The following is a 57,671-nucleotide window of genomic DNA, read 5'->3' on the forward strand; positions in this document are numbered from 1 at the left end:
CTGAAGTCCCTGCCAGGCAAAGGCGTCAAATCCATCGACGTATTCTGCCCCGGCTTTTCATCCGATTGCCTCGAAACCATTGAGGAAATCGACGAAGAAAACCGTGAGTACTTCATGGAGGCCGGCGGTGAAGGGTTCAGCTACATCACAGCGCTGAACGCCACACCCGGGCACATCGAAGCCCTGGTAAAACTGATCGAGGAAAATCTGGAAGGCTGGCAGGTGCCAAAGAACGAGCCAGAGGCTCTGGCAGCTCGCCAGCAGCGGGCAGCCGAGCAGAAAGAAGCAATCTATCCGGGCCGGGATCTCTGATCCGCCCCCGAGTTATAGCCGGGGCTGCGTCAGCTGCCCCGGTTTCCCTCCTTGCCTTCAAAGCCCTCTGAAAGATCCGGTACAGACTGACAGAACGTGCATTCGCCCGTATCAACGGCGGCGCCGCCAGCCTCCACATAACGCACCTTATGGCTCGCCCTGCCCCGATTTGCGGACACGGAAAACTTGCGGTTCCGGCGTTCGGCCGAACCGGTATCAGATGTTTGATGATTCTGAAATTCGCCCATAACACCCTCTCATAGTCTCTGTGCAAGGATAATGAGGGTTAACTGGCTTCAAACCAAGTAGGGATAACCACGTCGTTATGACGGGAAATATCACGTGGGGAACAGGAGATTCGGAAGAAAGAAAGGTAAGAGGAAAAATGGCGGTGGGCCAGGGATTCGAACCCCGGGAAGGCTACTAACCTTCGGCGGTTTTCAAGACCGCTGCATTCAGCCACTCTGCCAGCCCACCGGTTTTTCCATTCGCCGTCATTGCGACAGCGGTGAGCATGATACCGGAATTGCCTGTGCTGTCAACGCTCTGCATAAAACCCGCCGCATTTTTCAACATTAACGGTTTTTAATGGAATCCGGAAGACGTTTTCCTGTCGTAAATGATTGAAAGTTGCGTATCTGACACTATTATGGGAACCAGTATCCAGTCGTTATAAACGGAGATGACAATGGAAGACAGACGATTCGGCGTTCAGAACTCTCAGGGAGCCTATTCGACTCCCCAGACGGAGCGCGCGACCACAGGCATCAGCGATGATGCGATGAAGGTGTTGCGCAACACCTATATGCTGCTTGGCATGACACTCGCCTTTTCGGCGCTGACAGCATTCCTGAACATGAACGGAACCCACCCGGGCTTCCTGATCACCATCGTGGGATACATTGGGCTGCTGTTCGCAACCTATAAGTTGAAAAACAGCCCCTGGGGCATCGTGACTACCTTCGCCCTGACCGGGTTCATGGGATACACCCTGGGTCCGATCATTGGCGCCTTCGTAGCTGCCGGCGCTTCCTCGATTGTCGCCCAGGCGCTGACACTGACCGCAGTTGCGTTTGTTGGTCTGTCTGCCACGGCCATCATCACCAAGAAAGACTTCAGCTTCATGTCCAGCTTCCTGACCGCTGGTGCGTTTGTACTGATCGGTGCCATGCTTCTGTCCTTCCTGATGGAGAGCTCTGTTCTGCATCTGGCAGTGTCCGCCGGCTTCACGATCTTTGCTTCGATCATGATCCTGTTCGAGACCAGCCAGATCATCAAGGGTGGTGAGCGTAACTACGTCATCGCCACTGTTGGTCTGTATGTATCCATCTACAACCTGTTCGTCAGCCTGCTGCACCTGCTGTCTGCGTTCAGTGGCGAAGATTGATACCAGGCTGAATCAGCCGCTTCGAAACCCCGGCAGTTGCCGGGGTTTTTGCTTTCGGTAAACTGAAAGTCATTGTCTTGCAGACTTATAACGAACAGGAACCATGTCCGAAACCTTTACCCTGGTAATTACTGGCGCGCCCTACTCGTCTCAGGCGCCCCAGACTGCTCTCGGCTTTGCGAAGGCAGCGGTAGATGCTGGCCATCAGATTGACCGGGTGTTCCTCTACGGTGACGGGGTCCATTTGGCCTCTGCGCTCTGCGCGCCGCCGTCTGACGAAACCCACTGGCCAGACGAATGGTCCCGGTTTCTGACTCAGCACAAGATTCCCGGTGTGGCATGCATTGCCTCCGCGCTGCGTCGTGGCCTCGTCAACGAAACCGAACAGAAACGCTATGAATTGCCTTCGGCCAATCTTCGGGCCCCGTTTGAAATCGCTGGCCTCGGAGAATGGGTCGAGGGGCGAATCAAATCCACGCGCACGCTTTATTTCCACGCTGGAGACTGACCATGACCACACTGATCATGATTGACCAGCCTCCCTACGGCGCGTGGACCGGACGGGAAGCACTGGATATGGCGTTTTCGCTGGCAGCCTTCGACCAGTCGGCATCCCTGCTATTCACCGGGCCTGGCGTTAACTGGCTGAGACAGACTCAGCACGCCGGAGGCATTGAACAGAAGTCTGTGGAGAAGAATCTCGCTGCAGCACCGATATTCGGCATGGACGCGATCCTGGCTGATCGGGCTGCCTGTATTGCCTACGGCCTCGATGAGCATTCGCTGATTGAAGGCGTCACCCTGGTAGATGCTGATGCCGATCTCCTCACTGACTATGACCACACCGCATTTGCAGGTTAGCTCAGATGACTGACATCCAGACATTGCACATATTGAACAAATCCCCCGATCATCCCCGGGCCGCGCGGTGCGTTGAAATGATGTCTGCAGAAGACGGCCTTCTTCTGACCGGCAACGGCGTGCTGTTGCTGGCACGCGGGAACCTTCTGCCGGGCGCCAGCAAGGTCTTTGCGCTCATTCCGGACGTCGAGGCGCGCGGACTGGGAGATCTGAGCGGCAACGTCAGTTCTGTGGACTTTGCGGAGATGGTAACGCTTTCATTGCAGGCACAACGGGTAATCAGTTGGTAAACCATGGTCAGTAATGCAATGCCACAACGAAACAACGAAGGCTTTCTTGAAGACGCCCAGACGTGGACCGAAGGTGTCGCGACGGCCATCGCTGCCGAGGACGACGTGGATCTCACAGAAAAACACTGGGAAATCATAAAGTTTCTTAGATCTTTTTATAAAGAGCATGAAATGTCGCCACCCTCTAATCGCCTGTTTGTGAAGGCGGTCAAAGAAGCGCTCGGCGAGGATAAGGGGAACAGCATCTACCTGATGCAGCTGTTTCCCGGCACCCCTGCAAAGACCGCCTGCAGGATTGCGGGGCTGCCAAGGCCAACTAACTGTCTTTAGAGTCCTTTGAGGCAGCGCCGTCCTTCTGCCTGTTGCGTTCCAGGTCCGCTGCACTGCCAAGGAAGCTGCTCAGGCCGTTCTCAAACAGGCCAGAGCCAAATTTCAGGAACTGGCGGGTCGATTCTTTAACGGTGCCGTCAAGGGCGCTTTCTGGCAGTTCCCGGATGGTATCTGCCACACCCTTTTTTACACCGCGAGTCACCGCCGGTTCGATTTCCCGGCCGGCCTCAATCAGTTCCGCCACCCTGGCATCGAGGTATGGACGGACCACGAAACGCCAGAACCCCCAGAGAGTGACAAGCACGGCGCCAACGGTTGCAAGAATCTGGATTGTCAGTGTTAGCCAAAAAGGCATGGCCTTCCTCCTTGTACTCCCGATAACGGGATTCATTCCGGCTAGAAATTCAGATAGTTCAGGGAAACGAACTGGAGTAGCCCTGCCAGGGCACCAAAAATACCGCCCACAATCATCAACTGGACCTCTTCTTCCCGGAACGCAGGGCGCAGGATGTCCTGGAATTCATCGGGTTTCAGCGCTTTCATCTGGCCGGACAGAACTTCGGCTACCACAGGTGCCCGCTCACGGTTAAAAGCCGGGTCACTGAACACGTCACGCGTAGCCAGTACCGCCTTCTGGTTCATGGCTTTCTTGAGCTCGGTGTAACCCGTCATACCAACGGTGACCTGCGCCGTCAGCTTCATGATGACAGAGTTGTCCAGTAAGGGGCGAAGGTGTTTCTGGATAATCGCACGGGTTCTGTCACCGTGGCTGCCGTTGATCATGGCGTCGGCAACCTTCTCTACAGTAATCAGTTCCTCCGCCACCAGCCTGGCCCAGACATCACTGATTTCTGGCTGCCTGCGCAAAAACAAACCCTGAACCTTCCAAAACAGGATTCGTCGGGGCTTGAGCGGCGCGAAAATCAGGTTGATGGCAATCCAGTTGGTCACGAAACCGACCACGAAGCCGCCCAGCGGCAGCAGCCAGGGCTCCGGATAGCGGGTCCATAAGGGCACAAGGAGAGCGCCAAGAATGCCTCCGATAACCGCACCTCGGTTGATCACAGACTGAAGCTCCACCGCACCGGCTTGCTGGAAAATCCGGTTCATCATGTCCGGATGTTTTTCGAGTTCGCGGCTGAGCAGAGCCTTGAGGTCGACCAACTCGTCCAGATCGTCACCAAAGTCCTCCACCAGCTCCTCTACCCTGGAGGGCAGCTGTTCACGGGCCCACTGATAAATCCGGTTTCTGACAAATAACGGAAGGTTGTCCCAAAGGACCGGCTGGATTTCGTACATAACCTCATCGATGTACTCATCCATCCGCGGGGTCACCTGGGAAATCACCTGCTCAACGATGCGCTGCGGTTCAAGCTTCTGGTAGACAGCGTTGAGGTCGCCGAACTGCCGAAGCGTCCTGTCGATGCAGATATGCGCCATCTTTTCCGCTTTGCGGGGAATAACGCCCTGCCACCCTATCAGCCCCACCCCGATGAACTGCACCGGATAGAAGGACATCTGGATGGCCAGCCAGTTGGTCAGCCAACCAACAACAGCCGCCATAAGAGGCACTGACAGAAGCGCAACGTCGAACAAGTTTGACCCCGGTAGAAGAGTGTAATCCGTTTTTAGGCGGTGATAATGCCGTTAACGGACAGACAGGATAGTACCTGCCTGCAGTTGCTGTGTATGCGACAAATGATGAAGTAATTGAAATGTCACAACATTGGCCGAGCAGCCATGGCGAAAGCGGTAATGCGGCAGGCCGAATAGATGCCGCGCCCCGCAGGGCGCGGCAAACCGGGCAGGAAGGACTTACTGGTAGTAGGCGTTTTCGGTGTAGGAGTGGTCGGTCACATCACGCACTGCAGTGATTTCCGGAACCCGCTCTTTCAAGGTTGATTCCACGCCCTGCTTCAGGGTCAGGCTGACTGCCGAGCAACCCTGGCAACCGCCACCGAAACGCAGCACGGCCACGGATTCGTCGACGATCTCCACAAGGGACACCTCGCCGCCATGGGCGGCCAGATTCGGATTGATCTCGGAAGCGAGTATGTAGTTCACCCGATCCGGCAGAGGTGCGTCGTCATCAATCTTGGGCACTTTTGCGTTTGGTGCCTTGATGGTGAGCTGCCCACCCATCTGGTCCTTGGAGTAATCCACGTAGGCCTCTTCGAGGAAGGGCACGGAATTGTGGTCCAGATACAGGATGAACTTGTCCAGATCTACCTGCTCGTCCGTCGGTACTACTTCGTTAGGCGGGCAGTAGGCCAGACAGGTTTCGGCGTTTTTGGTGCCGGGCTGGGTCACGAAGATACGTACGCCCATGCCTTCCACGTCCTGTTTTTCGATAAGTTGTGCAAGATAATCCCGAGCGGGATCTGTCACAGTAACCTGAGCCATGTTTTCAACCCGTTTGAAAATTTGGATTCATTTTAAGGGAGTTCGCGGGAACATGAAAGACCAAGTAAAATAGTCGGGCTTTACGAAGGTAATGAATTTCCCGTATTGGCAGGTATTTGCAGTAGGCAATTGATAATCGTCATTCGTACTAAGACGGGCTCGGGCAATTTTGCTATGATCCCGCGCCATTGATTTTAATACCGCGTTTTTAACGACATCCGGAAGTAAACCTATGACCGATCGCACCACCCGTCTCGACCAGCTCCACAAGGCCCTGCAGGAACGCATCGTGATCCTTGATGGCGGCATGGGCACCATGATCCAGAATCTCAAGCTGGACGAGAAGGCGTTCCGTGGCGATCGGTTTGCCGACTACGAGCGGGAAGTTCAGGGCAATAATGACCTGCTGAACCTGACCCAGCCCGCCCTGCTCCGCAACATCCACGCGGACTACCTGGACGCCGGCGCAGACATTATCGAGACCAACACCTTTAACTCCACCCAGCTTTCCCAGGCGGACTATGGGCTGGAAGCGATTGCCAGGGAACTGAACGTGGCCGCAGCCGAACTGGCCCGGCAGATCGCGGATGAGTACACCGCGAAAAACCCGGAAAAGCCGCGATTTGTTGCCGGTGCCGTCGGGCCGACATCGCGGACCGCCTCCATCTCACCGGATGTCAATAACCCGGGCTACCGCAATGTCGATTTCCAGACCCTGGTCGATAACTACTACGAAGCGGTAGGAGGCCTGGTCGAAGGCGGCTGCGACCTGATCCTGATTGAAACCATTTTCGATACGCTGAACGCGAAAGCGGCGATCTACGCCACTCAGCAGTATTTTGAGGACAGCGGCATCACCCTGCCGATCATGATTTCCGGCACCATTACCGATGCCTCCGGCCGAACCCTTTCCGGTCAGACCACCGAGGCTTTCTGGAATTCGGTGGCCCACGCCAAACCCATATCCGTTGGCCTGAACTGCGCACTGGGGGCCGACGCCCTGCGACCTTATGTGGAAGAGCTGTCTGCAAAGGCGGAAACCTATGTCAGCGCCCACCCGAATGCCGGCCTTCCCAACGAGTTTGGTGAATACGATCAGACACCCGAGGAAATGGCCGAGATCATCGAAGGCTTCGCCCGTGACGGTTTTCTGAACATCATCGGTGGCTGCTGTGGCTCCCGGCCGGATCACATCGAAGCCATCGCCCAGGCGGTGTCCAAGTACCCGCCCCGGAAGATTCCCGAACGCCCGAAAGCGTTGCGTCTTTCTGGCCTTGAGCCATTCACAGGCGACGACAATGTTCTGTTTATCAACGTGGGTGAGCGGACCAACGTCACCGGCTCCAAGCGCTTCCTGCGTCTGATCAAGGAAGAGCAATACGAAGAGGCCCTCAGCGTCGCCCGTGATCAGGTGGAAAACGGTGCCCAGATCATCGACATCAACATGGATGAGGGCATGCTGGAGTCGAAAGAGGTGATGGTCACCTTCCTGAACCTCGTCGCCTCCGAGCCGGATATCTCCCGGGTGCCGATCATGATCGACTCCTCCAAGTGGGATGTGATCGAAGCAGGATTGCGCTGCATCCAGGGCAAGGCGGTTGTGAACTCCATCAGTCTCAAGGAAGGCGAAGAGGAGTTCGTCAAGCGCGCCAGAGATTGCATGCGCTATGGCGCCGCCGTGGTGGTAATGGCCTTTGACGAACAGGGCCAGGCAGACACCTACGAGCGCAAGACCGAGATCTGCAAGCGCTCTTACGACGTGTTGACCGGCATCGGCTTCAACCCGGCGGATATCATTTTTGATCCGAACATCTTTGCCATTGCCACAGGCATCGAGGAACACAACAACTACGCGGTGGATTTCATCAACGCCACCCGCTGGATTCGGGAAAACCTGCCCCACGCCTCAATTTCCGGCGGCGTGAGCAACGTGTCCTTCTCGTTCCGCGGCAATGATGTAGTCCGTGAAGCCATCCACTCGGTATTCCTCTACCACGCCATCAAGGCGGGGATGAACATGGGCATCGTGAACCCCGGCCAACTGGTGATCTACGATGAAATCGATCCGGAGCTCAAAGAGCTGGTGGAAGATGTTGTCCTGAACCGCCGTGATGATTCCACCGACCGGCTCCTTGAGATCGCCGAACGCTACAAAGGCAAAGGCGGCAAAACCCAGGAGGAAGACCTGGCCTGGCGTGAATGGCCGGTGGAGAAGCGCCTGGAACATGCACTGGTCAAAGGCATTACCACCTATATCGTGGACGATACCGAAGCCTGCCGCCAGAGAGCCACACATCCCATTGAGGTCATTGAAGGCCCATTGATGGATGGCATGAACGTGGTCGGAGACCTCTTCGGCGATGGCAAGATGTTCCTGCCCCAGGTGGTCAAAAGCGCCCGCGTCATGAAACAGGCTGTTGCACACCTGATTCCCTACATCGAAGCGGAGAAAACGGAAGACCAGAAAGCCAAGGGCAAGATCCTGATGGCCACGGTAAAGGGCGATGTCCATGATATCGGCAAGAACATCGTGGGAGTGGTCCTGCAATGCAACAACTATGAGGTGATTGACCTGGGTGTGATGGTGCCCTGCGACAAGATCCTCGCTGCTGCAAAAGAACACGATGTCGACCTTATTGGTCTGAGCGGTCTGATTACACCGTCTCTGGACGAAATGGTCCACGTGGCTCGCGAGATGCAACGACTCGATTTCAACATTCCGCTGATGATCGGTGGCGCAACAACTTCCAAGGCGCATACCGCGGTAAAAATCGAGCCCCAGTACAAGAACGACATCGCGCTGTACGTGTCGGACGCATCCCGCTGCGTGAACGTCGCATCCCAGCTTCTGAGCAAGAATGCGAAGCCCGAGTTTGTGGAAGCCGCCCGAACTGAATATGACGAAATCCGCGAGCGCCGCAAGAACCGGGGTGACCGCACCAAGCTGGTTTCCCTGAAGGAAGCTCGTGATCGCGCCCCCGACATCTCCTTCGAAGGCTACCAGCCTCCAAAGCCGGCTTTCACCGGCATCCGGGTGTTCGAGGAATATGACCTCAACGAGCTGGTGGACTACATCGACTGGACGCCGTTCTTCATGTCCTGGGATATTTCTGGCAAGTACCCGGCCATTTTTGATGACCCGAAGCGTGGCGAGGCTGCCCGCCACCTCTTTGACGATGCCCAGAAGATTCTGCACCGGATGATTGATGAAAAGCGGGTCTCTGCCCGTGGCGTCATCGGTTTCTGGCCAGCCAACCGCCGCGGTGACGATGTTGTGCTTTACACGGACGAATCCTGCACCGAGGAGCTGACTACTCTGCACCACCTCCGTCAGCAGGATGAAAAGGCACCGGGCAAACCCATGATGGCGCTGTCGGATTTTGTCGCGCCTGAAGGCTCCGGGACGGTGGACTACGTGGGCGGTTTCGCGGTCACCACCGGCATTGGTGCAGAAGAATTCTCGGTAGAGTTCAAAGATGCCAACGACGACTATAACGCGATTATGGTGAAGGCGTTGGCCGACCGCCTGGCAGAAGCTTTCGCCGAGCGGATGCACGAGCGGGTTCGCCAGGAGTTCTGGGGCTATGCCGCTGATGAAAAGCTGGCCAACGATGACCTGATCAAGGAAAGGTACCGCGGAATACGTCCGGCACCCGGCTACCCGGCGTGCCCGGACCACACGGAGAAGGCAACCTTGTTCAATTTGCTTGAGGCCACTGATACTGCAGGCATTGAGTTGACCGAGCACTTTGCCATGTTCCCGACCGCTGCCGTCTCCGGCTGGTACTTTGCGCATCCGGAATCCAAGTATTTTGCGGTAGGGAAAATTGGCGCTGACCAGGTTGAGGACTATGCTGAACGCAAAGGCATTTCCAAGGCCGAGGCAGAACGCTGGCTTGCGCCAAGCCTGGCGTACGATCCGGCAGAGTAAGCTTCGGGTGAAGCACAGATCAGGGGCGGATGTATGACTGAATCTTCAGAAGCGGAAAAACGGGACGAAAAAAAGCCGCGTGGACCTGGCGTATTGAAAGTCATGCAAAGCATACTCGCAGGCGCGTTCGGAGTTCAGTCCGACAAGCGCCGGGAAGAGGACTTTTCAAGCCATAGCCCCTGGCCTTACATCATTGCCGGCATTCTGTTCACAGCCAGCTTTGTTGTAGGCCTGATCGTTATTGTAAATCTGGTCCTGGCGAGCCAGTAGACTACTGGCCAGCTACCCAGACCACCGCGAAAGCCACGGCAAGAACCACCAGCAGAACTGCGGCAACGGCATCGGCCTGACTGTCAGAACGTGCGGTCTTTTTCATGTCTGTTCCTCTTTCCGAGTTTTTGTCTCGTGTTTTTCTTGTTATCACGGCAGCAGCGCACACTGCTAACGTCATCCTCCAAGTTAAGCAGTTAATTGATATTCGTCCAGTCCCTTGTTCCTTCTGCTTATCGCCTGAGTCGATAAACATATTTTGAAATAATCATTTTAAGAATAAAAACCCGCTGTTATCCTTCCAGTCAGATATAAGGCCGTCGGCCTGGATATGTCGCTTTCAAGCAGGATCTTCCCACTATGTACGTATATGATGAACACGATCGGCAAATGGCTGCCGAGAGGGTTGCCCAGTTCCGTGACCAGACAGAAAGAGCGCTGGCCGGAGAATTGGCTGAAGACGAGTTTCTTCCCCTTCGCCTGCAGAACGGCCTGTACGTTCAGCGTCTTGCCCCCATGCTCAGGATCTGTGTTCCTTACGGCATGATGCGCTCAGACCAGCTTCGCCGGCTTGCGCGAATCACCCGGGACTACGACAAAGGCTATGCGCACTTCACCACTCGCCAAAATGTGCAGCTTAACTGGCCGGCGCTGGAAGACGTTCCCGACATTCTTGCAGAACTCGCTGAAGTGGAAATGCACGCCAACCAGACCAGCGGCAACTGCATTCGTAATACCACCACAGACCAGTTCTCCGGTGTTCAGTCGGACGAGATTGCGGATCCGCGGCCCTACTGCGAAATCATTCGCCAGTGGTCCACGTTCCATCCGGAATTTGCCTTCCTGCCGCGGAAATTCAAGGTTGCCGTAAACGCGTCCGAGCAAACCGATCGAGCCGCCATCCAGGTGCACGACATCGGGCTTCAGATGGTACGCAACGAGGCCGGCGATCTCGGTTTCCGGGTACACGTGGGCGGTGGTCTTGGCCGTACGCCCATGGTCGGGCCGGTAATTCGCGATTTCCTGCCGGAACTGGATCTGTTGACCTACCTGGAGGCCGTGCTTCGCGTCTATAACCGATACGGTCGGCGCGACAACAAGTTCAAGGCCCGGATCAAGATTCTGGTGAAGGCTCTGACCCCTGAGGGCTTTGCTGAAAAGGTGGAAGCAGAGTGGCAGCATATCAAGGAATCCCCGACCCGGCTGACGCCCGAGGCGATTCAACGTATCCAGGGCTACTTTACCGAACCGGATTACGCAGCTATCGACAATGCCACGGACCTGCTGGCCAGCCAGCGGTTTGAGAACCGGGGCTTTGACCAGTGGCTGACCCACAACGTGGACACCCACAAGAAGGCAGGCTATGCCATCGTCTCCCTGACGATGAAGAAAACCGGCACTCCTCCTGGCGATGTCAGTGACAAGCAGCTTGAACAGATTGCCGATCTGGCAGACGAGTTCAGCTTCGGTGAAATCCGGGTCACTCACCAACAGAACGTGGTGCTGGCCGATGTGCGCCAGGATCGGCTGTTTGAACTGTGGCAGGCGATTACGCCCATGGGTTTCGGTACCGCGAACCTGAACACCCTGACTGATGTTATCTGCTGCCCCGGCGGTGATTACTGCGCCCTGGCCAATGCCAAGTCCATCCCGGTGGCCGAGGCCATCCAGCGGCAGTTCGATGATCTGGATTATCTGTACGACCTGGGCAATATCGATCTGAACATTTCCGGCTGCATGAATGCCTGCGGCCACCACCACGTCGGCAACATTGGTGTTCTCGGTGTCGACAAGAAAGGCCAGGAGTTCTATCAAATCAGTCTGGGCGGGTCGTCCCATCATGATGCCTCAATCGGCAAGATTCTGGGGCCTTCCTTTGCACGGGATGAGATGCCCAAGGTGATTTCAAAGATCATTGATGTCTACGTGGACAAGCGCACGGAAGAGGAAACCTTCCTCGACACCTATCGCCGCGTAGGAATTGATCCATTCAAGGAGCGGGTTTATGCCTAACGTTATTTCTCCGGATGGCAGCATCCGCCAGGACAACTGGGTAGTGGTGCCCCGCCCCGCCGAGGGCGAATCGCTGGATATTCCGGCCGACCAGCCGGCGTTAATCCCTGCGGATCTCTGGCTGGCAGGCTATGAGCATTTTACCGGACGGCAGGAGATTGGCGTGTGGTTCGACAGCCACGACGAGCCGGAGATTCTGGACGGTCGGGTGAACGAACTGCCGGTAATTGCTGTGAATTTTCCGAAGTTCAGTGACGGGCGTGGTTACAGCATTGGCCGGCTACTGCGTGAACGTTTCGGCTACAAGAATGAGCTTCGGGCGATTGGAGACGTGTTGCTGGATCAGCTGCAGTTCATGAAGCGCTGCGGATTCGATGCTTATGTCCTTCGGGCTGACAAGGACATCAACAAAGCTGCGCGGTGCCTGAACTTCTTCAGCCAGGGCTACCAGGCCGCGACCGATACGGAGATCCCGCTGTTCCGGCGTCGGGCCTCCTAGTTATGAAGCTTTAGAGTACGAAGAGAGGGGCTTTTCCCTCTCTTCTATTCCATCTTATCGGTTGGAGTCGCTTCTTATTTAGAGTGATCCAGGACAATCTTGCCGGCTGATTCACCTTTCAAGAACGCCTTCAGCGCCCCATCCAGCTCACTGCGACCGATATCCCGGGCAGACGCTTCGGTCTTCGGACACGCCCACTCCCCGGCGAATTTCTTCCATACCGCTTCTTTCTCTGGCAGGGGAATCTCTACCGAATCGACACCCAGCAGATTCACGCCTCGCAGGATAAACGGCAGCACGGTGGTCTGAAGGCCCGGACCGGCTACGAGACCACAACAGGATACTGAGCCACCAGGCTTGATCTGCTTGAGCAGTTCGGCCAATGGGCTACCACCCACCGTATCGACAGCGTTCGCAAATGCCGGTTTAACGAGGGGTTTCTTATCCTCGGCCAGGGTTTCACGACCCACAACTTCTTTAGCCCCAAGAGCTTTGAGATCGTCTGCATGGTCGGCCTTGCCGCTTATGGCGACGACGTCGAACCCAAGTTTGGCAAGCAGTTCCACCGCAACGGTGCCAACGGCACCGGAGGCTCCTGAAACAGCGACTTTGCCCTGCTCCGGCTTGGCGCCCATAGTCAGAAGCTTCTGAACACAGAGACCGGCGGTGAGGCCGGCGGTGCCATAGATCATAGCGGTACGAGCGTTCCATCCTTCCGGCATGGGAACACACCAGGCGGCAGGTACGCGGATGTATTCGCCAAAACCGCCGTCTGTATTCATGCCCAGGTCGTACCCGGTCACGATAACCGGACTGCCGTTCGAGGGGTTGCCAGTGGCGGAATCGACGACCTCTCCTGCTGCATCAATACCCGGGGTATGGGGAAAGGAACGGGTAACGCCCTTATTGCCGGAAGCCGACAGCGCATCCTTGTAGTTGAGAGAAGAGTGGCTTACCCGTATCAGGACGTCACCATCAGGAAGGTCGGCAGTACTCAAAGATTTCTCCGCACCGACATACTCGCCGTTCTGCTCTTCAACGCGCCAGGCCTTGAATTCGGAATTGGTGGTCATCATTCTTCTCCGCTTTCGGTGGTCTACTGGAACTTCTGGTTGCGGAAGGCGCCCAGGACTTTCCAGACAGTGTGTTCAAGCGCCGAACTGGTGGCCAATCCGAGTTTTTCCGGAAGGGTCCGCTTGCGCTGATATGCCACTGAGACTACGTCTGCCCGGTCGCAGGCTTCAATGAGATATTCGTCGGAGGTCTTGATCTCGTCGATCAGTTTCACTTCGAGCGCTCGCTTGCCAAACCAGATATCTCCATTGGCAACGGCTGCAATGTCCAGGTCCGGCCGGCGTTCGCTGACATACTCTTTGAAAAGACCGTGAGTGTCTTCAAGATCTTCCAGAAATTTCTGTCGGCCTTTATCGGTGTTTTCACCAAATATAGTCATGGTGCGTTTGTGCTCTCCAGCGGTGAGCACCTCGAAGTCCACGTCGTTCTTCTTGAGGAAACGATGGAAATTCGGAAGCTGGGCAACCACACCGATCGAGCCCAGGATGGCAAAGGGCGAAGCAACGATCCTGTCTGCGACGCAGGCCATCATGTAGCCTCCACTGGCCGCCACCTTGTCAACGCAGGCGGTGAGGCGAAGACCCTTGCTGCGAATCCGGTCCAGCTGGGCGGCCGCAAGGCCATAGGAATGAACCAGCCCACCACCGCTTTCGAGGCGGATAACCACTTCGTCTTTTTCCGGATCGGCAATACTCAGCACCGCAGTAATTGCCCTGCGAAGCGGATCTGTGTCGCTGGCTTTGATATCGCCGTCGAAATCCAGAACATAGACGCGACCACGACTGTCATCCTGCTCATCGGTATTCTTCGCGGCCTTGGCCGCTTTCTTCTCCGCCTTCTGAGCCTTTTTCCGGGCCTTCTGGAACACCTTTCTTTGGTGATCAGACATCAGCCGTGACTGAATCGATTCACGCAGCTTTTCGTATTTCTCGTTGAGTTTCCGGATCTTGAGTTCTCCCTCGCCCTCATGATCGCCCCGATCCTTCTGGGCCGCGGACATGATGACAGAGATCACTACCAGGGCCGCCACCACGAAAGTAACGATCTTGGCCAAAAACAAACCGTATTCTGTCAGGAACTCCAAAGTGCTTCTCCAACTCAGTGTGCGGGAACAAGAGTGTAACTTACCGAATTTATGGTGATAAGGAGAGCAAAAAAATTAAAACAAGCGTTCGATCGATCTTGACAGGGCCGACCACTCACCATAAAGTCGGATTGCGAGGTCGGCTCTACCCGGGCACCCGATCAGGCTCGTGCAGCCAGGGACATCAAGCCGTCGTGATCATGACTAGACAACCATCAAAAGGGTAAAACAATGTCTGTAGCTCAGGTATTTGAACAACTCGAACAGAATTTCAACGCAGACGCAGCTCAAGGCCTGGACCTGGTATTCCAGTTCGACATCGAGGACGACAAGACCTACCACCTCGTTATTAATGACGGCACCTGCAAAATGCACGAAGGCGCCCATGACGATCCATCCGTTACCCTGATCATGAACTCCGAAACCCTGCAGGGCATCGTTTCAGGCGAGACCGACGGCATGCAGGCATTCATGGCAGGTCAACTGCGCGCCGAAGGCGATATGATGCTGGCAACCAAATTGGGCGAACTGTTCAAGATGGGCTGATTGCCCCCCGTCAAGCACAAAAAAGCCTGCGTCTCGACGCAGGCTTTTTTTATGCCCGAGAATCTATTGATTCCAGAACTGCACGGCTTCCCTCGCCTGCTCGTTTACCGGAACAGCAACCAGACCCGAAGAGGATAGCTTTACCTCGAAAACAGCCCCATCCCGCATTGGCATGAACGTCATGCTTCCGTCCACGGCCTCCACAAACGGCAAGTTGAATTGACGGTCCCACTGCCAGAGATCAGGCCAGATGCCTTCAGCGAGGCCTATGGAAGTCCTCGGAGCCGACCTCTCCTGCTCAAGCGACGTGTAACGCCCACTCAATTGCTCGAGCCGGTAACCGGGAGCGATATCAAGCCAACGGAAGGGGCCGGTAAAACGGAGAATCCTGGCGTCAATCTGCCATTGATCGCCCTGCAGCGTTCTCACCACAGACAACCCATCCTGACTCTGAAGGGAAACCTGCCAGATCTGTTCGGCCTGTCTCTGGGTGGAGATGCTTGCCGCGGTCTGCAAGCCTACCAGTGAATGATAGCTGCTCAGATTTACCGCAATCACGAGGACATATAAACCGGCCAGAATGACACCGAAAACCGCCGTTCCTTTAATCCAGGTGAGCAACCATCGGGGGTGCCTGAAAAACAGCAGGCCCGCTATAACCATCACAGCGCCGGCAGCGGCCAGTACAATGATAGCGAGCGTGTGGGACATGGAACTACAAACCTACATCGTCCAGCGACGATTCAGCCAGTTTCAGTAGATCTACGTTGCGGTCTTCGCTTTTGCCAATACTCTCGATGTAGTACTCCAGCGAAGTCAGAGCGTCCGCCAGCGCCTCGAGCACCTGGGCGGCTGGCGCTTCCTTCGCATCCAGCAAGCGCTCCTGGATTGAAGCCGCAACCCGCTCAAGAACCCCGGCGGCTCCGGGATCATTCACCATTTGCAGGCCACCCCAGATGCTGTGCAGGGTTGCAGGCAGATTGGCAAGATGCAGTTTGTCGTAGTCGGATTCGATAAAAGCGGTGATTGCACGCTTTGCCAGGGTCAATGCCCCACGGGCTTCGTCAGCCACGACATAGAGCGCCTCACGGAGGTAGACAGACTCCTCCCGCTTGCGTTCACCACCGGCCAACGCGTCGGTTTCCGACGTGATGCCGCGGGTCACGATCTGCATGACGGCGTCTTCGATTCCCAGGACGGAATCGGCGAGTCGATACAGTTCATCATCACCGGGCAAGCGAGATTCTGCTTCCCAACCCCGAAGCTTGCTCGCCTCTTCTCTTGAAACGCCCGCCAGCTTGTTCAGGTCAAGCATCACCAAAGTGTTGGCCAGTCGTTCGAGGGCATCGGCAATCGAAGACAGCTCCGCCAGATCCGGCTCGATACCGCGTTCAATGATGTCCAGCTTGTCCTTCAACTGGTTCAGTTCATCCTGAAGGGCTTCCGAAAGGGATTTAAGGACATCACTGCCAGGACCGTACAACCTGCTCGCATGGGCTTCCAGCATGGAATCCGGAAAATCCGCCGGCGCGAGATGGTAAGCGGATAACACCTCGGTAACTTCAGGGTTAGCAGACCCGCTGCGGTACAGCAGATAGACCAGATCCCGAATCAGCGAATCCGGCGCGTCTTTACCCGTGGCAACCTTGCCCACGTACACCACTTCCCGGGCGTACTTCTCGATCCGCATGAACATGCGCTTGCGGGCCTTGTTAAAGACCATAGCGCGATCAAGCATGGTGTCCGCAACAATGCCGACAAGGCACCACATCTGCCCCATAGGTGCGCCCTGGCAAAGGCGGGCAAGTCCTCTCGAAGCGCGGCCAATCAATTTCTTGTTTACCACATCGTTCCGGTCGCGAAGAATTCCCAAAAGCGCAACCTGGAAGGTCAGGCGCATGCGACGCGCCATGACTTCGTAATCCGCCTCATTGCCTTCAAACGGCTGCAATGACAAACCGGCACAAAAATCCGGCCTCTCTTTGACATCGACATCAAAAAAACAGGATTCGGGATAGGGTTTTTCCCGGCGGGCCTCTCGGAGGTCATTGATCACGGGAAGCAACAGCTCGGGATGATCTTCCCGCTGCTGATGATAGTACTCGACATAGCGCCGAAGAATGAACAGAGCGCTATTGAGGGTAGTAAGGAGGATGTTTTTGTCGTCATTAGCGCCAACGGGAACGTCGTTGGCCATAGTTACTGCTTCCTGGCACAGCAGGGTTCCGCCCCGCAGCTCCACCAGAATAAAAATGCCCCGCAACTGGTTGATGAAATCAACACAGTTCTGGAGATCCTCACCCCTTTCGCGGTTTTCCTGAAAGCGTTCAAGGCTGGATTCTGCCTGCTTGATGGTCTGCTCTATTTCACTTTTGACCAGATCAAACGACTGCGATTTCGTCGCGAGAGACGACTGAACCATAAACGCTTCCCGTTAATGTTGCGGAGACTACCGCATCCTCTTTGGTGGTCACTGGTCCGGCTGTCGCGTACCAGGCCTTTTTGTTCTGGGCCGGCTAACCCCTTTTCCGGCCAAAGCCAGTTCGCAAAAAACTGGCGAACTTATCATTACTTATAACATAAAACTCAAGTACCTCAAGAAAGGCGGAATGTAACATTTGGTACAGCCCGACCCAGTTCTCATTCCGGGCTCTGGAGTTTACCCCACACAGTTTCGCCCGCCTGTTTTTCGAGCAGGGACATGAACTCTTCGTGGGCTTCGGCCTCTGAACTGGAGGCACGAACCACCGACAGGGGCGCTCTGTCAGCAGGCAGCCTTCGAATTCCGCCGTTACCGCCACCGTTCTCGGATCCGGCATCCAGTGACAGCGCGGTCTGGCCACCGGTAAGCAGGAGGTAAACATCGGCCAGGATCTCCGCATCCAGCAACGCGCCGTGGAGGTCACGGTTGCTGTTGTCCACACCGTAGCGCTTGCAGAGCGCATCAAGGTTGTTCTTCTGCCCCGGGTGACGGGCCCTTGCGATAGCGAGCGAGTCCACGATTCCGCAGTGGTCCGCGGTTTTCCGTACCGGCTTGAGACGGGCGAATTCCGAGTCCATGAAGCCGACGTCGAACGCAGCGTTATGGATAACCAGCTCGGCGCCCTTGATGAACTCGAAGAACTCATCGGCGATTTCCGCGAAACGGGGTTTGTCGGCAAGGAACTCGTTGGTGATGCCGTGAACAGTGATCGCCTCAGCCTCTACTTCCCGGTCCGGGTTGATATAGACATGGTAGTTGCGGCCGGTGAGCTGGCGCTCCATCAATTCAACACAACCGATCTCGATGATCCGGTGACCTTCTGCCGGGTCGATACCCGTGGTTTCTGTATCCAGTACGATCTGTCTCATTGCCTGTACCTGGTTAACTGTATTTATGCGCTCTGAATCTATGCGCCGGAAAGCTCGTCGACACCGCGATTGGCCAGTTCATCCGCCAGTTCATTGTCAGGAACACCAGAGTGCCCTTTTACCCAGTGCCAGTTAATCTGGTGCCGGGCCACTTCGGCATCCAGCTCGCGCCAGAGATCTTCGTTCTTCACGGGCTTTTTCGCGGAGGTCTTCCAGCCGTTCCGCTTCCAGCCTGCCATCCATTCCGTAATGCCTTTGCGCACGTACTGCGAATCCGTAAACAGCTCCACCTCGCACGGGCGCTTCAGGGCCTCCAGACCACGGATGGCTGCCATTAATTCCATGCGGTTGTTCGTGGTATTCGCCTCCCCGCCGTGCAGGGTCTTTCGATTGTCGCCATAGCGCAAAACCACGCCCCAGCCGCCGGGCCCGGGGTTGCCTTTGCAGGCGCCATCCGTATAGAGGGTTACCTTGCCGGCCATTCAGCCTCCTGATTTAATTTTCGGTGATTCACTTCGGTCTGTTAATCGGCGAGCCACTGCGGCTGCAACCTCGGGAGGCGCCAACGGTACCGGTGCCCGGCAGGGCAATCACCTTGCTTTGGCGCCAGACGGGGCGCCTTGGCAACCGGGCGTGGACGCGTTTTTTGGCAAGGATACAGTAATAGGCGCCTACTGGCAGGAGTCGATTTCCGGACAAACGGTTGTCAATCCGGCTCGTCGGCTTGCGACCACTGCGCTGCAGTGGTGGCCTGAAAAACCGGGTAATCGACGCTTCGACATTAAAGCCCAGCAAGTGCAGCCAGTCTTCCATGCGTCTGCGCAAGAGGAAGCGACCGCCCCACGGGCCCTCGCTGCTCCTGGAGATCAGTTTGCGCGCGCCCCAGAGGCTCAGAGGGTTAAAACCAAACAGCGCCATCGTGCCCTCTCCCCGGAGCACGCGCGCCGCCTCGCGAATCACCTGGTGAGGGTAAGGAGAGAAATCGGCCGTGTGATGCAGCACGACAAGATCCATCGAGTCACCGGGAAAGGCCAGCTCGTCGGCATCGCAGATGGCGACTCCATCCGGAATATGGGGATACCATCTTGGCGCTGTCATGATCTTCTGGGAAAAATCCGTGCCGGTAGCCAATGGCAGCCGATGGCTGATCCCCACCTGCAACTGCCTGGCGCCTGTCAGACGCTGTAGCTCGGCGTCGACAAAGCGTCTCTGGTCGGCCAACAGTGCCCGACCAAGCGGGGTCTGGAACCAGCGCTCAAAGCTCTCATGTCTGGCGGAATAATCAACTGCCTCGGATTCACTCACCAATGCGCCACTCCAGGAAGCCCTTTCCCATGGTTGGGGCCTTGTATTTAATGCTCTATCATATCAGTCACATTCGATAAGCACATGTGGGGCCCTATGCTGACCATTTCCGCCATACCCGCCTTCAGTGACAACTATATCTGGTGCCTTTCCGACACCGCCAGCGACAAGGCGCTGATCGTGGACCCGGGCCAGGCCCAACCGGTCCTGGACCATCTGGCCGAGAACGGACTGACCCTGGATACCATTCTGGTGACCCACCATCATCCGGACCATGTCGGCGGTGTCAAAGAATTGCTCTCCCGTTTTCCGGATTGCAGGGTAACGGGCCCCGCGGATTCGCCCTACAAAGGCAGTACCAACCTGGTTCATCCCGGTGACGAGGTGATCTGGGAAGATATCACCTTCCAGGTCCTGGGCGTTCCCGGCCATACTCTCGATCATATTGCCTACTTCACCGACGTCGAGGTAAATGGTCGGCCGGTTCTCTTCTGTGGCGATACCCTTTTTGTCTGTGGATGCGGACGTCTGTTCGAGGGCTCACCGGAGCAGATGCGTCAGTCTCTTCAGACCCTCCGGGCGCTGCCTGGCAAGACCGCCGTTTACTGCGCCCACGAGTACACCCTCGCGAACCTGCGCTTTGCCCGCAGCTGGTTGCCGGAAGACGAAGGTCTCCGGACGTTCGAGCAGGAGTGTCAGGCCGCCCGCGATGCAGGAGAACCGACGGTTCCTTCAATCCTCGAGAACGAGAAACGGCTCAATCCGTTTCTGCGGTGGGATGATCCGGCGGTAGTGGACTCCGCCCGGGCCTATTGCTCAAGCCGCGGCCTGCCCGCCGATTCCGATAACGCTATTTTTGCGGCCATTCGCCACGGCAAGGATAATTTCTGACGCCTGGTGATACGCACTTAACAAATCCTCTCAGAGCCGTAACGAGAGGTTTCTTGACCCCTTTTTAATCGGTCCCATAGAATCATTTCAAAATTGTGACCGTAAATTGTTCAATATGCCGGAGTTTCAGATGCTGAATCCGGCCTCAACCTGAACCCGGATGCTGTTATGTCGGCCAGACGATTGTCGTTTTTGTTTTTCGCCGGAGCCCTCGCAAGTGGCTGCACCAGCCTGATCAGCCAGGGAGAGCAAAGCCCGCTGAACACACAGGAAGTCACGGTCGCCGCGGGCGATGAAGGGCTCAAGAAAGCTGTCGAGACCGGAGAAAACCGTGACGCTGCCCGCGACGAGCCGCTGGACGAAGCTATTGCTCCGGAATTGAAGGATGCTGCCAGGGATGCCCGGGAGAAGCTCGACAATCCGGTTCAGAAAACCGCTGAGGCGGAGGCAGTTGAGCAAGATCTGTGGGCAAGACTGCGCTCAGGATTTGTTCTGGATCACGATATCGACAATGAACGGGTTCGGGACCAGTTGAACTGGTATGCCCGACATCCCGGCTACATTGACCGGGTTGTGGAACGCGGCAGTCGCTACCTTCACTATATCGTCAACGAGACCGAAAAGCGGGGCTTGCCTGCCGAATATGCTCTGCTCCCCGTTGTTGAAAGCGCGTTCGATCCGTTTGCGTACTCCCATGGGCGCGCGGCCGGTCTCTGGCAATTCATTCCCTCCACGGGCAAATACTTTGGCCTGACACAGAGCTGGTGGCACGATGACCGTCGTGACGTCATCGCCGCAACCGACGCTGCCCTGACCTATCTCGAGCGCCTCGCAAACCGGTTTGATGGCGACCACACGCTCGCCCTTGCCGCCTACAACAGCGGCGGCGGCACGGTTTCCAGCGCCATGCGCCGCAACCGGAACGCCAACAAGCCGACAGACTTCTGGTCTCTTCACCTGCCCCGGGAGACCAGACACTACGTCCCCAAACTGATTGCTCTGGCGAAAATATTCGACAATCCCGAGGCCTATGGCATTGAACTGCCATCGCTGAAAGACGAACCCTACTTCGAAGTTGTTGATACCGGCTCCCAGCTCGACCTTGCCCAGGCGGCAGAACTGGCCGGAGTAGATGTCGACGAGATCTACCTCCTGAACCCCTCCTACAATCGCTGGGCAACTTCGCCGGATGGACCTCACCGGTTGCTCGTTCCGGTTGGGAATGCGGAGACGTTCCGTGCCGCCCTGGCTGAAATTCCAGCCAATCAACGGGTGTCCTGGCGCAACTACGAAGTCAAATCCGGAGACAGTCTCAATTCGATCTCCCGCAAGTTCTCCACAACGCCGTCAGTGCTGCAGCAGGTCAACAATCTGGACAGCGACCTGATACGAATTGGCCAGCGCCTGATGATTCCCTTTGCTTCCAAGGGCAGCGATGCTTACGCCCTGAGCGCCTCCCAGCGCCTTGAGCGCAAACAGGAGCGTAAGCGGGACGGTAACAAGGTTCGTTACACGGTGCGCAAGGGCGACACCTTCTGGGACATTGCCCGCGAGCACCGGGTGTCCGTACGTGAAGTTGCTGCCTGGAACGGTATGGCGCCGGGCGATCCGCTGATACCCGGCAAGGAACTGGTCATCTGGTCCAAAACCAGTCAGCCGACGGTTGTGGCAGCCAACAGTGGCCGTGGCAAGGCTATGGTTCGGAAAGTAGGCTACCGGGTGCGCAAAGGCGACTCCCTTGCCCGGATTGCCAGCAGGTTTTCCGTGAATGTGCGGGACATCGCAAGCTGGAACGATCTGAATACCGCCCGTTATCTGCAACCCGGGCAAAGTCTGGTACTCTACGTTGATATCCGAAACAGTCCCTGACGTGCGAGACTTATGACAAGAACACGGAAAGCCTCATCCCTTACGTCGTTTTTATCAGCCCTGGCACTTATTGCCACACCGCTTATCTCACCCTTTTCCGTCGCCGACGAGGCAATGCCAGCCCATGGCATTGCCATGCACGGGGACACCAAATACCCCGCCGGGTTCAGCCACTTCGATTACGTGAATCCGGAAGCCCCGAAAGGCGGCACCCTGAAAATGGCGGTTGTTGCCAACGGCTTCGACTCATTCAATCCTTTTGATATCCGGGGTGTTGCCGCCGCGGGCATCAGCAACTATCTGTATGACACACTCCTTGAGTCGTCTGACGATGAGCCCTTTTCGGCCTACGGCCTGATTGCCGAATCCCTGGAGACACCCGAAGACCGGAGCTATGTGGTTTTCAATATCCGTGAACAGGCGCGGTTCCACGATGGCGAAGCCATTACCGCTGAGGATGTGAAATTCTCCTTCGACACGCTTACTACCCAGGGGCACCCCTTCTTCCGGAACTACTACGCTGACGTCGAAACAGTCACGATAGAAAGCCCTCAGCGAGTACGTTTTGACTTCAAGGAAACCAGCAATCGGGAGCTGCCGCTGATCCTCGGCCAGATGCCCATTTTGCCCCAACACTACTGGGCCGATCGCGAATTTGGCAAGAATGGCCTCAACCCGCCGTTGGGCAGTGGCCCCTACCGGATTGGTGACTTCGAAGCAGGCCGGTCGATTACTTACGAACGGGTTGACGATTACTGGGCACAGGATCTTGGCGTCCGGAATGGCCGCTTCAACTTCGATCAGATCACCTACGACTACTACACCGATGACACCGTGGCGCTGGAGGCGTTCAAGGCCGGCAGTTTCGATTTCCGGTTGGAGTCTTCTGCCAAGAACTGGGCCACAGCCTACACCGGGGAGCGTTTCGAAAACGGCACGATCATCAAGGAAGCCATCGAGCATCACCGGCCTTCAGGCATGCAGGGTTTTGCCTTCAACACCCGCAGAAAGGTGTTTTCCGACCCGCTGGTTCGTGAAGCGCTGGCCTATGGTTTCGACTTCCAGTGGGCCAACAAGAACCTCTTCTTCGACCAGTACACCCGTACTGACAGCTACTTTGAAAACAGCGATCTCGCTTCCTCGGGTCTCCCCACCGGCCGTGAACTGGAAATACTCGAACCTTACCGGGATCAGTTGCCCGATGATGTGTTTACCGAGGAGTACCAGCCACCCACCACCGAAGGCCAGCAGGGCCTCCGCGAGAATCTGAGGACGGCTCTGGGTCTGCTCAAGTCCGCCGGGTATATCATCCGCGATGGCAAGATGGTACACGGCGAAACCGGCGAACCACTGGCGTTCGAAATCCTGCTGTTCCAGAAAAGCTTCGAGCGGGTGGTTCTGCCTTTCAAGAACAACCTCGGCCGTCTCGGTATCGATGTGACCGTACGCCTCGTGGACAGCAACCAGTACATCCAGCGCCTGCGGGAATTCGATTTCGATATGATCACCCAGGTGTTCGGCCAATCGGATTCCCCGGGCAATGAACAGCGGGAATACTGGCATTCATCCACCGTGGATGCCAAAGGCTCACGGAATTACATGGGCGTGAGCGATCCGGTGATCGACGAGCTTGTGAACATGGTCATTCAGGCGCCAAACCGAGAGGAACTGGTTTACCGGGTTCGCGCCTTGGACCGGGTTCTGCTGCACCACTATTATGTGATTCCTCACTGGCACCTGAGAAGCGACCGTGTCGCCTACTGGAACCATCTGCAACGTCCAGCCGAGACGCCGAAAAACGGCATTGATCTGGACAACTGGTGGGCGAAGCCCTGAGGAAAACGCCGCCAAATGGGCATCTACATACTCAGGCGTCTGGCGCTGATCATCCCCACGCTGATCGGAATCATGCTGCTCAACTTTGTCATTGTGCAGGCGGCCCCCGGTGGTCCCGTTGAGCAGCTTATCGCTGAGATGGAAGGCCACGGCGGCAGCGCGCTGGCCCGGGCTTCCGGTGGTGGAACAGGTGGCGAGGTAGCCGACTCTTCCGGCGACACGCGTGGTTCCCGCGGCATACCCGATGAGCTTCTGAAAGAAATCGAAGTGATGTATGGCTTCGACAAGCCTGCTCACGAACGCTTCTTCAAGATGCTTGGCGATTACGCCACCTTCAACTTCGGTGATTCCTTCTTCCGGGAAAAAAGCGTCATCGACCTGATAATCGATAAAATGCCCGTTTCGATCTCCCTGGGGCTGTGGTCGACGCTGATCATCTATTTTATTTCCATCCCCCTGGGCATCCGGAAAGCCGTTACAGACGGCTCCAGGTTCGATGTCTGGACCAGCTCAGCCATTGTAGTGGGCTACGCCATTCCGGGCTTCCTCTTCGCGATACTGCTCATCGTGTTGTTTGCCGGGGGCAGTTATTTCGACTGGTTTCCGCTCCGGGGCCTGACCTCTTCGAATTTCGACGAGCTTACCTGGTACCAGAAAATCGGGGATTACTTCTGGCACCTGGCGTTGCCCGTCACCGCAAATGTGATCGGCGGTTTTGCCACCCTGACCCTGCTTACCAAGAATTCCTTCCTGGATGAGATCGGAAAGCAGTACGTGGTAACCGCCCGCGCCAAGGGTCTGGACCAGAAAGAAGTGCTGTATGGCCACGTATTTCGCAATGCCATGCTGATCGTGATTGCCAGCCTGCCAGGCGTCCTTGTCGCTCTGTTCTTTACGGGCTCCCTGCTGATTGAAGTGATCTTCTCCCTCGACGGGCTCGGGCTGCTCGGTTTCGAGGCGGCCCTGAACCGCGACTATCCCGTGATCTTCGGCACCCTGTATATCTTCACCCTGATGGGCCTGATCCTGAAGCTGATCAGCGACATTACCTACGTCCTGGTCGATCCGCGGATCGATTTTGAAAGCCGGGAGGGTGCGTGAGTTTCCGGTCTCTGACTCCGATCCAACAGCGGCGCCTGCGGAACTTCCGGAAAAACCGCCGGGGTTTCTGGTCTTTGTGGATTTTTCTCGCCCTGTTCGGCCTGTCACTGGTCGCCGAGCTCATTGCCAACGACTCACCGCTGGTCGTGTCGTACAAAGGCGACCTCTACTTCCCGGTGGTCCAATCCGTGCCGGAAGAAACCTTTGGAGGTTTCCTGCCCACGGAAGCCGATTATCGCGATCCCTTTATCGCCGATGAGATAAGCGCCAACGGGTGGATGGTCTGGCCACCGATCCGGTTCAGCTACAACACCATCAATTACGATCTCGAGGTTCCGTCACCGGCGCCGCCGAGTGCAGAGAACTGGCTGGGGACCGACGATCAGGGCCGGGATGTTGCAGCCCGGGTGATCTATGGCTTCCGCATTTCGGTTCTGTTCGGCCTTACCCTGACCATCGCCAGTTGCATTGTCGGCGTAGTGGTCGGCGCCATCCAGGGCTTTTACGGCGGCAAAATTGATCTACTGGGCCAGCGCTTTATCGAGGTCTGGTCCGGCCTGCCGGTACTGTATCTGCTGATCATTCTCTCGAGCATTGTGCAGCCAAACTTCTGGTGGCTGCTGGGCATCATGCTGCTGTTCAGCTGGATGGGGCTGGTGGATGTGGTCCGTGCGGAATTCCTGCGTGCCCGTAACTTCGAATACGTCAAAGCTGCCCGTGCACTGGGTCTGGACAACCGCAAAATCATGTTCCGGCATATACTCCCCAATGCCATGGTAGCCACACTGACCTTCCTCCCGTTCATTCTGACGGGGGCAATTACCGGCCTGACCTCCCTGGATTTCCTGGGCTTTGGTCTGCCCTCCGGTTCACCCTCGTTGGGGGAACTGATTGCCCAGGGCAAGGCCAACCTGCATGCGCCCTGGCTGGGCATATCCGCCTTCGTATCGCTGTCGCTGATGCTCACCTTGCTGGTGTTCGTGGGTGAAGCCGTACGCGATGCCTTCGATCCGAGGAAGAGCTGATATGAGCCAGTTACTTCAGATTTCCGATCTTTCCATCTGTTTTGATCACGGGCTTCCAGCCGTCGAATCCCTGTCACTGGCAATCCGTGAAGGCGAGACCCTCGCACTGGTGGGCGAAAGCGGCTCCGGAAAATCCATTTCGGCACTGTCAATTCTTCGCCTCCTTGATGCGCGGCACACCAGCTACCCCAGCGGGCAGATCCGGTACCGCGATGAAGATCTTCTGCCCGCCACCGAGAAGCGCATGCGCCAGATCCGCGGCCGGGAGATAGGGATGATATTCCAGGAGCCCATGACATCCCTTAACCCGCTACATACCGTGGAAAAGCAGATTGGCGAAACCCTGGAACTGCACAAGGGAATGCGCGGGCCACAGGCAAAACAGCGCTGCCTGGAACTGCTACAACTCGTGGGGATACAGAACCCGGAAAGCAAGCTTGGCGCTTATCCCCACCAGTTGTCGGGGGGGCAAAAACAGCGGGTGATGATCGCCATGGCACTGGCCAATGAACCCGATCTCCTTATCGCGGACGAACCCACGACGGCATTGGATGTAACCGTCCAGAAACAGGTTCTCGAATTGCTCAGGGACCTTCAGAAGAAACTGGGTATGGCCATTCTTCTGATTACCCATGACCTGACCATCGTTCGCCGGTACGCCGACCGGGTGGCCGTCATGGAACATGGCAAACTCGTGGAAGAGGCCGATACCGATGCCCTGTTTGCCAGCCCACAACACCCCTATACACGAAAGCTTCTGGATGCCGAGCCCCCGGAGGCGCCCCTACCCCTCGATAAACGTGCAGAACCGTTGCTGGCTGTTGAGCGACTGGACGTGCGTTTCCCGATACGAAAGAGCCTTTTGGGCAAGGTGAAGGAATCCTTTCACGCTGTGCAGGGCGCCGATTTCCAGCTCAATCGCGGCGAAACGCTCGGAATCGTCGGGGAAAGTGGCAGCGGCAAAACCACCATCGGCCATGCGCTGCTGAAGCTTACCGCCAGTACCGGAAGTATCCGCCTCGCGGGCGAGGAGCTGGCGTTTCTTAACCAGAAGGATTTCAGGCCCTGGCGAAGGCGCGTGCAGATTGTCTTTCAGGATCCGTTTGGCAGCCTCAGTCCCAGAATGTCCATTGCCGAAATTGTCCGCGAAGGGCTGGAGATCCACGACGCGGAAAACGCAGCCGAACACGACAGCAAAGTGATTCGCGCGCTCACCGACGTTGGCCTTGATCCGGAGGCACGGCATCGTTATCCACACGAATTCTCTGGCGGCCAGCGCCAACGCATTGCCATCGCCCGGGCTCTGGTGCTGCAGCCCGACCTGATCATTCTGGACGAACCCACATCCGCCCTGGACCGCACCGTGCAGAAGCAGGTCATTGAACTGTTGAGGGCTATCCAGACCCGTTATGGTCTAAGCTATATCTTTATCAGCCATGACCTGGCTGTGGTGCGCGCCCTGAGCCATAAGCTGCTGGTGCTGCAGCATGGCCGGATCGTGGAATATGGTGACGCGGCCAGGATTTTCGATGCACCGCAGGCGGAGTACACCCGTGAACTGCTGAACGCCGCGTTCTTTTACCAGAAACCAACTACGACTATTTGAGCGTTACCCCGACCAGAGCACTCAGGGATAATGCTCGCAAATCAGGAACACAGGGAGAACGACCCATGGGAATCCTCAGTGGCAAGAAAGCACTGATCGTTGGCGTAGCCAGCAAACTGTCCATTGCTTACGGTATCGCCGAGGCCTTCGCCCGCGAGGGTGCCGAACTGGCGTTTACCTACCAGAATGAAAAACTTCAGCCACGGGTTGAGAAGTTCGCCGAACAGTGGGGAAGCAAGCTGACTTTCCCCTGCGATGTCGCAAGCGACGAAGAAATTGAAAACGTCTTCAAAGAGCTGGGCAAGCACTGGGACAACATCGACATCATTGTGCATGCTGTCGGCTATGCGCCTGGACACGAGCTGGACGGCAACTACGTCGACGTGACCACCCGTGATGGCTTCCGCATTGCCCACGATATCAGCTCCTACAGCTTTGTCGCGCTGGCCAAGGGTGCCCGCGGCATGATGCATGAAGGCAGCTCGCTGATTACCCTGAGCTACCTGGGCGCTGAGAAGGTTCTGCAGAACTACAATGTGATGGGCTTGGCCAAGGCTTCCCTGGAAGCCAATGTTCGCTACATGGCCGCCAGCCTGGGCCGGGACGGCATTCGTGTGAATGGCATTTCCGCGGGTCCGATCAAGACCCTGGCCGCCTCTGGCATCAAGAGCTTCCGTAAGATGCTGGCCGAAAATGCCAGGCGTGCGCCGCTGCGGCGCAACGTCACCATCGACGAAGTGGGTAATGCTGCCGCATTCCTCGGCTCTGATATGTCCTCCGGTATTACCGGCGAGATCATGTACGTGGACGGCGGCTTCAACATTACCGGAATGGGTGAACTTGAAGAGTAAGTCTCACCCTCCCCGAACGTAAAAGAGCCGGCGTTATGCCGGCTCTTTTCGTTGGATTGCACGGACAAGAGTCAATCCTGGGCCATCGCCGAGGCCACGGCCTCCACCCACTCGACGTATGCGGTTTCGTCAGACTCAATGATTCGCGCCCCCACCAGAAAGCTCGACTCGTTGGGTCGACACCAGACCACTTCGACCATCAGACCGAAAGGCTGGGCATGGTTACCAAGAAATACGCTCGCCGGCAGCAGGGCCCCCAGGGAAAGGGGTTCGTCAGCTGTCAGGCAAAGGCCACTGGCCGAAATATCACGAATACCGCAGACAAGGTCCCGCTCCTCGGCTCCGGTTTCTTCCGGCAAGCCGGACTCAAGCTCGAGTATTGCCCTGGCTCGCGCCGTAAGACGGTAATCTGCCCGATTGTCCTGATCAACGGGCGGCTCATTCCGGGTTCCAAAGCTATAGTCATTATCTGTCATTTTTGTTTTTCCTGCTTCGGCAATATCAGTTGCGGCCAACGCGAATCCGCCCGACTACCCTGCTAAGGGTGTCGTCGAATTCCGCGGAGGTTCCCAGAACCCGGATGCGTCCTCCGACAATCCCCTCAACCAGGGCGTCCTCGAGAAATTCGCGCCTGTTCAGGCCCAGACGGTCCACAAACACGAGCTTTCTCGACGCATTGATGCGCACGGCCAGTTTCAGACGGGCAGGTTCATCAGACGTTTCATCGGGTTCAACGACAATCCAGCCACCAAGCTTGATAGCATCCACCTGTTTCTCGGCCAGCAGTGTTCTTTCCTTCCGGATCCGTTCCTTTTCAGCCTGTTCATCGGCGAGTCGTTGCTCTTCATCGGCTTGCCGCTGGCGCTCAAGCTCGGCTTCACGCTCCGCTTCCTCAGCTCTGCGCCGTTCTTCCGCGGCTTCTTTTTCCCGCCTCAATTCCTCGGCACGCAGCCTGGCAGCTTCCGCCGCCTGCTCCCTCTGCCGACGCTGCTTCTCGCAGACACGGGCAAGCAGTTCCACGGTTTCTGCCAACACCGTTCCGAACGGCGTGAGCTGCGGCAATGGCCGGATCTGCTCCTGCTCAAGGGCCCTCTGAAACTCGCCCCAGGTCTGCAGCCCCAGTTTCACGCCGGCGCCGTTGGTCCAGAGGATTTCTGCCGACTCCGGTAAGAACGCATAGAAGTAACGGCGCTGCTCTGCGACACCCTCGCCCTCGACAAACCATTGCCCCTCATACGGTTCAAAAGCTTCTGCCGCGGGCACTTCGAAGCTGAGCCAGGTGCTGTCCCAGTGGAAGCTCCCCGCCGCCGGCAGGGCATCCACAAGATCCGGCGCCTCTCCTCTCAGCCTGGAAACCATAGCGGATTCGATCCCGGACAGGGACTCCGCAGGCAGTGATTCATTAAAAACCCGTTTCCAGACATCAAGGATCCGATCACCGATCTGTTCGCCCACGTGATAGAGCCGATTACGGTCCTTGTCGGAAAGCGACGGATCACCAATCCAGACCAGCCATTCCAGCAACTTGCTGCCATGTCGCAGGTTCTCTCCGTCGAGACCGGAATCCCAGATCGACTGTTTCAGCAGACCCTGCCAGTGATCAAGTATAAAGCGGACGATCGGAAGCGGCAGCTTGCGCCCCTGGAGAGCCCGACCGATTAATGCCCGGGAAGACTGCTCTGCCTTGCGCTGCTTTGCAGCGCCCTGCTCGGTTTCCAGCAGCCGTTGGCGGAGCTTTCCAACCTGGGCATTCCTCTTCCCGGCGTCTTCCTGCCAGCGATGACAGAATTCGTTAACCGGCTCCGTCTTGCCGGATTCAAAACTCGCGGAAACGGCGATAACCAGCGAATCCAGCTGATCCATCAGAACCTTGGCGGAACGGCCTCCGGAATCACTCCAGCCGCGCCACTCCTGAAGGCTGTCCAGCCACTCCAGTAGCGCCTTGCTGAAGGCTTTCTTGCCCTCCAGATTCATGCGCCAGGCAAGATAGAAGCGCAGCCTTGCCACCCGGCGGGCGAGGCTCGGATGCAGGCCGCTCGTCTTCAGGAACACGTCCATGATGCGGTCAGCCACATAGGCGGCGTTCACCTGTCGGGCTGACCACTCCAGATGAACAGATCGGATAACATGGGTAACCCGTTCGTCACGCTGTTCGGACCAGCAGGAAACCAGCAGTGGGCGCCAGTCGCTGACGGCGTCTGGTTCGAGCTTGCCAGCCGGGTATGGAAGGTCAGGAACACGAATGCCGGCCAGGACATCGTCAATCTTGCCTGAAACCGCTGCAACGGAAGGCACATCCTTCGGTCTCTGCCTGTTTTGCGACATCCGTTCCCCGTACTTAAGAAGCGTTGAAAAGGCCCTGTAAATAACGCAGTATAACCAACTCGCCGGGGTTTACCGCAACCGTGCACCGGCGCTATTCGCGTTAATCTGCAACCCTGTTGGCATATTCTATCGTCCACCAGGGCTGCAACGATCAGAATCGGGGAAGCAGAACAACATGTCGGGCAACAAACTAGAGAATCTGAATGTGGCGAGCCAGGAAGCACTGATCACTCCTGAAGCGCTGAAGAAGGAGATGCCGCTCTCCGACAAGGCCGCAGAAACCGTCTCAAAGGGCCGCCAGGCGATCTATGACATCATGGATGGCAAGGACCACCGGCTATTCGTCGTGGTAGGCCCCTGCTCCATTCACGATGTTGAAGCTGCGAGAGATTACGCCGCGCGCCTGAAGAAGCTTGCCGATGAAGTCAGCGACACGCTGCTGATCGTTATGCGTGTCTATTTCGAGAAGCCTCGCACAACAGTTGGCTGGAAAGGCCTCATCAACGATCCGCACCTGAACGACACCTTTGATATTGAGCAGGGCCTTCACATCGGTCGTCGTCTGCTGCTGGATATCAACGAGCTTGGCCTGCCCGCAGCCACCGAAGCGCTGGATCCGATCTCCCCGCAGTACCTGCAGGACACCATTGCCTGGTCCGCCATCGGCGCCCGTACTACCGAGTCGCAGACTCACCGCGAGATGAGCAGCGGCCTGTCCATGGCGATCGGTTTCAAGAACGGAACCGACGGCAGCCTGGACGTTGCGGTGAACGCCATGAAATCCGTGTCTCACCCCCACAGCTTCCTGGGCATCGACCAGCAGGGACAGGTGGCGATTATCCGCACCAAAGGCAATAACTACGGCCACGTTGTTCTTCGTGGCGGCGGTGGCAAACCCAACTACGATTCCGTGAGCGTCGCCCTGTGCGAACAGGCGCTGGATAAAGCAGGCTTGCGCAAGTCGATGATGATTGACTGCAGCCATGCCAACTCCAGCAAGGACCCGGCCATTCAGCCGCTGGTCATGCAGGATGTGACCCACCAGATCCTGGAAGGCAATACCTCGATCCAGAGCCTGATGGTGGAGAGCAACATCAACTGGGGTAACCAGTCCATTCCCGAGAATCTGGCAGATCTCAAGTACGGCGTATCGGTGACCGATGCCTGTATCGACTGGCCAACCACCGAAAAGGCCATTCGGGATATGCGCGATAAGTTGAAGGATGTCTTGCCCAAGCGCAAGATCGGCTGATCAAAGCATGATATAAAACGGGGAGCCTCAGCTCCCCGTTGTCATAACCCCACCTATCCAGTCCAGCCTTTCTCTCAGCGCGACTACTTGGCCGATAATAACCAGTGTTGGCGGCTGGACCGCTTCCGCCTCTACTCTTTCAACGATGTTGCAGAGATTCCCTGTAACCACGCGCTGATCCCTCGTTGTCCCCTTCGAGACCAACGCCACGGGCATTTCCTGGGACATACCGTGGGCGACCAACTGCCGGCAGATAATCGGCAGGCCAACCAGCCCCATGTAGAACACCAGGGTCTGGTTGTTCTGGACAAAGTCCTTCCAGGGTAGATCGCAGGTATCATTCTTCAGATGGCCGGTCACGAACCGGACTGACTGGGCATAATCCCGATGGGTGAGTGGGATTCCGGCGTAGGCCGCGCAGCCGGACGCGGCGGTTATACCCGGCACAACCTGAAATCGGACGCCGGCATCGGCGAGGGTTTCAATCTCTTCGCCACCGCGACCGAAGATAAACGGATCACCACCCTTGAGACGAACCACTTTTCGCCCCTGTCTGGCCAGATCCACCAGTCGCTGATTGATCTGATCCTGGGGCAAGGTGTGGTTGGCCCGCTGCTTGCCAACGTGAACCATCTCGGCGGTGTCCGGGATCATGGCCAGTATTTCCGGGGAAACCAGACGATCGTAGAGCACGACCTCGGCAGAAGTAATCAACCTCCAGGCCTTGAGTGTCAGCAGTTCAGGGTCTCCTGGCCCGGCCCCGACCAGGGCAACCTCACCCGCGGATGTGTTCGGGTTCGAAGTTACCGGATTAACCCTGTACCTTACTGGTGCAGGGGTTGCACCAACGCCCTTCCCTGGTGCGTTATCTGGCTGATCACTCATTGGATTCTGTCGACGCCTCCCATATACGGCTTGAGAACCTCCGGAACCACAATGCTGCCGTCAGCCTGCTGGTAATTCTCCATGACCGCAATCAGTGCACGACCAACGGCAAGCCCCGAACCGTTCAGGGTGTGGACGGGTTCGGGCTTTCCGGTTTCCGGGTTACGCCAACGGGCATGCATGCGGCGTGCCTGGAAATCACGGGTATTGGAGCAGGAAGAGATTTCACGGAACTTGTCCTGCCCCGGCAGCCAGACTTCCAGGTCATAGGTCTTGGCCGCCGAAAAGCCCATGTCGCCTCCACAGAGTGCAACCACGCGGTAAGGCAGCTCCAGCAACTGCAGCACCTTTTCGGCATGGCCAGTCAGGGCTTCCAGCGCGGCATCTGAATCCTCCGGACGAACCACCTGTACCAGCTCCACTTTGTCGAACTGGTGCTGACGGATCATGCCGCGAGTATCCCGGCCGTAAGAACCCGCTTCACTGCGGAAGCATGGCGTGTGGCAAACCATCTGCAGCGGCAGCTCAGCGGCATCAAGAATAGAATCCGATACCAGGTTGGTGGCAGGCACTTCCGCAGTGGGAATCAGGTACAGCGGATGCTCGCCTTCCGTTTTGAACAGGTCTTCCTCAAACTTCGGCAGTTGGCCTGTTCCGTAAAGGCTATCGGCATTAACCAGATATGGTACGTAGGTCTCCAGGTAGCCATGTTCCTGTGTGTGCAGATCCAGCATGAACTGGGCCAGAGCCCTGTGCAGCCGTGCCACCGGGCCACGCATGACGGCAAAGCGCGAATGGGCCAGGCGGGTCGCGGTCTCGAAGTCCAGGCCTTTCAGACTCTCACCCAGGGCAACGTGGTCCCTGGGCTCGAAATCAAAGCTCCTGGGCGTGCCCCAGGTGCGAATCTGAACGTTATCGTCTTCACTCTCGCCGGCTGGTACATCTTCATCCGGGAGATTCGGGATACCGGCCAGGAAGGCGTTGAGCTCCTCCTGGAGAGTGCGGAGCTCGTCTTCGGCTTCAGACTTCTGTTTCTTCAGGTCTTCCACCTCGTCCAACAGCGGCTGGATGTCCTCGCCGGCAGCCTTGGCCTTGCCGATCGACTTCGACCGCTTGTTCTGCTCGCTCTGCAGGTTTTCCGTGCTCACCTGAAGGGCACGGCGGCGTTCCTCAAGCTGCTCGAAGGTGGCGGTATCGAATTCGAAATTCTTGATGGTCAGCCGACGGGCGATCTCTTCTGTCTGGGTGCGGACACGTTTGGGATCGAGCATGATTATCCTGAATCTTCCGGTTAGCGATGTTTTGAATGACTGGCCATTATACCTGCACTGGCGCTCGTGGCTACCGCCGAAAAAAGGCTCAGGTGTAGCGTTTGCGGGGGCTTTCGGCGTTGCGGGAATCCAGACGCTGGCGTTTTTCAGCCAGTTTTATCTCGAGACCGCGGTTTACGGGCTCGTAGTAGCGGCGCTCATGAATGGCCTCGGGCAGGTAGGACTCCCCGGCGGCGAAGGCTTCGGGTTCATCATGAGCGTACCGATAAGTATCCCCATGGCCCATGCTCTTCATCAGCTTGGTGGGCGCATTGCGCAGGTGCACCGGCACTTCATAGTCCGGGTCCTGGCGGATGTCGGCCATACACCGATTGAAGGCGTTGTAAACCGCGTTGCTCTTGGGCGCCAGGGCCAGGTAGGTCACCGCCTGGGCCAGCGCCAGCTCCCCTTCTGGAGACCCCAGGCGTTCCTGAGCGTCCCAGGCTTCCATGCTTAGCTGCAGGGCCCGCGGATCGGCATTACCGATGTCCTCACTGGCTATCCGTACCAGACGGCGGGCAACGTAGAGCGGATCACAGCCGCCATCGAGCATCCGGCACAGCCAATACAGCGAGCCGTCCGGATCTGATCCGCGAACGGATTTATGCAACGCTGAGATCTGGTCGTAGAATACGTCACCGCCCTTGTCGAACCGGCGGAGGCTGGTCTGCATGACCTGCTCAAGCTGATCCGCCGTTACCCGATCCGTGCCGGCCTCATCCGGCTCTGCCAGGTCAGCCGCCACTTCCAGGATATTGAGAGCACGGCGGGCATCGCCACCAGACGCGGCCGCCATCAGGGTCAGCACGTCTTCATCAACTCGCAGGCGTCCACCAAATCCTTCATCAACTGTCAGCGCGCGGCGTAGCAACTGAAGGATGTCCTCTTCCTCAAGGTTCTTGAGCACGTAGACACGTGTTCTGGAAAGCAACGCACTGTTCAGCTCAAAAGAGGGATTCTCAGTGGTCGCACCAACGAAGATGAAGGTACCGTCTTCAATGTGGGGAAGAAACGCGTCCTGCTGGCTTTTGTTGAAGCGGTGAACCTCATCCACGAACAACAGAGTGTCCCGACCCTGTGACTGCTTGCGATTACGTGCCCGCTCAACAACGGCCCGGATCTCTTTCACACCGCTCAGTACGGCCGAAACCGTCTCGAAACTGAGATCGCTGACATTGGCCAGTAGTTGGGCGAAGGTGGTTTTACCGACTCCGGGAGGGCCCCAGAGGATCATCGAGTGAAGCTGGCCCTGCTCAACAGCGCGCCGCAGCGGTTTGCCGGGCCCGACCAGATGAGCCTGGCCCACATAGTCATTCAGGCTTGCCGGCCGCATTCTCGCGGCCAGCGGCCGAAAACCCGCGGATTCCGCGAACAGACTGTCCTGCATCAGGCCCCGTCCCGGATAATATCCACACCCTCCGGATAGTCGAGGGTGAACGCACCCGCTTCAACCGGTTCGTTCAGCCTGATCCGGTCGAAACTCAGTACGCTGAGCTGTGCCAGGGAATCCTGCATACGCATCTCCTGGAGCTCACCCTTGAAGAACGTCAGCCTGAGGGACGTAAAGAGGGAGTCCGGGCTTCTTGGCTCCAGAGTAAATTCACGGGTGTTGTCGCCTATCTGGCGACCGGACACCCTGTAGGTATCCTCCAGATTATCCACCTCACCGCTCAGTAAAAGCGCGGGTGTGGATTGCACTCGATCGTCGAGATTGTGGATCGTGACCTGTTCCAGGTCCGGATCGTAAACCTCCACGGTTTCGCCATTACTGACAATAAACTGCGACAAAGGCGCACTGGTCTCCCAGTAGAACAGCCCGGGGCGCTTGGCCTTCAGGGAGCCACGGGTTTCCTGAACCTTGTTGCCATTCTCGTTAACAACAATCTGGATAAAATCCGCCTGGTAGGACTCGTAGCCCTTCAGCAACGAGGCCAACTCGTTCGCGCTGTCGCTGCCCTCACTCGCACTCAGAGGGCCGGCAATAAACACCGCCATGACCAGGGTGGCCAGGCATTTCACAAAAGATCGTCCCATTGCTTGTTACTCCTAATCTCTGGGTGGCGGCGGAGCCAGAACTTCACGTGCCCCGTTGTGGCCTGCGGCGCTTACCACGCCGGATGCTTCCATGGCATCAACCAGGTTCGCTGCCCGGTTGTACCCGATCTTGAATTTTCGCTGTACCGAAGAAATCGAAACGCGCCGCCCTTCGGTAACGAACGCAACGGCCTCGTCGTAAAGGGCATCCCCTTCACTATCCCCGCCTCCTTCCGAGAGGTTGGGAACGCCCGGCAGGCTCTCGCCTTCAGCACCATTGAGAACATCGTCCACGTATACGGGCTCACCCCGAGCTTTCCAGGCACTCACCACGCGATGGACCTCATCGTCATCCACAAACGCACCATGCACTCGTACTGGCAGACCCGAACCCGGTGGCAGGTAAAGCATGTCACCATGCCCCAGGAGCTGCTCGGCACCACCCTGATCCAGCACCGTACGCGAATCGATCTTGGACGAGACCTGGAACGACATCCGGGTCGGAATGTTGGCCTTGATCAGGCCGGTGATTACATCCACCGATGGCCGCTGGGTGGCAAGGATCAAGTGAATACCGGCCGCCCGCGCCTTTTGCGCGATCCGGGCAATCAGTTCCTCAACTTTCTTGCCGACGATCATCATCATGTCGGCGAATTCATCAATCACCACGACGATGAAGGGAAGAGTGTCCAGCTCGGGGCGCTCCTGCTCGTCGTTGGCAAGGTATTCGTCCGGCTTCCAGAACGGGTCCAGTAATGGTTCACCGGCGGCCCTGGCGTCTTTGATCTTGCGGTTGTAGCCCGCCAGGTTACGGACCCCGAGGCTGGCCATGAGCTTGTACCGGCGCTCCATTTCAGCGACACACCAGCGTAGTGCGTTGGCCGCCTCCTTCATGTCGGTGACCACCGGCGCCAGCAGGTGCGGAATGCCGTCGTAGATGCTCAGTTCAAGCATCTTGGGGTCCACCATGATAAAGCGGACCTCTTCCGGGCCTGCCTTCAGCAGCATGCTGAGCAGCATGGCATTGACGCCGACCGATTTACCGGAACCGGTGGTGCCCGCCACCAGCAGGTGCGGCATTTTGGAGAGATTGGCAACCATCGGGTTGCCGCCAATGTCGTTACCCAGTGCCAGGGTCAGCGGTGAGTTCGACTCCTGAAACACCCGCGCGCCAAGCACTTCACTGAGCCGGACCATTTCCCGTTCTTCGTTGGGAATCTCGATACCGACCACAGACTTGCCAGGAATCACCTCGACTACCCGAACGCTCAGTACCGCCAGTGAGCGGGCCAGGTCCTTTGCGAGGTTGGAAATCTTGCTGACCTTCACACCTGGAGCCGGCTTGATCTCAAACCGGGTAATGACCGGGCCGGGATTGACCTCGACTACTTCAACGGATACCCCGAAATCCCCCAGCTTTTCCTCTAGCAGCCGTGACATATGTTCCAGGGATTCTTCGGAGTAGCCTCTTTCCTTATGCTCCTCCGGCGGGTCCAGAAGAGAAATCGGTGGAATCGGGCTTTCAATATCTTCCAGCAATGAAGGCTGCTTGTTGCCCTTGTCTTTGGACTGGGTCGGCTGTTCGTCCTTCTTGAAGGGCGAAATCTTCAGCGACCGTCCGGCAGACTGAGGAGATGCCTCGGGTTTGGCGGGTTTCCCGTTAGCGACAGGAGCCTCATCCCGTGAACTGAAGCTTTCGAGCCTTGCAGGTTCCGGGTCAACTTCGGCAGAGAGACCATCCAACGCGGGCTCTTTTCGACCGGTTTCTGGCTTCGACTCGGGCTTCGGGGCTTTTGGCTTCTTCGGCCCAAAGCCTGGAATCCGTTGCCACCAGCATGGTTTGTCGGCATCTGCTTTTTGCCGTTTGCTGTCCATGGCCGGCACACGGTCCTTGACCACAGGTGGCTCAGCTTTCGGTTCTGCTTTGGGCTCTGGCTTTTCCGACTTGGGCTTGCCTTTGAAAAGGCCTTTGATGGCAAGGCCCGTTCTGAGAGTCAAACCGCCCACCTGATCCATCAGCCAGAACCAGGAGAGACCGGTAGTAACCGTTAACGCGAACAGGAAAATGGCAATCAGCAGCAGGGTTGTTGCCGGCAGGTTGAAAAACCGCACCATAGCGTCGGCAACAGCCGTTCCAAGGACTCCGCCCGAGGACGCCCCCAGACCAAACACGGAATACAGTGACAACAGACTGGTTGCCGAGAGAAGAATCAGCAAGAAGCCACCGAAGCGCATCATGAAGAGTGGCCAGTGCAGATCCAGGGAATCGTTACGCCGACGGATGAGCATCAACGCGTATCCCGCAATCATGACCGGGAACAGATAGGCAACGTGGCCGAAGAAATCCATGAAAAGGCTGGCGAGCCAGGCACCAGTGCGGCCCGCATAATTCTGCACACTGGTGTCATGACCGATACTGGCCCAGCCCGGATCTGACGGGCTAAAGGTAACCAGTGCCATGGAAAGGTAGATGCAAAGGGCAATAAGCGCGATGACGGCGCCTTCGCGAGCGCCCTGGGCGGCCAGCCGGCGAAAGCGCTGCTGCTTCTCTGTCAGTTCCTGTGGTGCTTTCTTCGCTTTTGCAGATTCGGCCATGAATGCTCAGACGTTATCGGTGCTTTCGTTCCGAAGCGCCTGAAAGCCGCGTTCAAGATCGGTTTTCAGGTCTTCTACGGCTTCGATCCCCACGGAAATCCGTACCAGATTCTCCGTGATCCCGGCCCGCGCCTTATCCTCCGGGGATAGTCGCCCGTGAGTGGTTGTGGCCGGGTGGGTGATCGTGGTCTTGACGTCACCGAGGTTTGCGGTGATGGAGATCATCCGGGTGCCATCGATGAAGCGCCATGCCTCCTCCCGCGCACCCTTGAGCTGGAACGACAGCACACCACCAAATCCGGTCTGCTGCTTTTTCGCCAGCTCATGTTGCGGATGACTCTGGAGCCCGGCATAGAAAACACGTTCAACTGCCGGCTGTTGCTCCAGCCACAGGGCCAACTCTAACGCATTGTCACAGTGGGCGCGCATACGAATTGGTAAGGTTTCCAGGCCCTTCTGAAACACCCAGGCGTTGAAGGGGCTCATGGTGGGGCCGGCAGAACGAAGGAAGCCATAGACCTCTTCCATCATCTTCTCTGATCCGACCACGACGCCTCCCACGCAGCGACCCTGACCATCCAGATATTTGGTCGCCGAGTGAATCACGATGTCTGCGCCCTGCTCCAGCGGGCGCTGGAGCACCGGCGTGCAGAAGCAGTTATCGACTACGAACAGGGCGTCGTTGTCTCTTGCCAGCTGCCCCAGGATCTCCATATCGGCCACTTCGCACAGCGGATTGGACGGCGTTTCAATAAACAGCATCCGGGTTTCGGGACGGATCGAAGCCTGCCACTCTTCCATATCCGTCAGACTGACAAACGTGGTTTCCACCCCGAAACGTGCCATGTATTTCTGGAACAACACGTTGGTGGTGCCGAACACACCCCGGGAGCAGATCACATGATCGCCGCTCTTCAGTAGCGCCATGCAGGTGCTCAGGATCGCAGACATACCGGATGCGGTGGCGACGGCACGTTCACCGCCTTCCATGGCCGCGATCCGACCTTCAAACGCCTGGACCGTAGGGTTGGTAAACCTGGAGTAGATGTTTCCGGGCTCTTCGCCGCCAAATCGCGCCGCCGCCTGGGCCGCGCTGCCATAAACGAAGCTGGACGTGGGGAATATCGCGTCGCTGTGCTCAAGCTGCCCGGTGCGGATCTGCCCTGCCCTCACGGCCAGGGTGTCCACGGACATCCCGTCCAGGTCGGACTCCGGGATCCAGACAGTTTCTTCGCGGCGAAAAGTCATCTACATCTCCTGCCTGAAAGCGGCGTTCAGTCTTCGTCGTTATGCAAGTCGATAATGCCATTGTCCCCGTCAGCACCACCGGCACTTTCGGATCGCTTTTCGTCATTGCGCAAGCCGTCAATGCGGCTCAGATACGCTTCATCGACATCACCGGTCACATAATCGCCAGTGAATACCGAGCACTCCCATCCCTCAATGTCATCGTTCACTTCACTGACGCAGGTTATAAGGTCCTCCAGATCCTGATAGAGCAGCCAGTCGGCACCAATCAGTTCCCGGATTTGCTCTACGGTGCGCCCGTGGGCAATCAGCTCACTGGCGGAGGGCATGTCGATACCATACACGTTCGGGTAGCGAACTGGAGGCGCCGCAGACGCAAAATAGACCTTACGGGCACCGGCATCCCGAGCCATCTGGACGATTTCCTTGCAGGTGGTACCGCGAACGATGGAATCATCCACCAGCATCACGTTTTTGCCACGAAACTCCAGATCGATCGGGTTAAGCTTCTGTCGGACCGATTTCTTGCGCATTTTCTGGCCCGGCATGATGAATGTCCGGCCGATGTAGCGGTTTTTGATAAAGCCTTCACGGAATTTCACCCCCAGACGATGCGCCATCTGCATGGCCGACGTTCGGCTGGTGTCCGGAATCGGCATGACAACGTCGATATCGTGATCCGGTGTCTCGCGGAGCACTTTCTCCGCGAGGGTTTCGCCCATGCGCAGGCGAGCCTTGTAAACGGACACCTTGTCTATGATGGAGTCAGGCCGGGCGAAATACACGTGTTCGAAAATGCACGGGTACAGATGCGGCTGGTCGGCGCACTGGCGGGTGTAGAGGGTACCGTCAGTTTCGATATAGACCGCCTCGCCCGGGGCAATATCGCGCACGAGGGTGTAGCCCGCTGCGTTCAGGGCAACGCTTTCAGAGGCAATCATGTATTCCTTGCGGCCATTCTCATCGGTGCGTTCGCCGTAGCAGGCAGGCCGGATACCATTCGGGTCCCGGAAGCCAACAATGCCATAGCCGGTAATCATGGCAATAACGGCGTAGGCACCCCGGCAGCGTTTATGAACCGCGCTCACCGCAGAGAAGATCTCATCCTTGGTCGGGTCCAGCTTGCCAAGCTTCTGCAATTCATGGGCGAACACGTTCAACAGCACTTCCGAGTCGGAGTTCGTGTTGATGTGGCGCAGATCGGTCCGGAACAGGTCCTTGCTGAGATCATCAGCATTGGTCAGGTTGCCGTTGTGAGCCAGTGTAATGCCATACGGGCTGTTCACATAGAACGGCTGGGCTTCGGCGGAGCTGGAACTGCCAGCAGTCGGATAGCGCACGTGGCCTATACCCACGTTGCCCACCAGACGACGCATATGACGGGTATGGAAAACATCCCGTACCAGGCCATTGTCCTTGCGGAGGAAAAACCGTTCATCCTGAAATGTCACAATGCCCGCCGCGTCCTGGCCCCGGTGCTGAAGTACAGTCAGCGCATCATAGAGCGACTGATTGACGTTGGAAGTACTGACGATGCCGACAATGCCACACATGGATAAGTGTATCTCCGAGTGTTAAAACTGAATGTTAGCGGGACACGGACGCGGGTTCCACGCCTTCCTGCTCTGTAACGGAATCCGGTTCCGGCGCGTTTTCAGGCGCAGGCCCAAGAAAGCGCGCAAATTCATCGCCCAGGGTCCGTCTGGACCAGTCTTCAACCACCGCCAGGCGATCGATAATGATCGAGGTTCGCCACCAGGTATCCTGGGCCAGCGGTGTGTAACGGGTAAATGCAATCGCAACGATCACCACCACCACGCCCCGCAAAAGGCCAAAACCCATTCCAAGCACCCGATCGGTGGCCGACAAGCCGGTAGCTCGAATCAGATGACCGATCATGTTGTTGATGATGGCACCGACGATGAGCGTTCCAAAGAAAAGTATGGCAAAAGCAGCAATCAGCCGGACAAGCGGTGTTTCAACCGTGCTCTCCAGCAGGGACTGCATCTGGGGGTGGAAGGTTCTGGCCAGGATAAACGCGCCCACCCAGGTCACCAGCGAGAGGGCTTCCCGTACAAAACCCCGTTTCAGACTGATGAGGGTGGAAACTGTAATCAGGGCGATAATGACCCAGTCAATCCAGATCAGCGCTTCCATTGAAAACCCGGTGGAGAAAAGGAAGCGCGAATTCTATCAGGAAACCCCGGTTCGCCAAACCGCAAGACACACATAAACCGGACCCCGGGCGTTATTTTTCGCCGGAGGTCACCAGGCTGTTAAGACCAAAGGCATCGTCCAGAGCCCTTTTGGCGGATTCGGCCTCGGTTTTTGACGCAAAGGGCCCGCTGAAGACCCTTGTCAGCGTTGTGTCGCCGCGGACAACCTCCTGAAGATGCGAGCCATAGCCCTTTTCCCGGACCTGATCTCTCAAGCGTCGGGCGTTGTCGGCATTGCCAAAGCTGCCCAACTGCACCACCCAGGCGCCATCCAGCGACCGCTCATACTCTGCAGCTTCTGTGGCAGCATTCTCCGAGGTCTGTTCAGATGTCTGAGCCGGCTCATTGGTGGATTCCTGAGCGTTGCCGCTCTCGGGCTGGGCAGCATCGGACGAATCGGTTACGTCCTGCATCTCATCCTGGCCAGGCGCCTCTTCGAGGATACGATAACCCGGGGAATCCCCTGCTTCTTGCGCGCTTGAGGGTGCTGCCAGGCCGCTATCGCTGGACTCAAGACCGTAAGACGGCGCCGGCGCCAATTCCGATTCGGGCGCTTCCACTTCAGGGAAAGGCGGCTCTTCCGGAATCTTGATGGTTGTGGACGTGCGCTCGGAATGAGGCTCATCAAAAAGCATGGGAACAAAGATAACCGCCAGGGAAACAAGTACCAGCGCCCCGATTATTCTCTGTTTCAGTCCATCCACGTTGCTAGGCTCCCAACTGTTATGACTGCGCCCCGACGGGCACCCATGCGCAGATACTAACTGGCCGGCAAGCGGAACTCAAAGTGTCAGGCACGGCCATGGACAAAGTTTAAGGCGGCCTGCCTAGCTTCCGGCTACCTTGCCAGCGAGCAGAATCTCGCGTGCTTCAGCGACCGTGAAGAAAGAACCGAACACAACCACAAGATCGTTCGGGTCAGCCACGGCCAATGCTGAAACCAAGCCCTCCCGCACGGATTCAAAAGCCGTCGCCTGGATCCCTGAATCGGACAGTCTTGCTTGCAGGTCTTGACCGGACAGGCCTCTTGGTACCTTGAGACCGGCCAGATACCAGGCATCGACCACATCAACCATGGCTCTGCCCACACCTGCCACGTCCTTGTCAGCGAGGGCGCCATAAACACCATGCACCCGTCTGCCCGGGGATTTTAGTTGACTCAGCTGACCAGACAACCAACCGGCAGCATGAGGGTTATGGCCAACATCCAGGAAGATATCCGGTGCGGAACCAACACGCTCGAAACGCCCGGGTACACTCAGACCTGAAAGCACCTGCTCAATGACTGGTACCGGCAGGTTCGGTTCAAGCTCGCGTATGGCAACCACGGCGGCTGCCACGCTTTTGATCGGCAATGGACCGGCGGGCAGACGAATCGCCCGGCCTTTATGGCGAAGCTCTACCGCCGGAGCATCATCGCCTGCTCGCTGCTCAGTCACCAGCTCATAATCACGCCCCAGCAGAGCCAGTTCGACTTTCTGCGCAGTGGCCTGCTGGAGCACCGAACGTGGCGGATCGGAATCGGCATAGACCGAGGGGATGCCCGGCCTAAGGACACCGGCCTTTTCAAACCCGATGACTTCGCGATTGTCGCCAAGGAAGGCAACATGATCGATGTCCACCGATGTCAGGATGGCAAAATCCGCGTCCAGGACATTGACAGCATCCAGCCGCCCACCCAGGCCAACCTCCAGCACCCAGTCGTCGAGGCCCGCATTGGCAAAGGCCACGAAGGCGGCAAGGGTTCCGAATTCAAAATAGGTGAGAGAGACGTTTCCGCGTGATTCTTCAACGGCTTCGAACGCGCTGACAAGCGCGTCGTCGGAGATATCCTCACCATTAAGACGCACACGTTCGTTATAGCGTTGTAGATGGGGCGAGGTGTAGGCGCCAGTCCGGCGGCCAGCCGCGCGCAAAAGCGCCTCAACAGTAGCAACCGCGCTGCCTTTGCCGTTAGTGCCAGCCACAGTGATGATCCGGGCGGACGGCTTTCGTCGGAACAACCGCCGCAGGACCACGAGGACCCGGTCCAGGCCAAGATCAATCTCTGTAGGGTGTATCGCTTCCAGGTAGGTAAGCCACTGATCGACGGTGGCACCAGCCCCCGGCGATGCCGGGGGCTGGTCTGCAGGGTTACTCGGCAGGGGCATCGGTTTCGGGCTTCTCCGAGACTTCAAACTCGATCGGGTCTTCGGTTCCCGGGCGCTCCTGGCCGGTAAACTTGGCCAGCACATGAGCAATGCGTTCGCGCATCTGGTGGCGATGGAGAATCATGTCAATCGCGCCGTGCTCAAGCAGGAACTCACTACGCTGGAAACCTTCCGGCAGTTTTTCACGAACCGTCTGTTCGATAACCCGGGGGCCGGCGAAGCCGATCAATGCGTTTGGCTCTGCAATGTTGAGATCCCCCAGCATGGCCAGACTGGCGGACACGCCACCGAAGACAGGGTCCGTCATCACAGAGATATAGGGAATACCCTCAACTTTCATCCTCTCAAGCACAGCGGCTGTCTTCGACATCTGCATCAATGACAGGATCGCTTCCTGCATGCGGGCGCCGCCGCTGGCTGAGAAGCAGACCAACGGGATACGCTCCTTGAGAGCAACATTTGCGGCCTGGACAAACTTCTCCCCGACCACTTGCCCCATAGAGCCACCAAGGAATCCAAATTCGAACGCGCAGGCAACTAAAGGAACCCCGAGCGTCGTGCCTTTCATTGCTACGAGGGCATCCTTTTCCCCAGTGGCTTTCTGCGCCTGGGACAAACGATCTTTGTACCGCTTACTATCCTTGAACTTCAATCGGTCCCAAGGCTCAAGCTCAGCGGCAACTTCTTCACGACCCTCCGGATCAAGAAAAATTTCGAGGCGCCGACGCGCAGTCACCCTCAGGTGGTGGTTGCATTTGGGGCAAACATCCAGGTTTTTCTCAAGTTCCGGCTTGTAGAGAAAGGCACCGCATTTGGGGCATTTCTTCCACAACCCCTCAGGAACGCCCGTTCTCTGTTTCGACTCCGAGCGAATCTTGCTCGGCATTATCTTGTCCAGCCAGTTACTCATGGTCTCATCCTGTCCTTTGACGCCTGTTTGCCCTCCTCCCCTTCATTCAGGAGGCGAGACTGTCCAGTGCTTCACGCATCGGGTGGAGCAGATCCGTCAATGCCCGCTTGAGCTGGTCGGTATCTGCCTGATTTCTGGCTATTGTATCGACCAGGACGCTGCCAACAATTACACCATCGGATACCCGACCGACCGCCGCGGCAGTTTCCGCATCACGAATACCGAAACCAACACCCACCGGGAGAGCTGTCAGTTCGTGAATATGATTCACCTTGGCAGCTACCTCTTCCACGTTGATGGTGGCCGATCCCGTCACACCCTTGATAGAAACATAGTACACATAACCGGAGGAGTGCTCACTGATTGCCCGGATCCGGTCATCGGTCGTGGTTGGTGAAAGCAGGAAGATGGCGTCGAGATTTCGCTGGGTGAACAGCGGAGCAACCTCGTCGGCCTCTTCCGGTGGCAAGTCAACGGTCAGAATGCCGTCGACGCCAGCATCCTTGGCAGCATCCGCAAAACGCTCGTAGCCCATGGCTTCCATCGGGTTCAGGTAGCCCATCAAAACCACCGGAGTTGCGTCGTCTGACTTCCGGAACTCCTTGACCATGGCAATCACCTGCCTCAGCGAGGTACCGTGCACCAGGGCCCGCTCACAGGCAAGCTGGATTACCGGGCCGTCTGCCATGGGGTCAGAGAACGGCACCCCCAGCTCGATAATATCTGCCCCCGCCTCAACCAGCGTGTGCATCAGATCTACCGTGACATCGGGATGCGGGTCACCGGCAGTAATATAGGGAATAAGTGCCTTACGACCTTGTCCTTTCAGGGCCTTGAGGACCCCTTCAATTCGGCTCATGCCTGCTCCTGTTAATTCTTCAGATCTCGATGCCTTCAAGCTTGGCAACCGTGTTAATGTCCTTGTCGCCACGCCCGGAAACGTTAATGACAACGGTCTGGTCTTTGTCCATGGTCGCCGCCAGTTTGATGGCATAAGCGACAGCGTGAGCCGTTTCCAGCGCGGGCATAATGCCCTCGACGCGGGTCAATTTCCGGAACCCTTCCATCGCTTCGTCATCGGTAACGGACACATAATTGGCACGGCCAATGTCCTTCAACCAGCTGTGCTCTGGACCCACCCCTGGATAGTCCAGGCCGGCACTCACCGAATGCGTACCTGCGATCTGGCCATTTTCGTCCTCCATCAGGTAGGTGCGGTTACCGTGAAGCACGCCAGGACGACCGGCACAGAGTGGTGCCGCGTGTTTGCCAGTATCAATGCCCAGGCCGCCAGCCTCGACACCGTAAAGCTGTACCGATTCGTCAGAAAGGAACGGATAGAACATGCCAATGGCGTTGGAACCACCACCCACACAAGCGACCAGGGCATCCGGCAACTTGCCGGTTTTCTCCAGCGCCTGACGACGGGTTTCCCGACCGATTACCGACTGGAAATCCCGGACCAGCAGCGGATATGGATGCGGCCCCGCAACGGTACCAATGATATAGAAAGTGTCGTCCACGTGAGCCACCCAGTCACGCATCGCATCGTTCATGGCATCCTTTAGGGTTTTGGTGCCACCCTGAACGGCATGTACCGTCGCGCCCAGAAGCTTCATCCGGAACACGTTCAGAGACTGTCGCTGGACATCCTCCGCGCCCATGAACACATGGCATTCAAGACCCAGACGCGCGCAAACAGTGGCAGTGGCAACACCGTGCTGACCCGCACCGGTTTCGGCAATGATCCGCTTTTTACCGAGGAAACTGGCAAGCAGCGCCTGGCCGATCGTGTTGTTCACCTTATGGGCACCGGTGTGACAAAGATCTTCACGCTTGAGCCAGATCTGGGCGCCGCCGGTTTCACGGCTGAGACGCTCGGCGAAATACAGCGGGGTTGGCCGGCCAACATAATCCGCCAGTTCCTTGTCGAACCGCGCCTGGAATTCCGGATCCTTCTTCAGGCGGGCGTATTCTTTCTCGAGCGTCATCAGGGAATCCATCAGAGTCTCGGAAACAAATCGCCCACCAAAGGCGCCGAAGTGACCCCGCGCGTCCGGCAGTGCGCTCAGCATTTCTTCAGTCAGTTTTACAGACACGGTGAACCTCTTTAATAAAATGAGAAATTTTCTGGATATCCTTGATGCCTTTGTCCTGTTCAACACCGCCACTGACATCTACAGCCCAGGGTTTCACCTGTTTCACAGCGGCAAATACGTTATCAGATGACAAACCCCCGGCCAATATGATCGGAAGCGGCCGGTAGTCAGGGATCAGATCCCAGTTAAACGATTTTCCTGTGCCTCCATACCGGTCTGGATCCCAGGCGTCGACCAGCAGGCCGGAAGCATTGTGAAACTCCTCGAAGGCAGCTTCAATCTGCCCCGCCTCTCGGACCCTGATGGCCTTGATCCAGCGTCGACCAAAACTGGCACAGAAATCCGCCGATTCGTCGCCATGAAACTGCAGCAAATCCAGTGGCACCCGCTCGAGAACCGCCTCGACTTCCTGCCTGGATGGATTAACAAATAATCCGACCACCGACATGAACGCCGGAACACGCTTTACCAACTCGGCGGCCTGATCCAATGACACTGACCGGGGACTCGGCTCATAAAAAACCAGGCCCAGGGCGTCGGCGCCGAATTGAACAGCCCCGTCGATATCCTCGGGGCGGGTAAGGCCGCAAATTTTGACCCTTGCGCTCATTGGCTCGGAACCCGCTGTTTGACATGGATGTGTGTTGGGGTGAACGGACTGTTTTCTTCCCGAGTGAACCAGGGCCGCAGAAAGCCCGGGCCGCACTCGACAGCGGGAATCCCTAATTCGTCCGGGTACCCCACATCGACCAGATACAGACCATGGGGAGGCGCTGTTACACCTGCAGCTGTCCGATCTCTGGCGACCAGTATCTCATGAATCCACTCCGGTCGCTGCTTTCCCGAACCAACCGCCATCAGGGCACCGGCGATATTCCGGACCATGTGGTGCAAAAACGCGTTGGCCTGCACGTCTATTACGACAAAATCCCGTTTCCGGGTTACCGAAATACGTTCCAGAAACCGAATCGGTGTTCGAGACTGGCATCCGGCCGCACGGAAAGAGGAAAAGTCATGCTCTCCCGCCAATGCCTGGGCGGCCCTGTGCATACGATCTGCGTCCAGTGGGCGGAAGGTCCAGCTTACCTGGCCCCGCTGTATACCCGGACGCACTGGATGGTTGTAGATGATGTAACGGTAACGCCGATAGGTCGCGGAAAATCGAGCGTGGAAATCACCGACTCCGTTTCCGGCCCAGTGCACGGAAATGTCATCGGGCAGCGCCGTGTTTATACCCATAACCCAGGAGCGCAGGTTACGGACAGACGGAGTGTCAAAATGAGCAATTTGATAGCTGGCGTGTACGCCGGCATCGGTACGGCCCGCACACACCAGATCAACTGGATGGTTCGCAACCTTTGCCACCGCTGCCGTCAGTTCCGCTTCTACAGATCGGACACCGGATTTCTGGAGCTGCCAGCCATGAAACCCACGCCCATCATATTCGAAGGCAAGTGCGACGCGGCCCGCGCCTACGGCGTTATCGGTGGAGAGCTGCTGAGTCTCGAGAAACAAGTGCGAATCCGAAGAGAATGGTTCTATAAAAACAAAGCGCCGACCTTATTGCCGGGAAGATACCCGGCGGCCGGCGCTTGCTACCTGTCAGACCCGATTATAACGGATCAGGACAGATTTTTAAGGAGGTCTTGCGCCTCTGCTTTCTGGTCTTCGTTTCCTTCAAGGGAGACTTCTTCCAGGATGTCGCGAGCTCCGTCGGCATCACCCATCTCGATGTAGGCCCGCGCGAGATCCAGTTTGGTAGCGGCCTCATCGGTTCCGGCCAAGAAGTCGAAATCGTCCTCGTCACCGAGTTCGCTTTCATCAATGTCCGCAACCTGCGATTTGCGCGACTCATCGGAAACCTCATCAGACGCAACCGGGAGATCAAGATCACTTTCAGGTGTCTCCGAGTCTTCGAGCTCATCAGTTACACCCAGTTGCTCGAGATCCTCGGCATCTTCAACCGTCTGTTCAGGATCCGCTTCCTCTGCATCGCCCTCACCGAGTGTGTCCTCAAGACCAAGCTCTTCATCAAGTGACGCCTCTTCGCTCTCCTCGGGGTTGGCTGAATCGGCAGAATCGGAAAACTCTTCCATCAGGGCCAGGTCTTCATCGGACACGTCCAGTTCCAGGTCGTCCAGCGAAGATTCTTCCATCTCACTGCCACCAAGCTCGTCTTCTTCACCGGCTACCTTGTCCAGTTCAGCATCGAGCTCGTCCAGGAATGACTCGTCCAACGAATCAATATCAGATTCGCCGTCAGTGTCAGCAACCTGCTCAGTGCCCTCCTCGGATGCTGTTTCCGGTTTCCCTGCTGGCTGCTCCTCCGCCAGGTCTCCTTCTTCCAGATCACCCTCTTCCAGATCAAGGCTCAGGTCGTCATCAGAATCGTCGAGCTCCTGCTCTGCGCCGGATGGCTTGTCAGAGTCCTCTTCGAATTCCGAAGACAGATCCCAGTCTGTGGACTCCTCAAGCTCGGAGGTGTCTTCGGTCAAAGGCTTTTCTTCGTCCGATTCCAGCTCCAGGCCCGACAGATCGTATTCGATCATATCGTCACGGCTTTCTTCTTTGCCCTCGCCGGATGCGTCCTCCTTGCTGGCCTCGGATTCGTCAAGCTCATCAAGCTCGAAATCAGACAGGTCAGTCTCTGAAAGGTCCGAATCAAAGTCGCCAAACTCGTTCTCGGCCGGCTCTTCTTTCTCAGCATCGAACTGATCGGCGAGAAGTTCTTCAGATTCAGGCTTGTCCTGCTTCTCAATGGACTCATCACCGGTTTCGTCAGAATCATAGGACGTAGCGAACGAATCGGAACGCAACTGAGATTCAAGGTCATCGATGCTGGGCATCGACTCCGCCTCTTCCAGCCGTGCGCGCAGCTCGTTCGCGGTGGTCAGCGCTTCTTCATCGTCCAGAGCCTCGACCTCTCCGAATTGTTTTTCGAAAGAGTCGCGATCCTGGGTATCTGCGTAGACACCCAGCAGCTTCAGGCGCAGATCGGTGCGACTGGGCTCACGGGAAATTGCGGTTTCCAGAGCTTGGGCAGCCCGATCATGCTGGCCATAGGCAATGTAAGAGTCAGCCTCGGCCAGGGCGTCGCCCGCCGCAGATTGCTGATCCTCTTCATCCAGGCTCAGATCGAAGGAATCCGTTTCTTCGTCGGTTTCATTGTTCAGCTGTTCGTAAAACGCCTTTTCCCGGTTTGCATTGCGGCGGGCAAGCAGCAGGAGAAGCAACAGCAGAACGATCAGACCGCCACCAAGGGCAATCTGATACATCGGATTACCAGTTATGGCATCAATAACGTTTCCGGGGAAACCTTTATCGGCAGCCGGAGCCTGTTGAGCAGGCTTGGGCGCAGGCTCTGCAGATTGCTCTGTTTGTGTCGGGGCTGGCTCCGCCGCCTCAGTTGCTTCAACCGCGTCATCGGTAGCCGCAACCGCCGGCTCATCCGCTCCAGACATTTCCGCCTGTTCTGATGCATCACCGGCATCGGCACCCATCTGATCATCGGTTGCCTGATCGGAACCGGCCATTTCGTCAGTTTCATCGACCATAGCCTCGGACTCGGCCATGTCGCCTGATTCACCCGCAGCTTCCGCATCCCCAGCTTCACCGTCCATCATGTCCGAATCGACGGGTGCCGTATCACCTTCAACGGCCTCGTCCATGGCGACAGATTCCGCTGCTCCGTCATCGGCAGCCGGACTTTCAACGGGTGCGGTCTGCTCTCCCGTTTCATCACCAGCAGTCTGCTGCATTTCAGCAAGCTGGGTATTCTTGAGCTCAAGCAGGCGCTGCAGAGTCTGCACCTGGTCCTGCAGGTCCTCAACACGACTGTTCAGCTCATCGTTCTCCCGGCGAGCGCTTTCGAGCTCTTCCATCGCGACCGCTGTGCCGGCATCAACGCCGCCCGGCAGTTCGCTGTCACCGCCCGCGGAGCCACTTTCGCTGCCCTCACTGCCGGCGTCCTCGGACACCACGAGTTTGAGTTCATCACCTCCGGCGCCAGCCTGCTGTTGGGGCGCGGACGCTGCCTGCTGCTCGGCGGTTGCATCGACTGTGCGCTGGGGAGTCTGGAATTCCTGATTCTGCTGGGCAACCACGCGAGTAGCTTCAGCGCGAGTTCGACTCTGGATCTGGTCCAAAGACGGGACACGCAGCACTTCACCGCGCTTCAGTCGATTGATGTTATTGCCAATGAATGCGTTCGGGTTCAGGTCCTGGATTGCTAGCATGACCTGCTGCATAGAGACACTGTTGTCTGGACGCACTTGAGACGCGATGGTCCACAATGTGTCTGAAGCTCCGGTGGGCCCGAATGTATCAGCCTGATATCCGGAACCCAGCGACCGCTCGGCCTGAGCCTGGCGACGAACTGATTCGGCACTGCGAGTGGTCGTCGGTTGGCTGGTTGTCTGGGACGTGGAGACTGTTGGAGTGCTGACCTGTTCCTGCACGCCGGACTCTTCCGCGTATACAGGTGGATCCACCAGAACGGCGTATTCCCGCATTAACCGGCCGTTTGGCCAGGTCAACTCAAGCAGGAAGTTGAGGTACGGTTCCCTCAGAGGTTCACGGGAGGACACATTGACAATGAGACTGCCATCATTGCCGGTGACCACCTGGAACCTGAGCTTACTGAGAAACTGGTTGCGATCCAGCCCCACCCGCTCATATGCCTGTTCCGAGGCAATATTGACGAACACGTCCGCTGGATTGACGCCACGGCTTTGGGGCAGAACAATCTCTGCGTCCAGTGGCTCGTTCAGATAGGACTGAAGTTCTATTTCACCCAGCCCCAGGGCCTGTGCGACGCCGGATCCGAGCCCTCCCGCCAGAGCCAGGGCAACCGCAAGCTTGCGTACCTTCATGCTTTTTCCTTTCCAGTCTCCGTTATTCGTTACTGCTCTTTTTCAAACAGAATCGGACGAGGTTGGATGACTTTCGTCTTGATAATTCTCGTTATTATGTGTTCTTTTTAATTTTCAGTCCGGCAAGTATTGTTGATAAAACCTCTTTTATCAATCAATCAGCCGCAATCCTTGTACCATTTTTTTATCAATCACGCGGAACTACCTAGCGCTCTTGAAAATAACAGGGGCGGAGGCTGAAATCAGCCTCCGCCCCCTCACCGGTTTATCGAAACCGGACACAGTTGGCATTTATTGCCTCTGTGTAACAATTTTTAACGCTCCTGAAGGATCCGGAGCATACGGCGCAGCGGCTCAGCAGCCCCCCACAGGAGCTGATCACCCACCGTAAACGCGGAAATGTATTCCGGCCCCATGGTCAGCTTGCGGATACGGCCGATAGGAACGCTCAAGGTACCGGTCACCTTCGCTGGAGTAAGTTCCTCAATGGTCGCATCACGGTCATTGGGAATCACTTTCACCCAGTCATTCGCTTTCGCAAGGATCGACTCGATTTCAGAAACCGGGAGATCCTTCTTCAGCTTGATTGTCAGCGCCTGACTGTGGGAGCGCATTGCGCCAATCCGCACACAGATGCCGTCGATGGGAATCGGGTTATCGGAGCGCCCGAGAATTTTGTTGGTCTCGACCCCCGCCTTCCACTCTTCCTTGCTCATGCCGTTGTCGAGCTGCTTGTCGATGAACGGGATAAGACTGCCGGCCAGGGGCACCTGGAAGTGCTCGGTCGGGAAGCCGTCCGAACGCATGGTTTCGGTTACCTTGCGGTCAATCTCCAGAATCGCGGAGGAAGGATCATCCAGCTCGGACTGGACGCTTTTGTTGAGCTCGCCCATCTGGTTCAACAGCTCGCGCATGTTCTGAGCGCCAGAACCGGAAGCCGCCTGATAAGTCATGGGCGACACCCACTCGATCAGATCCTGTTCAAGCAGGCCACCCAAAGCCAGCATCATAAGGCTCACGGTGCAGTTACCACCGATGTAGTCCTTGACGCCTTTCTCAAGCGCAGCATCAATCACGTTTCGGTTGACCGGATCCAGAACAATCACAGAGTGGTCGACCATCCGCAGGGTGGAGGCTGCATCAATCCAGTAACCTTCCCAGCCCGCGTCACGGAGCTTCTGATAAACCGCGCCGGTGTAGTCGCCACCCTGACAGGTCACGATGACATCCATGGTTTTCAGAATCTCGACGTCAAACGCGTCCTGCAGAGGAGGAACGTCGTCTTTTCCCACGTCCGGCGCAGGCTTGCCAGCCTGGGATGTGGTGAAAAACACCGGTTCGATATCGGCGAAATCGTTTTCTTCACGCATGCGTTGCATGAGGACCGAGCCCACCATGCCACGCCAACCTACAAGTCCAACTCGCTTCATGTGCGATCTTCAGACCTCGTTTTATGCCCGCCCCATGCCTTTATCGCTGGCAGGGACAGGATGGGTGATCCCGCGGCAACTGCATCGCGTTGCCGTCGGGTCTCAAATACGCCTGTCAGGGCCTGGCCTCTTTACAGTGCAGCCAGAACCGCCTCCCCCATTTCCCGGGTGGACACTTTCTTTGCGCCCTCAGACATGATGTCCGCTGTTCGCAGACCCTGATCCAGGACCTTGCTGACCGCCGCTTCAATGGCTTCAGCAGCTTTTTCCTCATTCAGGCTGTACCGCAGCATCATGGCAGCACTGAGGATGGTGGCCAGCGGATTGGCAATGCCCTGCCCGGCAATATCCGGCGCAGACCCGTGGCAGGGCTCATACATGCCCTGCTTTTCGGAGTTCAGCGACGCCGATGGCAACATGCCGATCGAGCCGGTGAGCATAGCCGCTTCGTCCGAAAGAATATCACCAAACATGTTGCCAGTCACAATCACGTCAAACTGCTTGGGGGCACGGACCAGCTGCATGGCGGCATTGTCCACGTACATATGAGACAGCTCCACGTCCGGATATTCCCGGCGGAGATCGTTCATGATTTCCCGCCATAGAACAGTCACTTCCAGCACGTTGGCTTTGTCCACGGAGCACAGCTTTTTGCCCCGCTGCTGCGCGGCCTCAAAAGCCACCCGCCCGATACGACGAATTTCCGATTCTGTGTAGGCGTAGGTGTTGTAACCCTGGCGCTCTCCGCTCTCAAGTTCGCGCACACCGCGCGGCTGACCAAAATAGATGCCGCCAGTCAGTTCACGGACAATCATGATATCCAGCCCGGAAACAACTTCCGGCTTCAGAGAAGAGGCGGACGCCAGTTGCGGATAAAGAATTGCCGGGCGCAGGTTTGCAAACAGGTCCAGGTTAGAGCGCAACCCCAGCAACCCCTTCTCCGGGCGCTTGGCCATCGGCAGACTGTCCCACTGAGGACCGCCCACGGCACCCAGAAGGATCGCGTCGGCTCTGGTGGCCTTTTCGAGGGTTTCATCCGGCAGCGGTGTGTCGGTTTCATCAATCGCCGCACCGCCCACGAGGCCGGACTCGAAATTCAGGCCGAGACTGAACTGATCATTGATCTTGTTGAGCACTTTTTCCGCTTCAGCGACAATTTCCGGACCGATACCGTCGCCGGGAAGCATCAGGATAGTTCTGGGCATGTTTTTTCCTTGTTCCATTCCTTCAGGTCGAATTAGAGCCAGCGTAATCGGACTGCCTATTACCGCCCAGCACCAAACAGCCAGGGCGCAGTTTTACGGCGGCTATCTTCGTAAGACCGGATCAGCTCAGCATCTTCCAGCGTCACGCCAATATCATCCAGGCCGTTCAGCAGGCAATGACGACGGAAATCATCCACCTCAAAGGTAAAGGTTTCGCCGGATGGGGTAGTTACAGTCCTGGCTTCCAGGTCGACTGCCAACTGATAGCCTTCACTCTGCTCCACTTCCCGGAATAAACGATCGACAATTTCCTCTGGAAGAATAATGGGTAACAACCCGTTCTTAAAGCAGTTATTATAGAAAATATCGGCAAAACTCGGAGCAATAATCACCCGGAACCCGAAATCCTCCAGAGCCCAGGGTGCGTGCTCCCGGCTTGAACCACAGCCAAAGTTACGTCGCGCCAACAATACACTGGCGTTCTTGTAGCGGTCCTGATTCAGGACAAAATCCGGATTAATCGGACGGGTGGAACAATCCTGATCCGGTTTGCCTTCATCCATATACCGCAACTCATCAAACAGGTTCGGGCCGAAGCCCGTGCGCTTGATGGACTTCAGAAACTGCTTGGGAATAATCATGTCCGTATCCACGTTGGAACGGTCCATGGGGGCGACAACGCCCTGGTGTTGCTTCAATGCGCGCATGGTTCTCTCCTGTGGATCAGTTCATCAGCTCACGGACATCAACGAAATGACCGGTTACTGCGGCAGCAGCAGCCATGGCCGGGCTCACCAGATGGGTACGCCCGCCAAAGCCCTGACGGCCCTCGAAGTTCCGGTTCGACGTGGAAGCACAATGCTCCCCCTGCCCCAGCTTGTCGGCGTTCATGGCCAGACACATCGAACAGCCCGGGTCGCGCCACTCAAGACCGGCTTCGATAAAGATCTTGTCCAGACCTTCCTGCTCCGCCTGGGCTTTCACCAGACCGGAACCGGGAACCACCATGGCCTGCTTCAGAATCGGCGACACCTTCCGCCCTTTCACCACGGCCGCGGCCTCGCGCAGATCCTCAATCCGGCTGTTGGTACAGGAGCCAATGAACACACGATCCAGCTTGATATCGGTAATCGCCATATTGGGCTGCAAACCCATGTACTTGAGAGCGCGAACAATGCCTTCACGCTTGATCGGATCGGCTTCCTGTTCCGGATCGGGCACCTTGCCATCAATTCCGGCCACCATTTCAGGCGACGTACCCCAGCTCACCTGCGGCTGGATTTCCGAGCCTTCGAGCTCAACAACCTTGTCGAAGACTGCATCGCTATCGCTATGCAAGGTGCGCCAGTATTCAACTGCAGCATCCCACTGCCCGCCCTTGGGCCCAAACGGACGATTGCGAACGTATTCGATGGTGGTGTCATCAACCGCTACCATACCAACCCGCGCACCGGCTTCGATGGACATGTTGCAGATGGTCATCCGCCCTTCCATGCTCAGGCCCCGGATGGCTTCGCCGCCAAACTCAATGGCGTGCCCGGTACCACCGGCAGTCCCGATTTTGCCAATGATGGCCAGCACAACATCCTTGCCGGTAACGCCCGGACCCAGCTTGCCATTGACCTTCACCAGCATGTTTTTCATTTTCTGCTGCACCAGGCACTGGGTAGCCAGCACATGCTCAACTTCACTGGTGCCAATACCATGAGCCAGGCAACCGAAAGCACCGTGGGTAGATGTATGGGAATCCCCACAAACAATACTCATGCCCGGCAACGTTGCGCCCTGCTCGGGCCCGATAACGTGCACGATGCCCTGGCGTTGATCCTTGATCTTGAACTCTAGAATCCCGAACTCGTCGCAGTTCTTGTCCAGTGTTTCCACCTGGATCCGGGAAACCGGGTCAACAATACCTTCGACACCACGATCACGATCCGTGGTAGGCACGTTGTGGTCCGGCGTCGCAATGTTGGCATCAATCCGCCACGGCTTCCGCCCCGCCAGACGCAGGCCTTCAAATGCCTGGGGTGATGTCACTTCGTGCAGTAACTGACGATCGATATAAATCAACGCGGAGCCGTCATCGCGCTGTTTGACGAGATGATCGTCCCACAATTTGTCGTATAAGGTTTTGCCCGCCATGGTTCTCTCTCACTCTCTGGGGGTTTTTGGTTCTGACGTTTGATAACGGTATCTTACCGCCTGCGACCGGATAACCTCAATTCATGTTTTTTATCTATCGCATGCCTTATGGTAATACTTTAAGATTCTGAGAAGGTCGCATGAAGGGATAAGCCTCCCAAAAC

The 57,671-nt window shown here is 57.0% G+C and carries 51 protein-coding genes and 1 tRNA gene (1 of these 52 cut by a window edge); 19 read left to right on the forward strand and 33 right to left on the reverse strand.

Annotation, left to right across the window (positions count from 1 at the left end; translation table 11 throughout):
• Nucleotides 1–312 carry the end of a ferrochelatase gene (hemH, locus tag KYE_RS06630; protein ID WP_008171672.1) on the forward strand. It extends 798 nt beyond the left edge of the window, so only the last 312 of its 1,110 coding nucleotides appear in the window; the start codon falls outside the window, past its left edge; its stop codon occupies nt 310–312.
• Between the two features lie 386 nt (nt 313–698).
• On the opposite strand, the gene KYE_RS06640 is transcribed toward hemH, so the two are convergent.
• Nucleotides 699–789: transfer RNA gene (locus tag KYE_RS06640), tRNA-Ser, on the reverse strand.
• Between the two features lie 211 nt (nt 790–1,000).
• On the opposite strand from KYE_RS06640, the gene KYE_RS06645 reads away from it, so the two are divergent.
• From KYE_RS06645 to KYE_RS06665, 5 genes are all read left to right on the forward strand, one after another.
• Nucleotides 1,001–1,699 carry a Bax inhibitor-1/YccA family protein gene (locus KYE_RS06645; protein ID WP_008171674.1) on the forward strand — a complete coding sequence of 233 codons (699 nt, stop codon included), beginning with the start codon at nt 1,001–1,003 and terminating at the stop codon, nt 1,697–1,699.
• 103 nt (nt 1,700–1,802) lie between these two features.
• Complete coding sequence (gene tusD / locus KYE_RS06650) at nt 1,803–2,207, forward strand: sulfurtransferase complex subunit TusD (protein ID WP_008171675.1); 405 nt, start codon at nt 1,803–1,805, stop codon at nt 2,205–2,207.
• A 2-nt stretch (nt 2,208–2,209) separates the two neighbouring features.
• Nucleotides 2,210–2,560, forward strand: coding sequence for a DsrE family protein (locus KYE_RS06655; RefSeq protein ID WP_008171676.1), 351 nt, complete (start codon nt 2,210–2,212; stop codon nt 2,558–2,560).
• Between the two features lie 5 nt (nt 2,561–2,565).
• Nucleotides 2,566–2,850, forward strand: coding sequence for a sulfurtransferase complex subunit TusB (tusB, locus tag KYE_RS06660; protein ID WP_008171678.1), 285 nt, complete (start codon nt 2,566–2,568; stop codon nt 2,848–2,850).
• 3 nt (nt 2,851–2,853) lie between these two features.
• Nucleotides 2,854–3,180 carry a TusE/DsrC/DsvC family sulfur relay protein gene (locus KYE_RS06665; RefSeq protein WP_008171680.1) on the forward strand — a complete coding sequence of 109 codons (327 nt, stop codon included), beginning with the start codon at nt 2,854–2,856 and terminating at the stop codon, nt 3,178–3,180.
• Here KYE_RS06665 and KYE_RS06670 read toward each other — a convergent pair.
• The 3 genes from KYE_RS06670 to nfuA all read right to left on the reverse strand — a co-directional run bounded on the left by KYE_RS06670 (nt 3,167) and on the right by nfuA (nt 5,583).
• A complete protein-coding gene (locus KYE_RS06670) occupies nt 3,167–3,535 on the reverse strand; it encodes a hypothetical protein (RefSeq protein ID WP_008171682.1) in 369 nt (122 codons plus the stop codon). The two genes, KYE_RS06665 and KYE_RS06670, sit on opposite strands and share 14 nt — an antisense overlap.
• A 41-nt stretch (nt 3,536–3,576) precedes the next feature.
• The gene (locus KYE_RS06675; protein WP_008171683.1) at nt 3,577–4,776 is read right to left on the reverse strand and encodes a hypothetical protein; all 1,200 of its coding nucleotides are present in this window, start codon (nt 4,774–4,776) and stop codon (nt 3,577–3,579) included.
• 219 nt (nt 4,777–4,995) lie between these two features.
• Nucleotides 4,996–5,583 carry a Fe-S biogenesis protein NfuA gene (gene nfuA / locus KYE_RS06680; RefSeq protein ID WP_008171684.1) on the reverse strand — a complete coding sequence of 196 codons (588 nt, stop codon included), beginning with the start codon at nt 5,581–5,583 and terminating at the stop codon, nt 4,996–4,998.
• A gap of 232 nt (nt 5,584–5,815) precedes the next feature.
• Between nfuA and metH the strand changes: the two genes are divergently transcribed.
• The 4 genes from metH to KYE_RS06700 all read left to right on the forward strand — a co-directional run bounded on the left by metH (nt 5,816) and on the right by KYE_RS06700 (nt 12,296).
• A complete protein-coding gene (metH, locus tag KYE_RS06685; RefSeq protein WP_008171685.1) occupies nt 5,816–9,514 on the forward strand; it encodes a methionine synthase in 3,699 nt (1,232 codons plus the stop codon).
• A 33-nt stretch (nt 9,515–9,547) separates the two neighbouring features.
• Nucleotides 9,548–9,784: a DUF2970 domain-containing protein gene (locus KYE_RS06690; protein WP_008171686.1), complete on the forward strand. Its 237-nt coding sequence runs from the start codon at nt 9,548–9,550 to the stop codon at nt 9,782–9,784.
• A 360-nt stretch (nt 9,785–10,144) separates the two neighbouring features.
• Nucleotides 10,145–11,797, forward strand: coding sequence for a nitrite/sulfite reductase (locus KYE_RS06695; protein ID WP_008171688.1), 1,653 nt, complete (start codon nt 10,145–10,147; stop codon nt 11,795–11,797).
• Entirely contained in the window at nt 11,790–12,296 is a 507-nt protein-coding gene (locus tag KYE_RS06700) for a DUF934 domain-containing protein (protein ID WP_008171689.1), read from the forward strand. The genes KYE_RS06695 and KYE_RS06700 overlap by 8 nt, the downstream gene beginning before the upstream one ends.
• A gap of 74 nt (nt 12,297–12,370) precedes the next feature.
• On the opposite strand, the gene KYE_RS06705 is transcribed toward KYE_RS06700, so the two are convergent.
• The gene (locus tag KYE_RS06705; protein ID WP_008171691.1) at nt 12,371–13,369 is read right to left on the reverse strand and encodes a YhdH/YhfP family quinone oxidoreductase; all 999 of its coding nucleotides are present in this window, start codon (nt 13,367–13,369) and stop codon (nt 12,371–12,373) included.
• A gap of 23 nt (nt 13,370–13,392) precedes the next feature.
• Nucleotides 13,393–14,454 carry a protease SohB gene (gene sohB / locus KYE_RS06710; protein WP_008171694.1) on the reverse strand — a complete coding sequence of 354 codons (1,062 nt, stop codon included), beginning with the start codon at nt 14,452–14,454 and terminating at the stop codon, nt 13,393–13,395.
• A 231-nt stretch (nt 14,455–14,685) separates the two neighbouring features.
• Here sohB and KYE_RS06715 point away from each other — a divergent pair, with 231 nt between their 5' ends.
• Nucleotides 14,686–15,000: an SCP2 sterol-binding domain-containing protein gene (locus KYE_RS06715; protein ID WP_008171697.1), complete on the forward strand. Its 315-nt coding sequence runs from the start codon at nt 14,686–14,688 to the stop codon at nt 14,998–15,000.
• Nucleotides 15,001–15,063: 63 nt separating this feature from the next.
• Here KYE_RS06715 and KYE_RS06720 read toward each other — a convergent pair whose 3' ends face one another.
• From KYE_RS06720 to KYE_RS06740, 5 genes are all read right to left on the reverse strand, one after another.
• Nucleotides 15,064–15,711 carry a hypothetical protein gene (locus tag KYE_RS06720; RefSeq protein ID WP_008171698.1) on the reverse strand — a complete coding sequence of 216 codons (648 nt, stop codon included), beginning with the start codon at nt 15,709–15,711 and terminating at the stop codon, nt 15,064–15,066.
• Nucleotides 15,712–15,715: 4 nt separating this feature from the next.
• A complete protein-coding gene (locus KYE_RS06725; protein WP_008171700.1) occupies nt 15,716–17,422 on the reverse strand; it encodes a hypothetical protein in 1,707 nt (568 codons plus the stop codon).
• A 218-nt stretch (nt 17,423–17,640) separates the two neighbouring features.
• Nucleotides 17,641–18,351, reverse strand: a complete 711-nt coding sequence (gene dnaQ / locus KYE_RS06730) for a DNA polymerase III subunit epsilon (RefSeq protein WP_008171703.1) — start codon at nt 18,349–18,351, stop codon at nt 17,641–17,643.
• Between the two features lie 38 nt (nt 18,352–18,389).
• Nucleotides 18,390–18,833, reverse strand: coding sequence for a ribonuclease HI (gene rnhA / locus KYE_RS06735; RefSeq protein WP_008171705.1), 444 nt, complete (start codon nt 18,831–18,833; stop codon nt 18,390–18,392).
• A gap of 28 nt (nt 18,834–18,861) precedes the next feature.
• Complete coding sequence (locus KYE_RS06740; protein ID WP_039881902.1) at nt 18,862–19,656, reverse strand: class I SAM-dependent methyltransferase; 795 nt, start codon at nt 19,654–19,656, stop codon at nt 18,862–18,864.
• Nucleotides 19,657–19,752: 96 nt separating this feature from the next.
• On the opposite strand from KYE_RS06740, the gene gloB reads away from it, so the two are divergent.
• The 7 genes from gloB to KYE_RS06775 all read left to right on the forward strand — a co-directional run bounded on the left by gloB (nt 19,753) and on the right by KYE_RS06775 (nt 28,835).
• Entirely contained in the window at nt 19,753–20,547 is a 795-nt protein-coding gene (gene gloB, locus KYE_RS06745) for a hydroxyacylglutathione hydrolase (RefSeq protein ID WP_008171709.1), read from the forward strand.
• A gap of 168 nt (nt 20,548–20,715) precedes the next feature.
• Nucleotides 20,716–22,416: a LysM peptidoglycan-binding domain-containing protein gene (locus tag KYE_RS06750; RefSeq protein ID WP_008171711.1), complete on the forward strand. Its 1,701-nt coding sequence runs from the start codon at nt 20,716–20,718 to the stop codon at nt 22,414–22,416.
• Between the two features lie 12 nt (nt 22,417–22,428).
• Nucleotides 22,429–24,252 (forward strand): extracellular solute-binding protein, encoded by a 1,824-nt coding sequence (locus KYE_RS06755; protein ID WP_039881892.1) that lies wholly within the window; start codon nt 22,429–22,431, stop codon nt 24,250–24,252.
• A 15-nt stretch (nt 24,253–24,267) separates the two neighbouring features.
• A complete protein-coding gene (locus KYE_RS06760; protein WP_008171714.1) occupies nt 24,268–25,353 on the forward strand; it encodes a microcin C ABC transporter permease YejB in 1,086 nt (361 codons plus the stop codon).
• A complete protein-coding gene (locus tag KYE_RS06765) occupies nt 25,350–26,378 on the forward strand; it encodes an ABC transporter permease (RefSeq protein ID WP_008171717.1) in 1,029 nt (342 codons plus the stop codon). The genes KYE_RS06760 and KYE_RS06765 overlap by 4 nt, the downstream gene beginning before the upstream one ends.
• A 1-nt stretch (nt 26,379) precedes the next feature.
• The gene (locus KYE_RS06770) at nt 26,380–27,984 is read left to right on the forward strand and encodes an ABC transporter ATP-binding protein (RefSeq protein WP_008171718.1); all 1,605 of its coding nucleotides are present in this window, start codon (nt 26,380–26,382) and stop codon (nt 27,982–27,984) included.
• A gap of 65 nt (nt 27,985–28,049) precedes the next feature.
• On the forward strand, nt 28,050–28,835 hold the full coding sequence (locus KYE_RS06775) for an enoyl-ACP reductase (RefSeq protein ID WP_008171720.1): 786 nt from the start codon (nt 28,050–28,052) through the stop codon (nt 28,833–28,835).
• Nucleotides 28,836–28,906: 71 nt separating this feature from the next.
• On the opposite strand, the gene KYE_RS06780 is transcribed toward KYE_RS06775, so the two are convergent.
• Nucleotides 28,907–29,311 carry a PilZ domain-containing protein gene (locus KYE_RS06780; protein ID WP_008171722.1) on the reverse strand — a complete coding sequence of 135 codons (405 nt, stop codon included), beginning with the start codon at nt 29,309–29,311 and terminating at the stop codon, nt 28,907–28,909.
• A gap of 25 nt (nt 29,312–29,336) precedes the next feature.
• Nucleotides 29,337–31,160, reverse strand: coding sequence for a DUF1631 family protein (locus KYE_RS06785; RefSeq protein WP_008171723.1), 1,824 nt, complete (start codon nt 31,158–31,160; stop codon nt 29,337–29,339).
• A 175-nt stretch (nt 31,161–31,335) separates the two neighbouring features.
• Between KYE_RS06785 and KYE_RS06790 the strand changes: the two genes are divergently transcribed.
• Nucleotides 31,336–32,412, forward strand: coding sequence for a 3-deoxy-7-phosphoheptulonate synthase (locus KYE_RS06790; protein WP_008171726.1), 1,077 nt, complete (start codon nt 31,336–31,338; stop codon nt 32,410–32,412).
• 27 nt (nt 32,413–32,439) lie between these two features.
• On the opposite strand, the gene cobA is transcribed toward KYE_RS06790, so the two are convergent.
• The 20 genes from cobA to leuC all read right to left on the reverse strand — a co-directional run bounded on the left by cobA (nt 32,440) and on the right by leuC (nt 57,507).
• Nucleotides 32,440–33,297 (reverse strand): uroporphyrinogen-III C-methyltransferase, encoded by an 858-nt coding sequence (cobA, locus tag KYE_RS06795; protein WP_008171728.1) that lies wholly within the window; start codon nt 33,295–33,297, stop codon nt 32,440–32,442.
• Nucleotides 33,294–34,568, reverse strand: a complete 1,275-nt coding sequence (gene serS / locus KYE_RS06800) for a serine--tRNA ligase (RefSeq protein ID WP_008171730.1) — start codon at nt 34,566–34,568, stop codon at nt 33,294–33,296. Before serS ends, cobA begins: the two co-directional genes overlap by 4 nt.
• Nucleotides 34,569–34,656: 88 nt before the next feature.
• The gene (locus KYE_RS06805; RefSeq protein WP_008171733.1) at nt 34,657–35,994 is read right to left on the reverse strand and encodes a replication-associated recombination protein A; all 1,338 of its coding nucleotides are present in this window, start codon (nt 35,992–35,994) and stop codon (nt 34,657–34,659) included.
• Nucleotides 35,994–36,641, reverse strand: coding sequence for an outer membrane lipoprotein chaperone LolA (gene lolA / locus KYE_RS06810; RefSeq protein WP_008171735.1), 648 nt, complete (start codon nt 36,639–36,641; stop codon nt 35,994–35,996). Before lolA ends, KYE_RS06805 begins: the two co-directional genes overlap by 1 nt.
• A gap of 12 nt (nt 36,642–36,653) precedes the next feature.
• Nucleotides 36,654–39,236 (reverse strand): DNA translocase FtsK, encoded by a 2,583-nt coding sequence (locus KYE_RS22140; RefSeq protein WP_008171737.1) that lies wholly within the window; start codon nt 39,234–39,236, stop codon nt 36,654–36,656.
• A 6-nt stretch (nt 39,237–39,242) separates the two neighbouring features.
• The gene (locus KYE_RS06820; RefSeq protein ID WP_008171739.1) at nt 39,243–40,484 is read right to left on the reverse strand and encodes an O-succinylhomoserine sulfhydrylase; all 1,242 of its coding nucleotides are present in this window, start codon (nt 40,482–40,484) and stop codon (nt 39,243–39,245) included.
• Between the two features lie 26 nt (nt 40,485–40,510).
• Nucleotides 40,511–42,037, reverse strand: coding sequence for an amidophosphoribosyltransferase (gene purF / locus KYE_RS06825; RefSeq protein ID WP_008171740.1), 1,527 nt, complete (start codon nt 42,035–42,037; stop codon nt 40,511–40,513).
• A gap of 34 nt (nt 42,038–42,071) precedes the next feature.
• Entirely contained in the window at nt 42,072–42,641 is a 570-nt protein-coding gene (locus KYE_RS06830; RefSeq protein WP_008171742.1) for a CvpA family protein, read from the reverse strand.
• Nucleotides 42,642–42,732: 91 nt separating this feature from the next.
• Nucleotides 42,733–43,404 carry an SPOR domain-containing protein gene (locus tag KYE_RS06835; RefSeq protein WP_008171743.1) on the reverse strand — a complete coding sequence of 224 codons (672 nt, stop codon included), beginning with the start codon at nt 43,402–43,404 and terminating at the stop codon, nt 42,733–42,735.
• 123 nt (nt 43,405–43,527) lie between these two features.
• Nucleotides 43,528–44,850 carry a bifunctional tetrahydrofolate synthase/dihydrofolate synthase gene (gene folC, locus KYE_RS06840; RefSeq protein WP_008171744.1) on the reverse strand — a complete coding sequence of 441 codons (1,323 nt, stop codon included), beginning with the start codon at nt 44,848–44,850 and terminating at the stop codon, nt 43,528–43,530.
• Entirely contained in the window at nt 44,834–45,760 is a 927-nt protein-coding gene (gene accD / locus KYE_RS06845; protein ID WP_008171745.1) for an acetyl-CoA carboxylase, carboxyltransferase subunit beta, read from the reverse strand. The genes folC and accD overlap by 17 nt, the downstream gene beginning before the upstream one ends.
• Before the next feature lie 46 nt (nt 45,761–45,806).
• Nucleotides 45,807–46,619, reverse strand: coding sequence for a tryptophan synthase subunit alpha (gene trpA, locus KYE_RS06850; RefSeq protein WP_008171746.1), 813 nt, complete (start codon nt 46,617–46,619; stop codon nt 45,807–45,809).
• 19 nt (nt 46,620–46,638) lie between these two features.
• Entirely contained in the window at nt 46,639–47,847 is a 1,209-nt protein-coding gene (trpB, locus tag KYE_RS06855) for a tryptophan synthase subunit beta (RefSeq protein ID WP_373274847.1), read from the reverse strand.
• Complete coding sequence (locus KYE_RS06860; RefSeq protein WP_008171748.1) at nt 47,840–48,469, reverse strand: phosphoribosylanthranilate isomerase; 630 nt, start codon at nt 48,467–48,469, stop codon at nt 47,840–47,842. The genes trpB and KYE_RS06860 overlap by 8 nt, the downstream gene beginning before the upstream one ends.
• A complete protein-coding gene (truA, locus tag KYE_RS06865) occupies nt 48,466–49,374 on the reverse strand; it encodes a tRNA pseudouridine(38-40) synthase TruA (protein WP_008171750.1) in 909 nt (302 codons plus the stop codon). Before truA ends, KYE_RS06860 begins: the two co-directional genes overlap by 4 nt.
• A 107-nt stretch (nt 49,375–49,481) precedes the next feature.
• Nucleotides 49,482–52,730 carry a FimV/HubP family polar landmark protein gene (locus KYE_RS06870; protein ID WP_008171752.1) on the reverse strand — a complete coding sequence of 1,083 codons (3,249 nt, stop codon included), beginning with the start codon at nt 52,728–52,730 and terminating at the stop codon, nt 49,482–49,484.
• A 314-nt stretch (nt 52,731–53,044) separates the two neighbouring features.
• A complete protein-coding gene (asd, locus tag KYE_RS06875; RefSeq protein ID WP_008171753.1) occupies nt 53,045–54,160 on the reverse strand; it encodes an aspartate-semialdehyde dehydrogenase in 1,116 nt (371 codons plus the stop codon).
• A 131-nt stretch (nt 54,161–54,291) separates the two neighbouring features.
• A complete protein-coding gene (leuB, locus tag KYE_RS06880; protein WP_008171755.1) occupies nt 54,292–55,365 on the reverse strand; it encodes a 3-isopropylmalate dehydrogenase in 1,074 nt (357 codons plus the stop codon).
• A 59-nt stretch (nt 55,366–55,424) separates the two neighbouring features.
• The gene (gene leuD, locus KYE_RS06885; protein WP_008171758.1) at nt 55,425–56,072 is read right to left on the reverse strand and encodes a 3-isopropylmalate dehydratase small subunit; all 648 of its coding nucleotides are present in this window, start codon (nt 56,070–56,072) and stop codon (nt 55,425–55,427) included.
• A gap of 16 nt (nt 56,073–56,088) precedes the next feature.
• Entirely contained in the window at nt 56,089–57,507 is a 1,419-nt protein-coding gene (leuC, locus tag KYE_RS06890) for a 3-isopropylmalate dehydratase large subunit (RefSeq protein WP_008171760.1), read from the reverse strand.
• Between the last annotated feature and the right edge of the window lie 164 nt (nt 57,508–57,671).

The organism is Marinobacter manganoxydans MnI7-9 (assembly GCF_000235625.1).
Lineage (GTDB): Bacteria > Pseudomonadota > Gammaproteobacteria > Pseudomonadales > Oleiphilaceae > Marinobacter > Marinobacter manganoxydans.

Bases quoted from the DNA above. Each gene is read 5' to 3' on its own strand.
- KYE_RS06645 (WP_008171674.1), top strand. From the start codon at position 1,001: ATGGAAGACAGACGATTCGGCGTTCAGAACTCTCAGGGAGCCTATTCG.
- tusD (WP_008171675.1), top strand. From the start codon at position 1,803: ATGTCCGAAACCTTTACCCTGGTAATTACTGGCGCGCCCTACTCGTCT.
- KYE_RS06655 (WP_008171676.1), top strand. From the start codon at position 2,210: ATGACCACACTGATCATGATTGACCAGCCTCCCTACGGCGCGTGGACC.
- tusB (WP_008171678.1), top strand. From the start codon at position 2,566: ATGACTGACATCCAGACATTGCACATATTGAACAAATCCCCCGATCAT.
- KYE_RS06665 (WP_008171680.1), top strand. From the start codon at position 2,854: ATGGTCAGTAATGCAATGCCACAACGAAACAACGAAGGCTTTCTTGAA.
- KYE_RS06670 (WP_008171682.1), bottom strand. From the start codon at position 3,535: ATGCCTTTTTGGCTAACACTGACAATCCAGATTCTTGCAACCGTTGGC.
- nfuA (WP_008171684.1), bottom strand. From the start codon at position 5,583: ATGGCTCAGGTTACTGTGACAGATCCCGCTCGGGATTATCTTGCACAA.
- metH (WP_008171685.1), top strand. From the start codon at position 5,816: ATGACCGATCGCACCACCCGTCTCGACCAGCTCCACAAGGCCCTGCAG.
- KYE_RS06690 (WP_008171686.1), top strand. From the start codon at position 9,548: ATGACTGAATCTTCAGAAGCGGAAAAACGGGACGAAAAAAAGCCGCGT.
- KYE_RS06695 (WP_008171688.1), top strand. From the start codon at position 10,145: ATGTACGTATATGATGAACACGATCGGCAAATGGCTGCCGAGAGGGTT.
- KYE_RS06700 (WP_008171689.1), top strand. From the start codon at position 11,790: ATGCCTAACGTTATTTCTCCGGATGGCAGCATCCGCCAGGACAACTGG.
- KYE_RS06705 (WP_008171691.1), bottom strand. From the start codon at position 13,369: ATGACCACCAATTCCGAATTCAAGGCCTGGCGCGTTGAAGAGCAGAAC.
- KYE_RS06715 (WP_008171697.1), top strand. From the start codon at position 14,686: ATGTCTGTAGCTCAGGTATTTGAACAACTCGAACAGAATTTCAACGCA.
- KYE_RS06720 (WP_008171698.1), bottom strand. From the start codon at position 15,711: ATGTCCCACACGCTCGCTATCATTGTACTGGCCGCTGCCGGCGCTGTG.
- KYE_RS06725 (WP_008171700.1), bottom strand. From the start codon at position 17,422: ATGGTTCAGTCGTCTCTCGCGACGAAATCGCAGTCGTTTGATCTGGTC.
- dnaQ (WP_008171703.1), bottom strand. From the start codon at position 18,351: ATGAGACAGATCGTACTGGATACAGAAACCACGGGTATCGACCCGGCA.
- rnhA (WP_008171705.1), bottom strand. From the start codon at position 18,833: ATGGCCGGCAAGGTAACCCTCTATACGGATGGCGCCTGCAAAGGCAAC.
- gloB (WP_008171709.1), top strand. From the start codon at position 19,753: ATGCTGACCATTTCCGCCATACCCGCCTTCAGTGACAACTATATCTGG.
- KYE_RS06750 (WP_008171711.1), top strand. From the start codon at position 20,716: ATGTCGGCCAGACGATTGTCGTTTTTGTTTTTCGCCGGAGCCCTCGCA.
- KYE_RS06755 (WP_039881892.1), top strand. From the start codon at position 22,429: ATGACAAGAACACGGAAAGCCTCATCCCTTACGTCGTTTTTATCAGCC.
- KYE_RS06760 (WP_008171714.1), top strand. From the start codon at position 24,268: ATGGGCATCTACATACTCAGGCGTCTGGCGCTGATCATCCCCACGCTG.
- KYE_RS06770 (WP_008171718.1), top strand. From the start codon at position 26,380: ATGAGCCAGTTACTTCAGATTTCCGATCTTTCCATCTGTTTTGATCAC.
- KYE_RS06775 (WP_008171720.1), top strand. From the start codon at position 28,050: ATGGGAATCCTCAGTGGCAAGAAAGCACTGATCGTTGGCGTAGCCAGC.
- KYE_RS06780 (WP_008171722.1), bottom strand. From the start codon at position 29,311: ATGACAGATAATGACTATAGCTTTGGAACCCGGAATGAGCCGCCCGTT.
- KYE_RS06785 (WP_008171723.1), bottom strand. From the start codon at position 31,160: ATGTCGCAAAACAGGCAGAGACCGAAGGATGTGCCTTCCGTTGCAGCG.
- KYE_RS06790 (WP_008171726.1), top strand. From the start codon at position 31,336: ATGTCGGGCAACAAACTAGAGAATCTGAATGTGGCGAGCCAGGAAGCA.
- cobA (WP_008171728.1), bottom strand. From the start codon at position 33,297: ATGAGTGATCAGCCAGATAACGCACCAGGGAAGGGCGTTGGTGCAACC.
- serS (WP_008171730.1), bottom strand. From the start codon at position 34,568: ATGCTCGATCCCAAACGTGTCCGCACCCAGACAGAAGAGATCGCCCGT.
- KYE_RS06805 (WP_008171733.1), bottom strand. From the start codon at position 35,994: ATGCAGGACAGTCTGTTCGCGGAATCCGCGGGTTTTCGGCCGCTGGCC.
- lolA (WP_008171735.1), bottom strand. From the start codon at position 36,641: ATGGGACGATCTTTTGTGAAATGCCTGGCCACCCTGGTCATGGCGGTG.
- KYE_RS22140 (WP_008171737.1), bottom strand. From the start codon at position 39,236: ATGGCCGAATCTGCAAAAGCGAAGAAAGCACCACAGGAACTGACAGAG.
- KYE_RS06820 (WP_008171739.1), bottom strand. From the start codon at position 40,484: ATGACTTTTCGCCGCGAAGAAACTGTCTGGATCCCGGAGTCCGACCTG.
- purF (WP_008171740.1), bottom strand. From the start codon at position 42,037: ATGTGTGGCATTGTCGGCATCGTCAGTACTTCCAACGTCAATCAGTCG.
- KYE_RS06830 (WP_008171742.1), bottom strand. From the start codon at position 42,641: ATGGAAGCGCTGATCTGGATTGACTGGGTCATTATCGCCCTGATTACA.
- folC (WP_008171744.1), bottom strand. From the start codon at position 44,850: ATGCCCCTGCCGAGTAACCCTGCAGACCAGCCCCCGGCATCGCCGGGG.
- accD (WP_008171745.1), bottom strand. From the start codon at position 45,760: ATGAGTAACTGGCTGGACAAGATAATGCCGAGCAAGATTCGCTCGGAG.
- trpA (WP_008171746.1), bottom strand. From the start codon at position 46,619: ATGAGCCGAATTGAAGGGGTCCTCAAGGCCCTGAAAGGACAAGGTCGT.
- KYE_RS06860 (WP_008171748.1), bottom strand. From the start codon at position 48,469: ATGAGCGCAAGGGTCAAAATTTGCGGCCTTACCCGCCCCGAGGATATC.
- KYE_RS06870 (WP_008171752.1), bottom strand. From the start codon at position 52,730: ATGAAGGTACGCAAGCTTGCGGTTGCCCTGGCTCTGGCGGGAGGGCTC.
- asd (WP_008171753.1), bottom strand. From the start codon at position 54,160: ATGAAGCGAGTTGGACTTGTAGGTTGGCGTGGCATGGTGGGCTCGGTC.
- leuB (WP_008171755.1), bottom strand. From the start codon at position 55,365: ATGCCCAGAACTATCCTGATGCTTCCCGGCGACGGTATCGGTCCGGAA.
- leuD (WP_008171758.1), bottom strand. From the start codon at position 56,072: ATGCGCGCATTGAAGCAACACCAGGGCGTTGTCGCCCCCATGGACCGT.
- leuC (WP_008171760.1), bottom strand. From the start codon at position 57,507: ATGGCGGGCAAAACCTTATACGACAAATTGTGGGACGATCATCTCGTC.